Origin of the sequence: Undibacterium sp. YM2 (assembly GCF_009937975.1) — a bacterium.
Lineage (GTDB): Bacteria > Pseudomonadota > Gammaproteobacteria > Burkholderiales > Burkholderiaceae_D > Undibacterium.
Genome location: NZ_AP018441.1, coordinates 5,292,070 through 5,349,740 on the forward strand (window position 1 = coordinate 5,292,070; position 57,671 = coordinate 5,349,740).

Consider the following 57,671-nt stretch of genomic DNA (forward strand, 5'->3'; position numbering starts at 1 on the left):
AGTCTTTTTCGCTTCTTTCACCTGACTTGCCGTCACTTCACCGTTATTTCCATTCAACGCTGCCAGTGTTTGTCTGGCATTGATATCGGCGAAAATTTTGCTTTCTATCGTTTTAATCCAGTTTGGTGCTTCTTTATCTGTCAGTTTTGTAATTTGATTATTTTCAATTTTCAGGTAGGTGACTGGCATCGCGCCAGAATTGTCACGTATCAGGGTTTTGTCACAAATTGCGACGGCCCTGACGAGGTTTTCCTGGCTTTCTGTATATCGCCTGCGGATAACATCCTCATCAATATGATGCCCACCCTTTGCGACACGGTTGGCGACCCGCTCTACATTGACATCGGCACTGCTTAACCCAACGTAACGTAATTGCACCTGGAAGCCAGCAGCTTTGGCTTCTTCCATACGTCTTAGTATGCCATTGCCGGTGAGCGTGGTTTCCATCGTAAAAGACGTCTTTGCTGCCAGCGCTTGCTTGAACTGGTGTATTGCTTCACGGCCTGCAGCGACATCAACAGCACGCGGGTCTTGAGGGTTTATGACGCGGGCGATGGCGTCGGGGTCTATATGTTTGCTGATCTTGCTGCCTGAGTCGATTTCGCGCAAAGTGGATTTGCCCGAACCATTCGTGCCGCCATAAAACAGGGCGATGGGGCGCTCACTCATATTACGACTTTTCTACCGTTACATCATGCACACGCGTGATAACACCGTCAGGAGTACGCCTGACCAGATAACCTTGCTCATCGACATAACTGATGGTCTCAGTCTCGTTGAGTTTTTTGATATGCTCTGCAAACTTCTTGTCCAGTTCCAGCTCGTGCAGATCATCTTCGTTCAATTTGTTTTCCTGATTCGGCTGGCTCATTTTTATTCCCGATGACGGCAAAGAAAGTGGAAAATCTTTACTTCAAATTTTGATTCTAGTCGCTTGGTAGCGAAAGAATAAATGAAGTTGCAATATGTTACGCGCTGGCTTTCGCTGGATTTAAGGCATAGCGAGGATACAAATGCAAAAATACAAATGTAAAAAATTCCTTGCCAAAACCAAAATCCATCAACTACTATCAAGCCCTCACCTCAACCAACTATCTGAAAGGAGATCAACATGCGACTAATACAAAACCTCTCTCCTTCATTGGGTCTGGTTTTCTACTGCCTGCATTAACTCGTATTTTAGTGCGCGTATTTCATAGCGCGTATTTCATAGCGTGTATTTCATCGTTCTGTTAATACAGCGTACGCATCTGCAAGCATTTCATCTTAGTCTTCATCTTGTCAGCATCAGCTGGTGATTTGATACGTCTATACCAGCGCCCGATTCCTTAAAAATATTATTTGGAATTCCTACATGGGCAATTTTATTCAGCATTTGTCTGAGCGCGTATCCGTGATCGCCTCAGACCGCTTGTGGCTTGAAGACAGTGCAATACAGCAACTCAAGACCACAGCGCAATTAACACATATGGTAAGCGTCGTTGGCTTGCCTGATTTACACCCGGGACGTGGCTACCCTGTGGGCGCAGCATTTTTATCGCAAGACCATTTCTACCCTGCACTGGTTGGAAATGACATAGGTTGCGGCATGAGCCTGTACCAGACTGACCTGGCTATCAACAAGGTCAAGCTGGATAAACTCGACAAGCAGCTCGGCAATCTTGATGAGCCTGTCGATGAAGATGAGTGGCAGCAATTGCTCAGTCTTGATCCTGAACTGGCAGCAAAAAAACAGGCCGTCGCCGATGGTTTGCTGGCAGCAGGACTGGATTTACTGCAAATGCGTTCACTCGGCACCATAGGTGGTGGTAATCATTTTGCCGAACTGCAAATCACTGACAGGGTCGATGACGCAACCTGCTACGACGCAGCAAACTTGCATGCCAAACGCGTGCAATTGCTGGTGCACAGCGGCTCGCGTGGTCTGGGGCAATTCATTTTGCGTCAACATGTCGATGCACATAGTCACGCTGGTCTCGCAAGTGAGAGCGAAGCAGCGGCAGATTACTTGCGCAAGCACGATGCTGCACTGGCTTACGCTGCATTGAACCGCGCCATGATCGCAGCACGCATCTTGCGCCGCCTGCGTTGCAACGGGGAGCTGGTTCTCGACGTGCATCACAACCTGGTCAGACCTGTAAAAGCAGATGGCAAGAGTTTGTGGCTGCACCGCAAAGGAGCGAGTCCCAGTGATCAGGGGCTGGTAATGTTGCCAGGTTCACGTGGTGATTACAGTTATCTACTGCAACCAAAAGCTGAAAACGGCACTGCAAGTTTGTATTCGCTGGCGCATGGTGCGGGCCGTAAATGGCAGCGCACAGATTGCAAGGACAGGCTGTTCAAACTGGCGACACCAGATCAACTGAGCCGCACTGAATTTGGCAGCCGCGTGATTTGTGCAGACCGCGCCCTGATCTATGAAGAGGCACCGCAAGCCTATAAAAACCTCGATAGTGTGCTCGACTGCTTGCTGGGTGCAGACCTGGTCACTGTCATCGCCCGCAGCAAACCTCTGCTGACCTACAAAACACGCGGGAGTGCTGCTGATGCTGTATCTACAAATCACCGCAAATACCGGCCCGGCAGAGTGTTGCCTGGCTGTTGCCAAGGCCTTGCAGTTATTTAACAAGGAAGCGGCAAAAGCGGGCGTCACGGCCCGCATCATTGAGCAAGTCGATGGCCCATATGCAGGCAGCCTGCGCTCTGCCTTGTTGGAATTAACGACCGATAAAAATGAAGATGCCGTGCAAAAGCTGGCGCAGGCATGGGAAGGCAGCCTGCTATGGATATGCAATAGTCCTTACCGGCTGGGCCATAAACGCAAGAACTGGTTTTTGGGTTGCAAGGTATTCCAAGCTGGCAGCACCATGCCGGAGAGTGAAATACGTTATGAAGCCACACGTGCATCCGGCCCCGGCGGCCAGCATGTCAACAAGACTGACAGTGCCATCCGCGCCACCCATATTGCGACCGGCATTTCAGTCAAGGTACAGACTGAGCGCAGCCAGCATGCCAACAAGCGTCTGGCCGCGCAACTGCTGAGCAGCAAACTGGCGGATTTGCATGCCGCCAAAGAACGCGACAGCAAGGCAGAAAGACGCATGCAACATCACGATACAGAAAGGGGAAATGCCAAACGTGTGTTTGTAGGCATGGATTTCAAGGAACAAAAAGCTTAAAGCCTTTTTGTGACAGGTTTCTTGAAAGCCTTTTTTGCGATTGCCGCACCGGCACCGCTGCCACTATCGGTAGCGGTGCTTTGTGTGGTGGTGACTGGTAATTCAGGTTCGCAAGTCAGCAAGGCAAAGGTCGCCTGCAGTTCTTTTTTAAGGGTTTTCAACTGACGCATGTGCGCGTCTATCTGTGCCATCTTGTTCATTAATTGCTGCTCTATATCGGCGCGGCCAAACTTGCCCTCTGCCAGGCGCGGCAGGATGGCCTGTATTTCTGCCAGAGAAAATCCCAGCGCCTGCGCACCTCGCACGAAACGCAGGGTTTGTACATCGGCATCACCATACTTGCGATAACCATTACCCTGACGTGGCGCGGGCTTGATGATGCCTTGCTTCTCGTAATAGCGCACGGTGTCGGTTGATACTTCACAGACAGCCGCAAACTGGCTAATGTTCATGGACTACTCCAGACTGAAAACTTTCTTGACTATGGAGTGTAGTCCAGGCTTTAGGCTGGATACAAGATTAAATAATTTCATCGTGCAGCAAAAACCCTTGTGCAGTGATTATTGCTTGACTGCGCTAGCTGCTTGCGAAATGATGAGAGCCTTGCTTAAAAAGGCAGACAAATACAACAATGGGCGGGCCAGAGCCTGACCCAGATGGAGACAAGATGAGTAAAATGTTGAAGCGCACGGCCATAGGCCTGGCGATCGTACTGGCCCTGGGCGCAACGGCCGGGTATCTGAAGCTACGCAGTTCCGGCCATCCGCAAATCGATGGCGAAATGCAGTTGGCCGGCTTGACTGCCCCCGTCAAAGTCTTGCGCGATGAGCTGGGCATACCCTATATTTTCGCCAGCAATACACCTGACCTGTTACGCGCTCAGGGTTTTGTGACTGCGCAAAACCGTCTCATGCAAATGGAATTATTCCGCGCCACCTGGCGCGGTGAATTGTCGGCCATTCTGGGGGCTGAGACCGTGCCCAGCGACATACGCATGCGCGTGCTGGGCATACGCCGCAATGGCGAGCGTCATGCAGAAAAACTCAGCCCTGAATCACGGGCTTTCTTCCAGCATTATGTCGATGGCATCAATGCCTATATCAAGTCTTATCCCGGTGAACATCCCATAGAGCTCAAGGCCGTAGGCCTGGTGCCGCAAGCATGGACGGTGGCTGATCTGGTGGCGCTGGTGCATTACATTCATTACACCCACTCTACCAACTTCAAGGCAGAAGTCATCGCGCAAAAATTGATTGATCATCTGGGTAAGGAAAAAGCACGTGAGATTTTCCCATTGACGATCAATCCTGAATGGAAGAATGCGCCTACGGCCCAGACCAGACAAAGTCAATCCACGCAATTGAACCTGGCCTGGAGTGATCTCAATATCGCACCAGAAACTTTGAATCATCAGGGCCTGGGTTCAAACAACTGGGCGGTTGGCCCATCGCGTTCGCAATCTGGCAAAGCCATCGTCGCCAACGACCCGCATCTGGATAACCGTATCTTGCCGGGCACCTGGCACCCGGTAGGTTTGTTCACGCCCGAGATACAGGCGGTAGGTGCGGCCATACCCGGTATGCCAGGCATTATGGTGGGACGTAACAAGCATGTGGCTTTTGGTGTCACGAATGCCTATGGCGATGTGCAGGATTTGTATGTGGAAAGCCTGGACCCGGCCAATAAGGATCATTACATGGATGGTGGCCGCAGCGTGCCATTCACGGTCATCACTGAAAGCATACGTATCAAGGACAAGAGTGCCGCAAATGGCTATAGAGAACAAGCACTGGTCATACGCTATACCAAACGCGGGCCAGTGATTACCGATCATCCCGGCCTTGGCCCAAAGGGCGACAAAGTACTGGTCTTGCGTTCTACCGATGCAGAAGTGCTGACACCGCAAATAGGTATAGAAGGCATGCTGACCGCCGCCAATGCCGCAGACTTTGACAAGCAGGTACAAAAGATAGATTTGATGATGTTCAATTTTGTCTTTGGTGATGACCAGGGAACTATCGCTCACCGTGCTACTGGTGCGGTGCCTATACGCTCAGGCGCTGATGGCGGCTTCCCGCGCCTGCCACCGTCAGATGGTAGTGATGACTGGACTGGTTTTATTCCCAAGGACAAGATGCCCGGCATGACTAATCCGGCACGTGCCTGGGTAGGCACCGCCAATCATGATACCCGGCCTGAAGATTTCCCCTGGTATTACACCAATTATGTCTCACCAAATTATCGCTATACCCGCATAGGACAGGTACTTGGTACGGCACAAAAGATGACTGTAGAAGATCACTGGAAACTCATGCACGACAGCCGCAACCTGCAGTCAGATGCCCTGCGCCCTGCCCTTATTGCCACCCTGGAAAATGATACTGCAAACAAAGACCTGGCTGCCATACTCAAGGCCTGGGATGGCAGGGACGATGCTGCCCTTGCTGCACCGCTGGTCTATCAGGCACTGTACAGGGAAGTCGTGATAGGTACTTTCAGCGATGAACTGGGTGACGATGTCGCCAAAGACATGCTATCGACCTGGTATTTCTGGCAGCAGCGTTTTGATACCCTGCTGGCCAAGCCGGGCTCCATCTGGTTTGACGACGTACGCACCAAGGACAAACGCGAAACCCTGGCCGACGTGATACGCGCGGCAGCACCACGCGCCCGTGCAGAAATCGAAGCCCTGCAAGGTAAAGATACATCGCAGTGGCGCTGGGGCAAATCACATACCGTGCGCTTTGTCAGCCCCTTGCGCCGCAATGGTGCAGGACAGGAATTGCTGGGTGGCTTTACTGTTGAACGCTCGGGCAGTGGCGAAACTGTCAGCCGTGGTGTCTATGATTTCCAGAAACCCTACGAATCCAACTTCTTCGCCTCTATGCAAGTCATCATGGATTTTGGCGACAATGAAAAGATAGAAGCGGCCATGGCCGGTGGTGTCAGTGAAAGGCATTTCCAGGAGCATCAGAATGACATGGCCAAACTGTGGGCAAAAGATGAACGCCGCCCGTGGTGGTTTGCGCCCGCAAAGGTAGAAGCCAATGCCAGACACAGGCAAACCCTGAAGCCTTAAAGCAAAAATGGCAGCCTCGTCGCTGCCATTTTTTTATCCCTTAGTCTTTTAAATCAAAACTGACCTGTCGCTCACGCAAGGCTTTGGCATGGCGGTGACGTGCCCGCAAGCGGGGGTTGGTAACCACACTCCCTACTGTCTCACCGACCACCATGGCGATGCCCAGTATAGGCAATACCAGCATCAGGCCGGCGATTCCGGCCAGCTCACCACCGACGAAAATCATCAACACTGAAATAAGGGGATGCATGTGCAAGCTACGGCCCAGAGTCATGGGCATGAAGATGAAATCATCAAGCAGGCGCACCGTAATGAAGACGGCAATCGCGCCATAGGCCAGCAAGGGAGTGTCAGGCGCATCAGTAGCAGCCACCAGCACTACCATGATGCAACCCAGTACAGAACCAACAAAAGGCACCCAGGCCAGGATGGCTGATATCAGCGCCAGTGTGAATGGCGCTGATATGCCTATCGCCCACAAACCCAGGGCCAGGATAAGTGTGTCTATCAGCGTCAGCTTCAGCAAGCCCTGGAAATAGCGGCGGGCAGTCTGGCCAACCTCGTGCATGAGGAACAGGGTTTCTTCAAAAAATGCATTTGGTACTGCACGCGCCAGAAATTGCTTGAACTTGCGGCCATCCCGCAAGAAAAAGAAAGTCAGGAAAGGTGTCAAAAATACCGCAGGCAATACCCCCGCCATGGAAACCAGGATGTTGGCGACATATTGCTGGGCAAAATTATCGGTATTACTCGCCATCCATGCATTCACGGATTCACTTGCATGCGCCTTGCGGAGTATGGAAAAATTCTCTTCCATGCTCTGCATGGAATTATGCACAAAACGTATGCCACCATCGACATAATGCGTAAACATCTCTTGCAATGAGCCTGCACGCAAGGTGAATTTATTGATGATGTAGGCCAGTGCCAGGGCCAGTGCAATAAAAAAAATACCACCTACCAGTGTAGCAGCCAATTCACGCGGCAAACCCAGCAAACTCAGGCGTGCCACTGCAGGTACCAGGATGTAATACAGTATCATCGCGAACATGAACGGTATCAGCAGCCACAAGACCTTGGGCAACAAAAACAGCAGCGCGCAAGTCGAGGCCAGTACACACAGCCAGACAATGGGGCCAGATTGACGCTGGTTCACAAGACCTCACTACGCAAATGGTCATCCAGGGAATCACGCAGGCGGCGGCTGTTCAGGCGCGCCAGTTCCAGGGAAATTTTATAGCCAATGACGGCATTGGTTTCCAGTAAAGAGCTGAAGTCAGCACGGAAAAATACCGCGACCTCACAATTCTCTGCCGCCTTGGCCTGGGCGCTACGTGGAGAATTATCCAGCAAGGCTACGTCACCGAAAAAATTGCCCTCGGTCAGATTGGCAATAAACTCATCACCATGCTCGCGCCTGCGGTTAATGCTCACGACACCAGACAGGATGATGTACAGGGCCTGCCCTTCCTCACCCTCATCGAAGATGATTTCGTTGGCAAGATACTGCCTGTCGTGCAACATGCCATCAATGATTTTCAGCTCACGCGGACTCAGGGTGGCGAACAATGACATACCTGACAAGCGTTGCAGGCGATAAGAGGCAGGAGGTTGCCTTATCCAGGTGAGTGTCATGTGCGTCCTTTATTATTGATAGCAGAGCAATCCACAATTATGCTGTACCCAGCGGCCCTTGCCCATGAAAATCTCATGCGCGGTACCCAGGAGTTACACTAAAAACGTAGATATTAGCACCACAAATAGTGCAAAGACACTCTCACATTTGTTTTCCGTGCACTGTCCGCACATTTGCAGTCTGTCTCAGAATAGCAGGACGTCAATTACACATACAGGCCGGGTTCAGGATGCATGTGTGTATGAACAAGCAACAACCGGGCGATTAAAGTACGGTTTTCATCAGCATATCTGGATTCTCAATGAATCAGCATTGGTGCAGATCATCTGTCCACCATGGCCATTCTCTCGTTGCTATAACGTTCGCCCGCTACAGTTTGCATTGCCAGGCCCAAGGCTTGCATATCCGCATTGTCCAGTATGACATCGCTGGCATGCAGATTTTCTTCCAGATACTTTACGCGTTTGGTGCCTGGAATGGCGACGATATCCTGTCCCTGGTGCATGACCCAGGCCAGGGCCAATTGAGCTGGACTGATATTTTTAGCTCTGGCAATTGCTATTACCTGATCGGCTGCCTGCATATTGCGATCAAAATTCTCACCCTGCAAACGCGGATCAAGATGGCGAAAATCCGTCGCTGGATAAGCTTCAGCGCGTAGCGCGCTACCGCTGAGAAATCCACGTCCCAGCGGGCTGAACGGCACCAGGCCTATACCCAGTTCACGCAAGAGTGGCAAAATCTGATCTTCCAGATTGCGCTCCCATAAGGAATATTCACTCTGCAATGCACTGATGGGGTGAACCGCATGCGCGCGGCGTATGTTGTTTACTCCGGCTTCTGACAGCCCCAGGAAGCGCACTTTGCCTTGCTGTACCAAATCAGCCATGCAGCCTATGACTTCTTCTATCGGGATGTTTGGATCAACTCTGTGCTGATACAAAAGATCAATGTAATCCGTACCCAGTCTTTGTAAAGAACCTTCTACTGCCTGACGTATATGTGTGGGGTGGCTGTTCAGGCCGGTTATTTGATTGTCTTCTATCTTGAAGCCAAACTTCGTGGCGATTACGACTTCACTTCGCCTGCCCTGCAAGGCTTTGCCCAGCAAAGCTTCGTTGGCATAAGGGCCGTATTGTTCTGCCGTATCAAAAAAATTCAAACCCAGTTCCAGCGCCCTGTGGATGGTGGCTATGCTTTCCTTTTCATCGGCAGCACCATAGGCTGTGCTCATGCCCATGCATCCCAGCCCCAGCTCAGAGACGAGCAAACCCTGTTGCCCCAGTTTACGAATTTTCATCATTTGATTCCATTTTTAAAATTCAAGGTACGCATCAACACAACCAGACTCCACTCGCGCTGATTTGCCAGCACGGCGATCAATATCATCGCCATGCCCAGCAATTGCAGTGCACTCAAGACCGTAGAAAAAAACCACACATCGACCAGCAAAGCCACCAGCGGATAAATAAAGGACAAGCTAGCAATACTCGTGGCCGGCAATTTTTGAAAAGCATAGTACATGAGTTTATACATCAGCCCGGTATGGACAAAGCCCAGCAACAATAAACTGCCCCAGCTTTGCCAGTGCCAGCTCCAGTTGGATAAATCTGCCATCGGTGCCAATACCAGGGCACCCGTCAGCAATTGCAAACCAGCGATCTGCGCCGGGGCTATGCCTTGCAACTTACGCGTCGCCAGGGTAGCGAAGGCATACAGCAATGCTGCCAGCAAGGCCAGCCCGGCACCTGCCAATGCACGACTAAAATGTCCATCAGCACTGCGCAGCAAATCATGCCGGATATCCAGACCCGAGCTAAATACCACTCCAGCAAAAGCCAGTAGTAAAAAAGGCAGCTTGCGCCTGATTTGCCCATCTTTTTGCGTCATGGCCAGCAAGATCAGCAAGAAGAAGGGTTGCACATGGTAGACCACCGTGGCTATCGAAATGCTGCTGAGCCTGTAGGCAGAAAACAGGCACAGCCAGTTGATAATGAGCGCTGCGGCTCCCAGCAATAACCACTTCACTTGGCTGGCATTCAAATTCTGCCAGTCACCTTGCCAGTACAGCAAGGCCAGCAGGCTAAGGCCGCCGATCAGGCAGCGTAATAAAACCACCGTCATCGCTGGCTGGCCGCTGGCCAGCACGAACAGGCCTATGGTGCCGGACAATGTCATTGCCACTAGCATTTGCCATTTTCCAGAATTCCCGGAATTACCAGAGTTGCTATTCATCGTATCCGCCTGCTTCTGATTTAAGTTGCCTCCATTATCGACAAGCTGACACTCTTCAACAATACGCATAAAATACAAATGATTATTGCCTTGATGGCAAAAATAAAAGGATATACATAATGGAAATGCTCAATGAAATGGCGATTTTTGCCCAGGTCGTGGAAAGCGGCAGTTTTTCGGCTGCGGCCCGGCAACTGGGTGTGAATACCTCGGCCATAAGCCGACATGTCGCCAGGCTGGAAGCGCATATGGGTGGCAGATTAATGCAAAGAACCACGCGTTCTTTTGCCCTGACCGAGCTGGGGCATGAGGTGCTGACAGGCAGCATGCGTATCTTGCAGGCAGCACGTGAAACCCATGCGCTAGCAGGCACTTACAGCCAGCATCCCAGCGGCGTGATACGTGTGACTGCTCCCGTCGTATTTGGCGAAGTCTGGCTGGCCCCCTTGCTGCCGGGCTTTCTGGATGCCTATCCCGATGTGTCTGTACGCCTCACGCTGATAGACAATACCCTGGACCTTATCGATGAGGGCGTGGATCTGGCGATACGCATTTCTCGCGAACTATCACCTGGTCTGGCAGCGCGGCCTCTAGGAAAAATGCGCTATGTACTGGTGGCTACCCCAGATTATCTGCAACAGTCTGGCTATCCCGCTGAGCCTGATGAGTTGACTGCACATCGCTGTATTTATCTGGGTTATGGCAGCTTTGGTGATCACTGGGTCATGCAAAAGGGCAAGCAACAATGCAATGTGCAAATCCCGGCACGACTGACGATCAACAATAGTTCAGCCATACTCGCTGCCACTCTGGCTGGTGGTGGCATAGGCCTGGTCCCGGACTTTACGGCACATGCTGCCATTGCCGCAAAACAGGTAGAAGTAGTTTTACCTGATTGGGAATTTTGCGCGCCTTATACGGGCAATATTTATGCGGTATATACGCCAGGTAAACATCTGGCCTTGAAGATCAGGGTCTTCATCGATTATCTGCTACAGGCACAAAATTCAAAGGCATCATAAGCAAAGTCATCATGCACATTTCAACTATCCAAGCTTGGTTTTTTTCATAGGCCAATAACACATAAGGTAAGCTGGATTTGTTCGTGTACGCGCATAAGGAGCAATGTAATACTGATTTTTCAGATCATTTAGAAATATCAGGTTGAACATCATGCCCTTTGCTCTGCACAGCCGCGCACTACCTACCGCTACCTCAGACCAGCAAGAAGACGCTCTGGCTATCGCCACTGCTTTGGCTGATCAACTGGCCAGCACCGCTGTTGAACGTGACCGCGCAGGCGGGCATGCGCAGCAAGAGCGTGAATGGATACGTGCCTCTGGCTTGCTGACACTTTCCATCCCGGTAGAATTTGGTGGTCAGGGTGCAGACTGGTCACTGGTGTTTCAGGTGATACGGCTGCTGGCCAAGGCCGACAGCGCACTGGCCCATGTCTTCGCTTTCCATCATTTGCAACTCGCTGGCATACAGCTGTATGGCAATGCACAGCAACAGCGCCGCTTGCTGGCAGCGACAGTAGAACAAAGATTTTTCTGGGGTAATGCTCTCAATCCACTGGACAAGCGCACTACAGCGACAAGGACAGATGGTGGCTATATCCTGCATGGCATCAAGAGTTTTTCATCTGGCTCTGTGGGAGCGGAATGGCTGACGATCTCGGCCTGGGATGAGCAGACTCAAAGCGCCCTGATCGCCGCAGTACCAACAACACAAAAAGGTATCTCGGTGCAAGCCGACTGGGATGCCTTTGGCCAAAAGCAGACGGATAGTGGCAATGTGCATTTTGAAAATGTCTTCCTGCCTGCTGATCTGGTATTGCAAGCACCAGCAACACTGCCCACTGCGCAGGCAACACTGCGCTCGCAAGTTGCCCAGCTCATCATGACGAATCTGTATCTGGGCATAGGCCTGGGTGCCTTTGATGCGGCCCGCCAATACACGCAAGAACAGGCCAGGGCATGGTTTGCTGCGGGCGTGGATAAAGCCACGGATGACCCTTTCATACAACATCGCTATGGCGAACTGTGGCTGCTATTACGCCCGGCAGTTGCCCTGGCAGACCAGGCGGCAGCGAGTCTGGAAAAGGCTTTTCGTCAGGGGCCGCTGGTCACGGCAGAAACACGCGGTGAACTCGCAATTGCCGTGGCAGAAGCAAAATGCCTCGCGCATCGCGCTGGCATAGAAGTCAGCTCGCAAATGTTTGAACTGACTGGTGCCCGCTCCACCTCGGCACGCTATGGCTATGACAGGTTCTGGCGCAATGTCAGGGTACATACCCTGCATGACCCCATCGATTACAAATTGCGCGACCTGGGCCGCTATGTCTTGAATGGCAGCCTCCCTGAACCTACTGCATATTCTTGATCGGCAATAAACGTGAGCACACCTCTTATACAAATACAGTCTGTCAGCAAGGCTTTTGCTCTGCCGGATGGCAAGACTTTTCATGCAGTCAAATCTGTCAGTCTCGATATTGAACAGGGCGATATCTTTGGCCTGATAGGCAAAAGTGGCGCTGGTAAATCAACCTTGCTGCGACTGATCAATTTGCTTGAACGTCCGGATAGCGGTGCAGTCATAGTCGCTGGGCAGGAACTGACCAGACTGGGCAAGAAAGAATTGCGCGTCGCCAGACAAAACATAGGCATGATTTTCCAGCAATTCAATCTCTTGCAAAACGCCAGTGTGTTTGAAAACGTGGCCTTCCCATTGAGAATACACACAAAGCAAAACAGGCATGAAATCGCCGCGCGTGTTGCTGAATGTTTGGATATCGTTGGCCTCGCCAACAAATCAGATAGCTATCCGGCTCAATTATCCGGTGGACAAAAACAGCGCGTGGCAATTGCCCGTGCGCTGGCCAGCAAGCCCAATGTGGTCTTGTGCGACGAACCCACCTCGGCACTGGATGCAGAAACCACACGAGAAGTGCTCGATACCCTGCGCGATATCAACCAGCGCCTCGGCGTCACTATCGTCATTGTCAGCCATGAGTTATCGGTGCTCAGCACCATATGCAACAAGGTGGCAGTCATAGAAGATGGTGAAATTGCCGAGAGTTTTTCATTAGCTGATACGGGAATATTAAGAAAAACTGCACTGGGCCGTGAGCTGGCTTTTCATGGTCAGGAGAATGGCAGCAATGCACAGTGGAAGGAATTAAGCCATGTTTGAAAACCTGATTTCATTATTGCCTGAGCTGGGTACAGCAGCGCTACAGACTTTCACCATGCTGGCCATAGGCCTGAGTGCAGCAGTGTTGATAGGTGGCCCGCTGGGTGTTCTGCTTTTCCTCGTCGGTGATGGCCAGTCGCTGCAAAACCGCCCGCTGGCGGTTTTCCTGGGCTGGCTGGTGAATACCATACGCTCATTCCCTTTCATTATTTTGCTGGTGGCGCTGGTGCCGTTCACACGTTTCATAGTCGGCACCTCAATAGGCCCGCTGGCAGCAGCCGTGCCTTTGTCGATTGCGGCCATCCCCTATTTCGCGCGACTGGTAGAACAAAGTTTTCGCGAAGTGCCACGCGGCGTGATTGAAGCTGCGCATGCGATGGGCGCATCTGAACTACAAATCATCATCCGCGTCTTGCTGGTGGAAGCACGCAGTGGCCTGGTGCTGGCACTGACTGTATTGGCGATCAGCTTTCTGTCTTACTCTGCTGTAGCAGGCGTGGTCGGCGGCGGTGGCATAGGTGACCTGGCGATACGCTATGGCTATTACCGCTTCCAGACCGATGTCATGTTCATCACGGTTGCCCTGCTGATAGCACTGGTGCAGATCATACAGTTCACTGGCAACCGCATTGCCCGTCATATCGATAAACGCTAATTCTTTATTTTTCAAAAGGACACTCTCATGTATCGTCGCCCATTCCTGCTAGCTACACTCGCTCTTGCACTCGCCACTACGTTGACTGGCTCAGCCTTCGCCAAAGACCCGAAAGAACTGGTAATAGGCACCAGTGCCGGCCCTTATGCTGACCAGGTCAAACTGGGTATCAAACCCATACTGGAAAAACAGGGTTATAAGGTCAAGGTCGTTGAATTCAATGACTACATACAACCCAACTTTGCACTGGCAGAAGGTTCACTGGATGCGAATGCCTTTCAGCACATCATCTATCTGAAGAAATTCTCGACAGACAATAAACTCGCCTTGTCCGAACTGATCAAGGTACCGACTGCGCCGATTGCCATCTACAGCAAAAAGCATAAATCCCTGAGCGAAGTCAAAGAGGGAACGACAGTTGCCTTGCCGAATGACCCGACCAACCAGGCGCGGGCGCTGGTCTTGCTGGATCAACTGGGCTGGATCAAGTTGAAGGCAAATATCGACCCTATCCGTGCATCTGAAAAAGATGTCGCCGACAATATCAAGAAAATCAAGCTGATACCGCTGGAAGCAGCACAACTGCCGCGCTCTCTCGAAGATACTGATTTCTCTTTCGTGAATGGCAATTTCGCTCTGGCGTCTGGTCTCAAACTCAATGATGCACTGGCGCGTGAAAAAATTTCGACTAATTATCAAAACCTGGTTGCCATCCGCACGGATGACAAAAGCAAGCCCTGGGTAAAAGACCTGGAAGCTGCTTATCGTTCCAAAGAATTTCTGGAAGTGACGAATAAGCATTTTGCTGGTTTCTCCAAGCCTGATTATCAACAGGCACTTGAAGTCGCAGCCAAATAGATATTTGTATGAGCAAAAAACTTATCCGCTTCAATGCATTCCAGATGAACACTGTTGGTCATCAATCACCCGGCATGTGGCGTCACCCCAGGGATAATAGTCATCGCTACATCAGCGCAGATCACTGGACAGAGCTGGCCCGCCTGCTGGAAAAAGGTTTGTTTGATGCCATCTTCCTGGCAGATGTGCTGGGTGTATATGACGTGTACGCCGGTGACACCGATGCAGCATTGCGCCATGCGATACAAGTGCCGCTGAATGATCCATTGGCGCTGGTGCCACTGATGGCCAGCGTCACCAAACATCTGGGCTTTGGCGTGACTTGCGCACTGACTTATGAACACCCTTATACCTTTGCACGCCGTATCTCTACGCTGGATCATTTGACGCAGGGGCGCATAGGCTGGAATATCGTGACGGGCTATCTGGATAGTGCAGCCCGTAACCTGGGCCTGCAAAAACAACTGAGCCATGATGAACGCTATGACCTGGCGGATGAGTACATGGAGGTGGTTTATAAGTTATGGGAAAAAAGCTGGGATGACCATGCTGTCGTGCGCGATAAGGAACGTGGTATTTATACCGACCCCGCGCATGTGCATGCCATCCATCACCATGGAAAATACTAAAGCGTGCCCGGCATACATTTGTCCGAGCCTTCACCGCAGAGAACGCCGCTGTTATTCCAGGCAGGTAATTCCACGCGTGGCACTGCCTTTGCAGCGCAGCATGCAGAATGCACTTTCGTCAGCGGCCCCAGCAAGCAGGTGGTTAAACGCTATGTTGATGATACTCGTGCAGCATTGAAAACTGCCGGGCGTGAGGCTGGCGATGTGTATATCTATGCACAGGCATTGATCATTACGGCAGAAAGCAGCGACGCCGCAAAAGCAAAATATCAGGAATATCGCCAGTACATCGATATCGATGCTTCACTGGCTTTATTGTCTGGCTGGACAGGTGTGGATTTTTCGAAGTTACCACTGGATGCGACTATCGATTACATAGAATCTGAAGGGGGCCGCTCTGCACTGGCCTCATTCAGTTCTGCTGACCCAGGCAAGAAATGGACAGTGCGCGAAGCCGCAGAATTTATCGCCCTCGGTGGCCGTGGGCCAGTGCTTGTTGGCAATGCAAGGGAAGTGGCTGATCAGCTCGAAGCATGGCTGGATGAAACCGGTATTGATGGCTTCAACCTGAGCTTCGCTCTCGCGCATGAAACTATCAAGGATGTAGTGAAGTTCATCGTACCGGAATTGCAGGCGCGGGGCCGTTACAAGACCAGCTATAGCGATGGCACTTTGCGCCAGCAGTTATTCCAGCGAGGTTCACGCCTGCCAGAAAATCACATAGGCAGAAATACACATATCAACAAACCGCTGGCTGATGCCGCTTAAAAAGGAATACCATGAAACGCCGCCATTTTCTACAACTGTCTACTGTTGCTGCAACTACTGGCATTGCAAGCTTGCCATCGCTCGTCCATGCCGCATCTGCACTCAAGGAGTTGCGTCTCGACTATGCTTATTACTCGCCAACCAGCCTGGTGTTGCGCCGCTTTGGCTGGCTGGAAGAAGAGTTTAAGGCTGATGGCACGAATATCAAATGGGTACTCAGTGCAGGCAGTAACCGCGCCCTGGAATACCTGAATGCGAATAGCCTGGATATAGGTTCTACTGCGGGACTGGCCGCCTTGCTGGCCAAGGCCAATGGCAACCCTATCAAGACACCGTATATTTTTTCACGCCCTGAATGGACAGCGCTGGTAGTGCGCAAGGATTCTGCGATAAACACTTTGGCGGATCTGAAAGGCAAAAAGGTCGCAGCGACCAAGGGCACTGATCCTTATCTGTTTTTACTGCGCGCCTTGAAAACCGCAGGTCTCAAACGTTCAGACATTGAACATGTGGGCTTGCAACATGCTGATGGCCGCGCCGCACTTGAACAAGGCAAGGTAGATGTGTGGGCCGGGCTTGACCCGCATATGGCAGCCAGTGAACTGGAGGCCAATTCACGCCTGATTTATCGTAACGTCGCTTTCAATACTTATGGCTTTTTGAATGTACGTGAAGAATTTCTGAATAACCACGGCGCGGAAGTAAGTCGCGTATTGCGGGCTTATGAAAAAGCCAGGGCATGGATACGTACCAACCCAGCTGAGGCGGCAAAAATTTTGTCCGAAGAAGCCAAGGTCAGTTTGCCGGTTGCCTTGTTGCAAATCAAATTGCGCAGTGACTTTAGCAATGCACTTCCATCGAATGAACATATACAGGCCTTGCAGGTCGCTGCACCTATACTGCAGGATGAAGGTCTGGTAAAACCTGGCGTTGATCTGAGCCGTACCATACGCGATCTTGTTGATACCCGCTTTGCCCAGAAGCTGGTCACGGTGTAACCCAGACTAGCGAACCAGTATCATGCCATCGACCAGCGCCACCATTATTGCGGATACGCCTGCCAAGACTGTCACTGTCAGCAGGCAGCGCCCTGTCATGCCGCGCTTTTTATTGGGCTTGATACTGCCTTTTGCCTTGATCGCGCTGGCAGAAATCAGTGTCAGCCGTGGCTGGATCGCGGCCAATCACTTGCCTGCTCCCAGCGAGATTTTCAATACCATTGCTCACCTGGCGCAGCAAGGCTTGCCAGCGCACATAGGCATCAGCAGCGCCAGGGTGGCGGCTGGTTTTATTTCAGGGGCCAGCCTGGCTATTGTGACCGGTTCACTGGTGGGTCTGAGTAATCGCCTGGAGGCGATACTGGACCCCAGCTTTCAGGCTTTGCGTGCGATACCTTCGCTGGCCTGGGTGCCTTTGCTGTTACTGTGGCTGGGCATAGATGAAGCACCGAAGCTGGTGCTGATTGCCATTGGTGCTTTCTTCCCTGTATATATGGGTGTGGTATCTGGCATACGCGGGGTGGACCGGCGACTCATCGAAGTGGGCAAGCTGTATCACTTGTCCACCACCGCCATGATCAGGCGCATACTCTTGCCTGCTGCTTTGCCGGCCATTATCACTGGCTTGCGCAATGGCCTCAGCCTGGCCTGGATGTTCATGGTAGCGGCAGAACTGATTGCTGCCAGCCAGGGCCTGGGTTATCTGCTGACGGATGGTCGCGAAACCAGCCGTGCCGATATCGTACTGGCGGCGATAGCCATACTCGCGGTCTTGGGCAAGAGCAGCGACTGGCTCATGCAAAAACTGGAAACGCATTTGCTGGTCTGGCGTGATACTTACCAGCATGGCAGTGGTGCGTAAGATGAGCACATTTTCATCACCGTTTTTACAAATCGAAGTCGCCAGAAAATCCTATGGCACACGTCAGATACTCAAAAACCTGCAACTCAGCGTGCAACAAGGAGAAGTTCTCAGCCTGATCGGCGCAAGTGGCTGTGGCAAGAGTACCCTGCTATCCATCATTGCCGGACTGGATGGCAATTTTGAAGGGCAAATCAGCCTGGATGGCCGCAAGCTTCAGGGTGTCAGCCGCGACATCGGTTTTATCTTCCAGGAGCCACGCTTGTTCCCCTGGCTGACGGTGGCGCAAAATATTGCTTTCGATAGTGATGACGCCAGCCGCGACCAGCCTAAAGTTGCCAGGCTATTGGCGGAAGTCGGTATGCACGGTTATGAGCATGCCCTGCCCAAGCAATTATCCGGCGGCCAGGCACAGCGCGTGGCAATTGCCCGTGGCTTATTCTCCAGCCCCAAAATCCTGTTGCTGGATGAACCATTTTCTGCTGTGGATGCCTTCACCCGTATGAAGTTGCAGGATTTGCTGATCAATATCACCTGCGAGCATGGGTTGACCATCATTCTGGTCAGCCATGATATTGATGAAGCCCTGTACCTGAGTGACCGCGTCGTACTAATGGAACATAAGGTTCAACAGACAGCGAGCATACGACAAGAATTTGCCGTATTGCAGGAAAGACCACGCAAGCGGGCGTTGCCAGCTTTATCAGCAATGAAGCTCGACATTCTGGAAAGCTTGCACGAAGCACATGCCTTTTAAGCGGATTTAAGTGCAGCAGTCCTTCATTTTTGTCATGCCGTTTTGTGGCTTTGTAAAATAAAAAGTGCATAATTTTGCAATCCAGCCCGCCTATTGGTAGGATTAGTCCTTTTCATGCCTGCTATTAATGGCGCATGGATATGATACTGGCAAGGGAGGCTGCAATTATTTCTCTCGTGCAAGTATTTGGGCAATAAGCAAATTTACCACTATTTTTTGGATGCCATGCAAAACAGCCTGACGCGCAAGCCTATCGAAATCAAGATTTCTACTGTTGTTGCTGTTGCAATTTTGCTGCATGACTCCGCTTTCCCTGTGCTCGAAGCAGCGTTGAAGGAAATGACTGCGGGTTCGCCTGACTTTTTTGATGATGAATTTGCCGTCATTGATGTCGAAGCGATTACTGAACAGACGCTGGACTGGAATGCACTGATCCCTCTGTTCAAGTCGCATGGACTGAACCCGGTTGCGGTGCGCCATGCGCGTGAAGAGGACCATGCCACCATACGCTCGCATGGCCTGAGTATAGATGTGGTCAGCAAACCCAGGACAGAGCCTGAACTTAAGCTTGAAGCCTCGCTTGAAACGCCAGTTGAACCGCAGCCGGCTCCAGCACCTGTAGAGGTAGCAGCAGTTCCGGCACCCGTTGCTGTTGAACCACAAGTCATTATCCGCAATATGCCTGCCATGGTCATCGATACGCCTGTGCGCGCTGGCCAGCGCATCTATGCACGCGGGGCTGACCTGATCATTACCGCCTCAGTCAATAACGGGGCTGAAGTGATTGCCGATGGCAGTATCCATATTTATGCACCTTTGCGTGGTCGTGCCCTGGCAGGTGCGACAGGCAATACCGAAGCCAGGATTTTTGCCCTGACCATGGAACCTGAACTGGTCTCCATCGCCGGGATTTACCGTACGTTTGAAAATGGCTTCCCGCCGTTACAGCCCCACCATCCGGTTCAAGTTAAACTGCATGGTGACAGTATTGAAGTATCATCAGTGAAATCAGCAGGCTGACGCCCCCAATTTTCAGTATCTTCGGATAGATAAAAGGAGTTATTTGTGGCAAGAATCATCGTTGTGACATCCGGTAAAGGCGGCGTAGGCAAGACTACTTCCAGTGCCAGTTTTTCTTCCGGCCTGGCCATGCGCGGGCATAAAACAGCCGTACTGGACTTTGACGTGGGTCTGCGTAATCTTGACCTCATCATGGGTTGTGAGCGCCGTGTCGTATATGACCTGGTGAATGTCATCAGCGGCGAAGCGACCCTGAACCAGGCCCTGATCAAGGATAAGCACTGCGATAATTTGTTTATTTTGCCCGCCTCACAAACCCGCGATAAAGATGCGCTGACCGAAGAAGGCGTTGAGCGGGTACTGAATGAGCTGATCAAGATGGATTTTGAATTTATTGTCTGCGATTCGCCTGCCGGTATCGAGCGCGGTGCCGTCATGGCATTGACCTTTGCCGATGAGGCTATCGTCGTCACCAATCCTGAAGTCTCTTCAGTACGCGATTCTGACCGCATCCTGGGCATCATCCAGGCCAAGTCCAAGCGTGCCCAGGCGGGTGGTGAACCGGTCAAAGAACATCTGCTGATCACCCGTTATTCACCAAAACGGGTGGAAGCTGGTGAAATGTTATCTTACACCGATGTACAGGAAATCTTGCGCATCCCGCTGATTGGTGTTATTCCTGAATCCGAAGCGGTGCTTCATGCGTCTAATCAAGGTAACCCTGCCATTCACATGAAGGGCAGTGATGTATCGGATGCCTATGAAGACGTGGTTTCCCGCTTTTTGGGGGCAGAAGTGCCCTTGCGTTTCATCAATTACGAAAAACCGGGGCTGCTGCAACGCATTTTCGGAGGCAAATAATATGGCTCTGCTTTCATTTTTATTTAATACCAAACCAAAAACCGCCAATGTGGCGAAGGAACGTCTGCAAATTATCATCGCCCGTGAGCGCACAGGCCGTGATGGCTATGATTTTTTGCCAGCATTGCGTGAAGAACTGATCGCCGTGATTTCAAAATACACCAAGGTCAATCCGGAAGATATCAAAGTGTCACTGGATAAACAGGGTAATCTGGAAGTGCTGGACGTGAATGTGGTTTTGCCGGAACTGGAATTACGGAGTTAAGTCATAAGAACACTGGCTGGTTTTACAAATACAGACAGTGCGGCGAGGAATTTACTAAAAAACAACAAAATCAGCAATTGACGCCTTCTATTAGCGGAAGTTTGTAACAAGAAGTAATTTGTGTTTTATTCACATTTTTTCACAATTACTTATTTTTTCACTTGCTTTCGATATAATGGAAGATATTCCACTTTATTTGCCGAACATCAACGGTAACATCCCATGAGAATCGCTGTACTTGACGACGACAATAACTTGCTCGAATTGGTCTGCACCATATTGAATGCAGCCGGTCATACGACTCACCCTTTCCTGAGCGGGAAAGAGATGCTGCATCAATTGCGCAGGGAGAGTTACGACATGCTGATACTGGACTGGCAAGTGCCAGACCTGAGCGGCACCGAGATTTTGCACTGGGTACGTGAAAAACTCTCTCCTACGCTGCCAGTCCTGTTCATGACCAGCCGTTCTGGTGAAGACGATATCGTCGCTGGCCTGGCAGCCGGTGCCGATGATTACATGATCAAACCGATACGCCGCAGTGAAATGGTGGCAAGGGTGCAGGCCTTGTTACGCCGCGCTTATCCAACACAGGCAGCGTCTGAACATTTACAGTTTGGCATCTATAAATTTGAGACCCGCGCTGGCCGCGTCAGTGTCAATGATGTGCCTGTAGAAATGACTCAAAAAGAATTCGACCTGGCCCTGCTGCTGTTCCGCAACCTTGGCCGTCCCCTGTCCCGCGCTTACATACTCGAAGCAGTATGGTCACGCGATGTAGATATTCCTTCGCGTACCATGGATACGCATATTTCCAGAGTGCGCAGCAAACTGGAATTGCGACCGGAAAATGGCTACCGCCTGGCGCCCGTCTACAGTTACGGCTACCGCCTCGAACAAATGACACCAGAATAAATACCTCCGGGGCAGCCAAGGCTGCCCCGGAAAGCTTTTCCCAACGAGGAGTCCCGCATGAGACTAAGCGCCCCCACACTCTTGCGACAAATACCATATTGCGTGTTATTGAGCCTGACACTGGCCACACCCATCAGTATTTTTGCCAGCCCTGTACCGGCCAGCAATGCCACAACCGGCACACCAGGCAGTTTCATCAATACCCCGCCAGACATGACTTATTTCGCCCTGCAGGGCGATACTTTGACATCGATTGCCAAACGCTACACCGACAAGACCACCAACTGGCCGATACTGGGCAAGCGTAACAAGATAGGTAATGACAGAACTATCCCCATAGGTACGGCGATACTGATACCGCTGGAACTGTTGCAAGAAGAACCCAGTGAAGCCAAGGTGATTGCCATGACTGGCAACCCGGTTTATAAAGCTGCGGATGGCACGGTTGGCACGCTGGCTCTGGGTAGCATATTGAAAGAAGGCGCGCAGATCAGCACCGACAAAAATGGTTTCCTGACCATGGCCTTGCCGGATGAATCGCGCATCTCCATCCCATCGAACAGCAATGTCAGCCTGTCAAAGTTGCGCAAGACCAAATATACGGCCAGCCCGCGCACTGAAGTTACTTTATTGCAGGGCAAGGTAGAGTCACGCGTTTCTTCGCTGGTCAGTAACAAGGGGCGTTTTGAAGTACGCACCAACCTTGCTGTGGCGGGTGTACGCGGCACCAATTTCCGCGTTGGTGTCAATGAAGACGGTATCGCCAATGAAGTGCTGGAAGGTGGCGTCGCCGTCAATAATACTACTGCCAAGAAGACGGATGAACTGGTACTGACTGCTGGCAAGGGTAATATCATTTCTGCTACGGGTGTCGGCAAGCCTGTAGATCTGCTGCCACCACCGAAGATGAATGACAGCTATCTGCTGCAAGAACGTCCTACCCTGCAATTCCAGGTTGAAGCCAGCCCTGATGCTGCGGGCTATCGTGTACAAATTGCCCAGGACAAGGACATCATCAATGTACTGGCAGAAAACCGCTACAAAGACAACCGCTTCAAGTTTGACGGCTTTGCTGATGGCAATTATTTTGTGCGCATTACCGCCATCGACAAACTGGGGCTGGAAGGCCTGCCACTGGTCAAAGCCGTGACCCTGAAAGCGCGCCCCGAACCACCTTTTACCGTACAGCCCAAAAACAAGACCAGGGCTGAACGTCTGGATTTTGCCTGGACAGAAGCCAGCAATGCCGTGGCTTATCACTTGCAGGTCGCCAAAGATGCAGAATTCAAAAACCTGCTTATCGATAAACCTGACCTGAAAGAAGTACAGTTCAGCGCCGACCGTCCTGCCGAAGCTGAGTATTTCTGGCATGTTGCCACGATAGTGCAAAAAGATGGCAAGCCAGATCATGGACCTTACAGCGATGCCCAGAAATTCCTGGTCTTGCCAGTCACCAGCCTCGCACCACCAGACGAAGGTAATGGCAATCAATTGTCATTTAGCTGGGCGTCTGAACCGGGACAGAAATTCCTGATACAGATAAGCACTGATGCTGATTTCAAGAAACTGTTCCTGAGCAAGGAGCTCGACAAGGCTGAGCTGAAGATCAACCGGCCAGATGCGGGCGTCTACTTCATCCGTGTGCGTTCTACCGACCCGGATGGTTATGTCAGCCCCTTCTCATCGACCCAAAAAATCACGCTGCAACAGCGCTGGACCAGTGGTGACGGTTCTGCAATACAGAGTGGTAACGGCCCTGTCGGTACCAATTATTGATACAATCACAGCATAAAAAGGCCAGGAAAAATTAGCAGCACCCTATGAAAAACAGCCACTTACAGGTAGAACGTATTGCATTACGCGAGTGGCTGGTTCTCAGTATCCTCATCCTCTGCGTCACTGCTGGCCTGCTCTACTACAAGACCCTGGAGCGAACTGACCTGGTCTTGTATGACAGGCTGATGCAACTCAATTCCCGCCCGGCGCGGGATGACATCATCATCGTTGGCATAGATAGTCACAGCCTGAGTGAACTTGGCAAATGGCCGTGGCCGCGCCTGCGTCATGCTGAACTCATCAAGCAAATCAGTGCAGCCCATCCTGTCGCCATCGGCATGGACTTTGTCTTTACTGAAGCAGAAGAACGTAGCGACCAGACACAAAATGGGGACCAGCAACTGGCCGAAGCGCTGGTACGCAGCAATAACGTGGTCTTGCCCCTAATCTCGGAAAATGCTGGCAAGGGCCTGGCCACGGTACGCCCTATCCCTGTGCTGGCGAGTGCAGCCCGTCAATTGGCGCATATCAATCTTGAAGTCGATAAGGATGGCGTAGTGCGTAGCGTTTTCCTGCGTGAAGGCATGAATGGTGAATGGTGGCCACATTTTGCGCTGGCGCTGGCCGACATTGGCAATCAGGTTGCCCCGGGCACCGAAACAAATCTGCCAGGTGAACGCCTGCCTGCAAGCTTGCGCAATGCAACGCCTGAGCCCGGTACCTGGCAGCGCGACTACCTGATGCACATCCCTTTTGCTGGCAGCGCCGGACATTTTCGCTCTGTGCCCTATGTCAGCGTCTTGCGTGGTGAAGTGCCTGCTGATTTTTTCAAGAACAAGTATGTGCTGGTCGGCCCCACGGCCAGTGCCATGGCTGACTCCTTCCCCACGCCGGTATCTGGTAACGAGGGCATGATTTCCGGTGTGGAGATCAATGCCAATATCCTCGCTGCGCTGCTGGACCAGCGCAGCATACATGCTGCCCCCAAGCTGTATTTGTACCTGCTGAATCTGCTGGCCGTGGCGCTGGCGCTGATGGCTTACCAGATGCTGTCACCACGCAAGGCCCTGATGGCGACTGCGGTAGTGGCGGTCATTACCATGTTCGGTAGCTGGGCCATGCTCAGGTATGCAGGGTATTGGGCGCCCCCTACCGCAGCACTGTTTGCACTGATCATCGCTTACCCCCTGTGGAGTTGGCGCAGGCTGGAAGCAGCGATACGCTTCCTGGCCGAAGAATTCAGGATACTCGATAAAGAGCCCCATCTCTTGCCTGAATTTATCGATGAAGATGACGAGCAACCTGTGCGCGCACTGACCGATACCCTCGAACAAAGCATCAATGCCATGCGTGAAGCAGTAGACCGGGTACGTGACCTGCGCCAGTTTGTCAGCGATAGCCTGGCCAGCCTGCCCGATGCGACCATGGTCACCACCACCGATGGCAATGTCTTGCTAACAAACCAGCCTGCGCTTGATTATTTTGCCGGCATAGGCATGCCCAAGGTCAATGATGCACTGGTACCCTATCTGTTTGCCAAGATGTCGCCGCCAAGCAATGCTGATACCGGCTCAGATGCCAGTTTTAGCTGGTGGGATTTGCTCGACATCAAACATACCAAGATCATGTCGCAAGGCATAGAAGTGCGCGACCCGCAGGGCAAGGATTTGCTGATCAAGAGCGCCCCGAGTTACAACGGTGAAAAACAGCTGGTGGGCTGGATAGTCAGCCTCATCGATATCACCAGTGTGCGCGCCGCAGAACGCAGCCGGGATGAAACCCTGCATTTCATTTCGCACGACATGCGTGCACCGCAGGCCTCGATATTGGCACTGCTGGAATTGCAAAAAGACAGCAGCACCGCCCTGCCAGCGGATGAATTCATGGCACGCATAGAAAGGGCATCGCGCTCCACTCTGGGTCTGGCTGATAATTTTGTACAACTGGCGCAGGCAGAGTCGCAGAATTATCGCTACGAAGAAGCCGACTTCCAGGACATCTTGCTGGTAGCGACAGAAGAAATGTGGTCACTGGCCCGCAGCAAGAATATCCGCATACAAACAAAAATCCAGGATGAAGAATTCCCTGTGCTGGTCGATAACTCGCTGATGACCAGGGTGCTGACAAATCTGCTGTCAAATGCCATCAAGTACAGTCCCAAGGACACTACCATCACCTGTTCGCTGGTGCGTGAACAGCGCCTGGCTGACTCTGTCATCGTCTGCTCTATCGCCGACCAGGGCTATGGCATTACCCATGCAGACCAGGCCAGGCTATTCCAGCGCTTCCAGCGCTTCAAGACCAGTGACCAGCCTAAAAATGACGGCATAGGCCTGGGTATGGTTTTCGTCAAAGCCGTGCTGGATAGGCATCAGGCGACCATAGACTTCAGCAGCGTACCGAATGAGGGAACGACCTTCAATGTGCGCATTCCAGCCGACCTGGAATAAATCCCAGCTTTAAGCATGACGACAAAGCAAATGTTGACGCATTGCATGTTGCAAAAAAGGCATAACTCCCTGCATATAAGGCTCACTTGATATGCATCAAATGCCCGCGTTCAGGAAAATGCTGATGCAAAGCGTTATAATGGAGCCTTACATCCCCCCCAGCTTAATTGAGCTTAATTGCAATGCAACTGTCTGCTGTTGGCCTCAACCACACGACCGCGCCGCTGTCCTTGCGCGAAAAGGTCGCCTTCTCGCCTGAGCAAATATCTCAGGCGGTGGTGGCTGCGCGTGCCTGGTTTGGTCGCGATGACAATGTGGCAAGGCATGGCAACGAAGCAGCAATCTTATCGACTTGCAACCGTACCGAACTCTATGCCGCCTGCAAGGGCGACAATGCAGTCGACGCTGCAGCTCACTTCCTGGCAGATTTCCACAAGCTGCCTTACACAGATTTACGGCCGCATCTATATACCCTGCCGCAAGATAATGCAGTAAGACATGCTTTTCGCGTGGCTTCTGGCCTGGATTCCATGGTCATAGGTGAGCCCCAGATCCTGGGTCAAATGAAAGATGCCGTGCGCCAGGCAGAAGCAGCCGGTGGCCTGGGTACTTATTTGCACCAGATGTTCCAGCGCAGCTTTGCTGTCGCCAAGGAAGTACGCACTACCACAGAGATAGGCGCGCACAGTGTCTCGATGGCGGCGGCTGCCGTCAGATTATCACAACGTATTTTTGACAAGATCGCTGACCAGCATGTCCTGTTCATCGGTGCGGGTGAAATGATAGAGCTCTGCGCCACCCATTTTGCTGCACAAAACCCCAAGTCGCTCACCATTGCCAACCGCACACTCGAACGTGGTGAGGCACTGGCCCACCGCTTCAGCGGCAAGGCCATACGCCTGGCCGACTTGCCGCTGCAACTGGCGCAATTCGATATCATCGTTTCATGCACGGCCTCCTCCCTGCCCATCATAGGCCTGGGTCTGATAGAACGTGTGGTCAAGGCGCGCAAGCACCGCCCCATTTTCATGGTTGATCTGGCGGTACCGCGCGACATAGAACCTGAAGTCGCCAAGCTCGACGACGTGTTTTTATACACTGTCGATGACCTCGGCACTGTCGTACAAACCGGCCTGGAAAGCCGCCAGGCTGCGGTGGCGCAGGCAGAAGCCATTATAGAAACCCGCGTGCAATCCTTCATGCACTGGGTTGATGGCCGCGCTGTTGTACCGGTGATACAGGACTTGCATGAAAGCAGCGAGCAACTGCGCCTGATGGAGCTCGAACGCGCGCGCAAGATGCTGGCACGCGGCGATGATATAGACGCCGTGCTCGAAGCCCTGTCCAAGGGTATCACTGCCAAGTTCCTGCATGGCCCGCAACAGGCGCTGCATCAAGCCAGCGGCGATGAACGCGCCCGCCTGGCAACACTGTTACCTCAATTATTCCGCACCAAGCGTTAGCGAACGCTACGCTACTGGCCTGTCCGTGTGAGCGGTAGAGGCCCTGTCTTATATGGGTCATTCTGACCCACCCCATCATTTGCTATATAGCCCAAGAGTACATCATGAAACCATCAATGCTAAGCAAGCTGGACCAGCTTGCCGAACGCCTGGACGAAGTCGGCCACCTGCTCATGCAGGAAGGTGCCACCAATGACATGGATGCCTACCGCAAATTGAACCGCGAGCACGCCGAACTCGAACCACTGGTCGCCCTTTACAACAACTACAAGCAAGCCCAGGCCGATATCGCCGAAGCCGAGCTCATGCTCAGCGACCCGGACATGAAAGCCTTTGCCCAGGACGAAATCGAAGCTGCCAAAAACACCATGCAGACGCTGGAAAGTGATTTGCAAAAAATGCTGCTGCCCAAAGACCCCAATGATGACCGCAACATCCTCATGGAGATACGTGCAGGTACTGGCGGTGATGAAGCCGCCCTGTTTGCCGGTGACTTGCTGCGCATGTATATGCGTTTTGCCGAACGTAATCGCTGGCAGACTGAGATCATGTCTGAATCGCCATCTGAATTGGGCGGTTATAAAGAGGTCATCGTCCGCCTGGCAGGCCAGGGGGTGTATTCCAAACTCAAATTTGAATCTGGCGGCCACCGCGTACAGCGCGTGCCTGCGACAGAAACCCAGGGCCGCATCCATACCTCGGCCTGCACAGTAGCTGTCATGCCTGAGGCCGATGAACTGGCCGACGTAGTCATCAACAATGCCGACCTGCGCATAGATACCTTCCGCGCCAGTGGTGCCGGTGGTCAGCACATCAACAAAACCGACTCCGCAGTGCGCCTGACGCATATCCCTACCGGTATTGTGGTGGAATGCCAGGATGGCCGCAGCCAGCACCAGAACAAGGCGCAAGCCATGCGCGTACTGGCTACCCGCATCATGGATGGCCAGTTGCGTGAGAAGCAGGCCAAGGAAGCCGCCACCCGCAAGAGCCTGATAGGCTCCGGCGACCGTAGCGAGCGCATACGCACCTACAATTATCCGCAAGGCCGCATGACCGATCACCGCATCAACCTGACCCTGTACAAACTCGATTTCATCATGGACGGCGAATTGAATGAACTGACGACCGCACTGGTGGCAGAGCATCAGGCCGAACTGCTGGCTGAACTGGGAGATGATTAAGGACTGATGATTAAGGACTTGCAAGCATATCCATAAGACAAAACCAGCTTTCGCGTAAAATCAACAGTATTTGATTGCGCAATTGCATCAAACTGTCGGATACTCGCTGCCACTGTCCTGTGATACAGAACTAAAACGCCAGGATCGCATCCAATAACAATTCTTTCACCGCGTTCACCATGAATCTGTCGAAAAAACTTTTGCTGTCGATTGCCCTTACCTGCATAGGCTTGCTGGCAGCTGCCATGTATTTGCAAATCGTGGAAAAAATGCTGCCTTGCCCGTATTGTGTATTCCAGCGCTACGCCTTTGCCCTGATCGCGGTTTTCTGCCTGATTGCGGCTGCCACCGATGGCATCATGCACCGTATCACCACCGGTCTGGCGCTGTTATCTGGCTTGATTGGCCTGGGTGCCGCTGGCAAGCATTTCTGGATACTTGAACACCCCGCCCTGTCCTGCGGCATCGACCCGCTGGAAACCGGCCTGAACAGTTTCTTCCTGGCGCAATGGTGGCCAGCCATGTTCAGGGCGGACGGCCTGTGCGAAACACCTTATCCACCGACCATGGGCTTGTCATTGCCAGCTTGGGCAGGAATATTTTTTATATTGTTCAGCCTGACGCTGCTGGTATTGCTGATACGCAATCAAAAAACCAAGCGCAGCATGTTTGGCTCTTCGCGCTGATGCTGGACTGGCTACAGCCTGGCATCACCCTGGCTGGCTGTGAAAACGCCAGCCCGCTGGACCGCATAGACACCCGCCTGCTACTCATGCATGGCCTGGGGCTGACGCGCATACAACTGATCACCCAGTCTGAACTGGTACTAAATGCAGAACAACTCGCCATCATGGATGGCTTGTTAAGCCGCCGCATCCAGGGTGAACCGATTGCCTACCTAGTGCAGGAACGGGAATTTTTTGGTTTGAACTTCCGTGTCACGCCCGATGTATTAATACCCCGCCCGGATACTGAATTACTGGTGGAGCTTGCGCTGCAATATACGCCAGCCAATTCCAGGCTGCTCGATATGGGCACAGGCTCCGGTGCAATTGCCGTGGCAATAGCCCACCAAAGACCAGACTTACATGTGAGCGCGCTGGATGTCAGCCCAGCAGCACTGGCAGTGGCGCAAGAAAATGCCAGCAGGCATCTGCCAGCAGCCAAGGTGAAATTCTATTGCAGCAACTGGTATACCGCTCTCTCTGAACAACAGTTCCAGACCATCGTCAGCAACCCGCCTTATATCGTAGCCAATGATGCGCATTTGCAACAAGGTGATTTACGCTTTGAGCCAGTTGACGCTCTGACTGACCATGCTGATGGCTTATCAGCCTATCGCCACATCATAGGCCAGGCATATTTGCACTTGCTGGCAGATGGCTGGATCTTGCTGGAACATGGTTACGATCAGGCAGAATCAGTGCGGGGCTTATTGATAAAAGCCCGATTTACCGATGTACAAAGCTGGCGGGACCTGGCGGGAATAGAGCGGGTATCAGGCGGAAAACTACTGGCACTGACATCACAACAGACATAAAAAATGGCGCATACTGCGCCATTTTTTATAGGACATGAAAAACTTAGTTCCTGGATGGGAAGATACCTTCCATCGCGATGATGTAGTTCAGACCCAGGTAAGGTTGCATATTGGAGATAGTAGCGCTCGATACGACAGGTACTGTCAATGGAGTGCCGCCGCCAGTATTTGAATTGTTGACGGTACCTGAGCCTGAAACAGATGTGGTAACGCCACCTAAAGCGACTGGACTAGTCGGAGCGGTTCCCGCCGGTAAATATATTGCTGCTGCTGAACCTGCACCGGATGCTGTACTAGTCAGCCCTCCATTATTGAGTACTGCTGCCACACCACCATTCGTCCCAGTACCAACGTTGATAGTTGTACTTGCGGTAATGCTATCCAAAGTAACAGTACCTGTATGGGTATGCGAGGGCATGTTTGCTGTTGTCAATGAGATCGTGGCAGTGCCATTAGAGATCACCGTCGCATTATTACTACCCGCTCTTTCACCCTGTACCACATTTTGCAGGCCGGGCCCTTGCGCTTGGGAACCAACAACAACACGTCCACGCAAATCAGGTATACCAAATGTATTTTGGCCATCGCCACCATACATGGTACCCAACAGGGCAAACATGGCAGAATTTTGACTGATAGGCACAGTTTGTCCATTGCAGAACAGCCAGCCACGAGGAGGATAGTTAAAGCCTACGGCCAATACGGTACCCATAAATGCATCCATTGCATACTCCAATTCAAGTTATCGTTTAAATAGGGATTGTGCTATCTAGTCTCTTCTGCATCCACCCCTTCACCAGGGAGTTGAATTCAGGGCTTTCATCAATGGCTTTAATATGCAAACAAACAAGCAATTTCAAAAAAAGCAAACCAATTCTACAACCCTTATGCAAAAAATACACTGCAAATTTTTCATCGCTGCATCAGTTAACAAATTTTAACTTTCGCACGCAATTGCTCTAGTTGACTATACTTTTGCTCGCAGAGGTCTGCATAATCTGAACCTGGCTTTGCTGGTACGAGACCGCTGGGTTGAGGATCGCCGGTAAAACTGATGTGCCGGTGTTTTGAATGCAAGCCTGATCGCTGTTTCAGTTTCTCCAATAATTGTTCATCGCAATCAAGTTGAAAAAGGCTCAGCAAATCTGACCAAACCACATCAGGCAATTGCTGATAATTCAACAGGAGCAAATCTTCAGCCTCGGCATGTTCCAGCCCTGCGCAATACATGCAGTGCAACATACTCGCAGCATAGGCATCAAAATCTGCAGCAGGAAAGCCAGATACATCGGGTTTAAGCCGTGACGTATCGAGCAAGCCAGGTATCATCTGCGGCCCACGTTGACGCTGGTGCGAAGCAAGCACAGCCTGCGGTTCGCGGTATAAAAAAATGATAGGGATGGCAGGATAGGCCTTGCGCACAAAGGGTAGCCAGGGCAAATGCCAGCTATCAAATTTGATAAAAAAATGAGTCTCTTCGTCACGCCGTCTTTGTCCCAGAGCGGCGATCAAGGCCTGAAAAACAGGTATCGCATTTTCTGCTTCAGCTTGGTCGTGGCAATAGCGAAAAAATGCATCAATGACAGGCGGTTCCGACATCACGATGCACGGTGGCAGCGACGCCAGCATCTGCGTCAGCAAGGTAGAACCGCAGCGTGACACGTGGAAAATAAAAGCCGTGGGTGCCACCTGCGGCATGCAAGCAAGTTGCTCAGGCAAGCTTTCTATTGGTGTGTGGCAAACTTGCCTTTGCTCGCGGCTTTGCTGGTTCAGTGTGTCGAGAAAAAACGACTCCAGAAACCGCGCTTCTCCCAAATAACGCCAGCATACATTTTCCGTAGCAGCATCAATTGCTACCGGGTACCAGCCCAGCATCGAAGGCAAATCACCTTCATTGATCTGCTGGCCGCGCAACAAAGCTCTTTCTTCGGCCACAAAACCGGCTTTATTACCTATGCGATTAATTTGCATATTCAACCCGCTGATGCCTGTCCGAGCCGGATTGCTTCAAGGCGGCTGGCAATTTGGAGGCCAGCACTTTGCCCCGTGGCACGCAGCATGGCGATCACTTCCTGTACATTGCCGTCATGAATGGCAGGATCATCATATTTTGGTTTTGGTCTGGCAATCCAGCCAGCCTCCAGAAACACTCGCTCCAGCCAGTCATTACTGACGCAATCTATCATCAAATGCACCCGTGCCTGGCTGCCCGGATTCACCACGCCATGCAGGCAAGCGGCATTCAGATACCAGGTATCACCAGCAGAAAAATGCACTTCTTCACCATCAATGGTGAACAGCACGCCGGGTGTCGTGGTGATGGGTACATGCAGACGGGTAATCCCATCCTCCAGCGAAGTACCATCGTCCCTGTGCTCTTTGATAATACCGCCAGCCTCCAGCGACATCAGGCGAACAGATGTTTTGTCACATTGAAACGTATCAACCACTTCCCGTAAATAAGGGCAACTTTGCATGAGTGCCGTATCCTGAAAATTGCCTTCATTCACAGGCATGATGTGATCAATACGGCCATCCACCGCGCGCAAGGGCAGGCAGGTCCAGTTGTTGATGTAGGCATTGGTATTGAAATGCCTGATCCATTCTGAGGCTTCGAGTTGCAGCAGTTCTGCATGCAAGCGGGCTAAATCAAAACTGAAGGGTAACTTCAGATAACGGCTAGGCTGTCGCATCAAACTGCCCTTGTTGTGTGATCTTGTTAGCGAGAGTGTTGGCGGGCAATACCTCGGTTAAAGTGTTTGTCCCGGCAAGCTCCTGAGCCTGCCAGTGCATTTGCTCAAACAGGGCATCAGCCCCGAGTGCCACAAAACCCAATTTCAAATACAAACCGCGCGCCGCGAAGTTAGTTTGTTCAACGGCGAGGCTGACTCCCTTTCCCTGGTCTTGTGCATCTGCCTGCAGAGCCAGCAAAATAGCCTTGGCGATACCTTGACGTTGCGCTGAAGGAATAATCGCAATATCGATCAGACGTAATTCATCGCTGCCAGTATGGATAATGACACGCCCGACAGGCTGACCAGCGTGCTCAACAATCACATGCCTGGCCTCAGGATAATTCAGCCTGACGCCCTCCATCTGTACATGCTGTTGCATTTTGATCATTTGCGCGATGAAGGCAGCATCCATGGGCATTTGTCGCAAGTCTTCACGGCGGCTGGCGTACAGTACATCCAGAAACGCCTGATCGTCTTCATGCACTTCACGCAATGCAAGCGCCGCAGGTAATTTATACACAAGCACTCCCAAGCTGGTTAAAATAACATGCATATTATCCTGCCTATGCTTGTGTTTTCTTGCAAGTGAAACTTTTCACAACATTGATCATGACCATCAGCCTAGAACAAGTACACCCCCTCATCGGCAACAAATTTCAACTCGAAACCTCGAATGGCGTCATGCATCTCGAACTGGTAGAAGCAGAAGAACGTCCACGCCGGGGCATACCAGAAAATTTCCGCACCCCTTTGCTATTGATTTTTGCAGGATCATCTAGGCAACCACTGGCACAAGATAATTATTTTGTTGAACACCCTGCCTTGGGCAGACACGTCTGGACTATCGCACCTACCCTGGCTGACCATGCCAAAGGGCAATATCAACGTCCGCATGAAGACGGTGGAACCTGTGTTTATTACCAGGTTTTCTTCAATTGATTTCACTGCGGCAAGACTTTTTAAGCTTATCTATGTGTCATTCAAATTTTTCATCTAATTTGCTTAATTAATTAGCAGATTTTTTGTTACATTTGCACGCAAAAAAAGTTTTCAATGTTAATATTGCAGTTAATTTTTTAACACTTAATCATTTATCTTCTTGATTTATCAAGATAAATTGCAAATCAGAAATATCGGCGATCCAACTGATTGACGGCGATAATGCAATGGCAGTGCCCTTTATTCAGTCCTGGATTTTTGATTTGTTACGTATCGGGTTTCTGCTTAGTCCCGATTTTTTTAGCTTATCGGTGGTGTGCGGATGCCTGGAAGTAATCAAACGGAAAGCAGTGCAGAACCTGCTGCAAACAAAGTCAAAACCTGGTGGCTAAGTGGCCTGCCCGGCGCGGGGAAAACAACACTTGCGCAAAGCCTTGCCAGGCATCTGCGAGAACTATCTATCCCCGTGTGCGTGCTGGATGGCGATGAAATAAGACAGGGCTTATCAAAGGACTTGGGCTTTAGCCTGGCTGACCGTGAAGAGCAAGGTCGCAGGACGGCAGAAGTCGCTCGCTTGCTCAATCTGAATGGAATATCTGCCATTGTCGCCCTGGTTTCACCCAGTATGCGTGGCAGAGCCTTGGCGCGGGGCATAATAGGTCATGACAAATTCATAGAAACCTATGTCTCCACCCCTTTGCATATTTGCCAGCAACGTGACCCCAAGGGCTGGTATGCGAGAGCAAAGCAAAATCCAGCATTGCAATTAACAGGCGTCTCAGCCCCTTACGAAGTACCCGCCACGGCCGAATGTGTCATAGATACCAGCCAGACGAGCTTGTCTGTCGCAATTCAACAACTGGTTTCATTTCTGAAAGTATCCGCGCAACATGGCTAAATACCATTTCATCTCTGGCCTGCCGCGTTCCGGTTCCACTCTGCTGGCTGCATTGCTACTGCAAAACCCGCGCTTTCATGCTGGCATGACCAGTCCTGTTGGCAGCCTGTTTCGCGGCATGCTCAATCAACTCGGTGCCGGAAGTGAATTTGGTACTGTGGTCAGCAAAGCACAAAGGCGCAGGCTTACCCGAGGCATCTTTGAATCCTATTATGCCGACGAGGCTGAGAAGGAAGTTATTTTTGACACCAACCGTATGTGGACTGCCCACATGCCTGTGTTGATGGACCAATTCCCCGACTCAAAAGTCATCGCCTGTGTGCGCAATGTTGCCTGGATCATGGATAGCCTGGAGCGTCGCTACCGCGCCAATCCTTATGAGATCACTCGTTTGTTCAACGACGATGCTGAACGTAATACGGTCTATAGCAGGGTTGAAACCCTGGCTCAGGCAAACCGGCTGGTAGGTTATCCGTGGACAGCGCTGAAAGAAGCCTTTTATGGCGAACATGCTTCTTCTCTATTAATCGTTGACTATGACTTGCTTGCTCAGGCACCTGAGAAAGTCATGCCTCTGGTTTATCAATTTATTGATGAACCTGTCTTCGAGCATGACTTCAACCAAGTCAGCTACGACGCCCCTGAATTTGATGCGCAACTGGGCTTGCATGGTATGCATAAGGTACGCAGCAGTGTCAGCCACGAAAAACGTACGAGTATCCTACCGCCAGACTTGTTCGATAAATTCACGACACTGTCATTCTGGAACAACACCAATCAAAGCAGTGCCAATGTCATTACAGTCAAGACACCTGTGGTAGATAAAGAGGCATCACATGAATAGCATACAAGTTTCCATAGGGCAAATTGCCTGGATGAATCAGAAGGCACATCAACAGCTGGCCCTGCGAAGAACTTGCACAAAAAATAAACTGATCTGATTCTTTCCATATCATCATAACGATTTTATTTATTGCTTTCCAATTTACATTCAGGCCTGCATATCATGAACACATATAACGTCAATCGTCCGCAAGATGCACAATCCGAACATGATCAGGCCCCTAATCAGGTCAGCGATAATTTAGCAGTCAAGCCGGTCATACCAGTACCTGTGGCTGCTGCCAGCGTACCGCAAGAAATTCTATTCATTGATAGCCGGGTCCCCGACCTCCAAAAATTTATTAATGCGGCAGCCCCCGGTGTGAAAGTAGTCGTACTCGACGCCAATCATGATGGTCTGGATCAAATGGTCAACGCCTTGCAGGGCATGCACAACCTGCAGTCGATCAGCGTTATTTCGCATGGTGATGAAGGTGTGGTCTTGTTGGGAAATGGTCCACTGTTTGCTGGCAATCTTGAACAAAATCAGGCCAAGTTGCAAACTATAGGTCAATCGCTGGCTAACGGTGGCGATTTCCTGCTGTATGGTTGTGACATAGGTCGTGGTGCGCAAGGCACAGCCTTTGTCAACAAACTCGCTCAAATCACCGGTGCAGACGTGGCGGCGTCATCCGACACCACCGGTAGTATCACTGGCAACTGGGATCTGGAAATCAAGACAGGCAATATCGAAGCGCCGTCGGCAATCACGACCGCAAACCTGTCTGACTACAATTACCTGCTTCATACTGCCAGTGTCAACACGGTAGCTCAATTAAAGGCGGCGATCCTCACCGCCAGCACAGATGGTCTCGCCGATACGATCACCCTGACAGGCAATATCACTTTTGCCAGCGCAGCAGATGCCATCAGCATCAATGTCACAGATGGCCAGACCTTGTCTATCGTAGGGGCGGGCTTTACTTTGAGTGGTGGTAATTTTGCCCGTGTACTCGACACTACAACCAGTGGAGCTGGCAGCACAGTTTCCATCGACAACCTGACTATCACCAACGGCAAGGTGTCTGGTACCGGGGGTGCTGCGGGAGCAGGTGGTGCCGCTGGGGCTGGTGGCGATGCCTTAGGGGCCGGTATTAAAAATGCAGGCACGCTGATCATCACCAATAGCACAATTACTGCGAACAAAGCCTCTGGTGGTGGTGGTGGCGGTGCTTCTTCTTCTGGAGGCAATTTCGCCGGTGGCGGTGGCGGTGGCGGTGGCTTTGGGGCTGGTAATGGTGCTGCCGGCGGCGATGGCACCCCTGGGGGAGCCTATGCGACAGCAAGTCCGGCATCGGGTATCACTGGAGGCAAGGGTGGTGGCGGTGCAGTCGGTTCTGCCGGTAGTGGCGGTAGTGCAACTGGTGGTGCTGGTTCAACTTATTTTGGCACCGGGTACACTCTTGGAGGAAATGGTGCAACAGCCAATAACGGCAGTATCAGTATTGGTGGCGGAGGTGGTGGCACGGGAGCCAAAGGTACAGGTGGAGCGGGCGGCAACGCCGCAGCTGGTATCTATAATGCCTCGACAGGCAACATTACCATTACGAATAGCAGCATCACCAATAATATTGCTGCGGGCGGCGGCGGTGGCGGTGGCGGTTCGACTTACTTCTCAAATACTGGTAATGGCGGCGCTGGCGGTGTTGGTATCGGTGGTATCTGGAACAAGGGTGGTGTCGTTCAACTGGATTCAACGACAAATACTACTCTGAGCACTGGCAATACAGGAGCCGGTGGTACAGGCGGCTCTGCATCTGGCGGCACAAATACAAGCGGTGGTAATGGGGCAGCGGTGTCAACACTGACAACGACCAATGGTGGGACACAGAATACAAACTTTACACCCACCGCTATTACCAGTGCAACTTATGACGCGAATACTGGAGTTCTGTCTGTTACCGGTACTGGCATGACCACAGGCGACACCATTGATGTATCCAAACTATCACTGACAGGACAGGGCGGGTCTTACACACTGACCACTGCGAACGTTACTGCCTCTAGCGCAACCACATTCACGGTGACACTCAGCGCAACCGACAAGATTGCTGTCAATGGCGTGCTCAACAATAACGGGACTACGTCTGCAACTGGTGCCATCACTTTCAACCTGGCAGCCGCAGCCAACTGGGATGTGACTGCCGCTGCATCTGCCGACTTGACTGGCAATGGAGTTACAGTCTCCAACGTCACAGCACCAACAATCACCTCTGCCGCCTATGACGCTGCAACAGGTATCCTGTCCGTCACAGGCACGGGCCTGGTAAGAACCATAGGCGCGACCAATGATATTACAGTCAATAAACTGCGCATCGTTGGCGAAGGCGGAACAGGGCGCACACTTGTCATTTCCAGCAATGTTGAGATGACAGATCCTACCGGCACCACTTTTTCTGTACAGTTAAGCGGCAATGACAGGATTATTGTTGATAGCCTGCTCAACAAAAACGGCACGACTTCGACCAGCGGCTCAACATACAATGTGGTCGCATTTGATGACTGGAACAGCAGCATTACGAACGGCGATATTTCCGACGCCACCAACGCGCTGACTGTATCGAATGTCCCTACACCCACCATTACTTCTGCCACCTACGATTCCTCTACCGGAACACTGGTTGTCACAGGCACTGGTTTCCTGCAACTGACTGGTTCAAACAACGATATCGTCGCGAATAAATTCACACTGACTGGTGAAGGTGGCAGCACTTATACGCTCACTGACACCAGCAATGTTGATATCGCTACCACCAGCAATACACAATTTACGCTGGTCCTGAGCGCAACTGACAAATCAGGCGTCAATCAGATCATCAACAAAGACGGTGCCAGCTCCACCGGTGGCACTACCTACAACCTGGCCGCAGCAGAAAACTGGACAGCCGGTGCTGATGCTGCGGTCGTCGATGCCGATCTGACAGGCAACGGTATCACCGCAACGGTTGCGGCACCCACTGTCACCTCGGCAACCTATGATGCCAGTACAGGCACGCTGGTGGTCACCGGTACCGGATTTACCCATCGTGCAGGTGCTACCAACGATATTATCGCCAATAAGTTCACGCTAACCGGACAAGGTGGTAGTACCTATGCACTGACGGATACTGCCAACGTCGAGATCACGTCTGATACCAGCTTTACTCTGGTGCTGTCAGCGACTGACAAACTGGGCCTGCGCACCCTGCTCAATAATAATGGCACGCAGTCAGCGGGTGGCACGACTTACAATCTGGCGGCGGCGGATGACTGGGCCAATGGCGCTGATGCTGCGCTCAATATCGCAGATCTGGCAGGCAATGGCATTACTGTATCGAATGTCGTCTCGCCAACAATCACCTCTGCAACCTATGATGCAAGCACAGGTATTTTGTCTGTCACCGGTACTAATCTGGCTAATGGCGACACCATTGATGTATCCAAACTTTCCATCACTGGTCAGGCTGGGTCATATACCCTGACGACAGCAAACGTCACTGCTACCAGTGCCACTGCATTCGCAGTAACCCTGAATGCTGCCGACAAACTGGCAGTGAATGGTGTACTGAACAATAATGGTACAACGGCTGTTGATACCACAACATTTAATCTTGCTGCCGCGGCTGGCTGGGATACCACAGTTAATACCACCGCGGACCTGACTGGCAATGGCGTGACTGTATCCAACGTCACATCCCCAACGATCACCTCAGCAACCTACGACGGTACAACACACGTCTTCACCATCACCGGCACCAACCTGGTCAAGACCATAGGTGCCACGAATGACGTCACGATTTCCAAACTGACCATCACCGGCGAAGGCGGTGCCACCCGCACCCTGTCCACGACCGGCAACGTCGAAGTCACCTCAGACACCAGCTTCACCTTTACTTTGGCCGGTGCGGATATTGCGGCCGTGGATAGCCTGCTCAATAAAAACGGCACCTCCTCCGCAAGCAGTTCCACAACTTATAACATCGCCGCAGCCGACGACTGGAACAGCGTCATCACCGGCGGCAACATCGCTGACCTGTCTGGCAATGGCATTACGGTATCGAATGCCGCACCAAGCATCTTAAGTTCTACCTACGATGCAGCAACTGGCGTTTTATCGGTCTCCGCCGTCAACATCGTCGGTGGCGACACCATTGATGTCTCTAAACTGTCCATCACAGGTCAAGGTGGTTCCTACACCCTGACCACTGCCAACGTCACCGCCAGCAGCAGTACAGCCTTTGCTGTAACTTTGAATGCTGCCGACAAACTGGCCATCAACGGCATCCTGAACAATAACGGCACGACAGCAGTTGATACTACCACCTTCAATCTCGCCGCTGCTGCTTCCTGGGACGCCACCACTACATCCAGTGCCGATCTGACCGGCAATGGAGTGACCGTCTCCAACGTCACAGCCCCAACGATTACCTCAGCGACTTATGACGGTACTACTCACGTATTTACTGTCACCGGCACCAACCTGGTCAAGACTATCGGTGCCACCAACGACGTCACGATTTCCAAACTGACCATTACTGGTGAAGGTGGCGCGACGCGTACTTTATCAACTACTGGCAACGTCGAAGTTACATCCGCCACCAGTTTCACCTTTACGCTCGCTGGTGCCGACATTGCCGCTGTTGATGCCCTGCTCAATAAAAATGGCACGTCTTCCGCCAGCAGCGCTACTACATACAACCTCGCCGCAGCCGATGACTGGGATAGCGTCATCACCGGCGGCAATATTGCTGATCTGACTGGCAACGGCATCACCGTCTCGAACGCCGCACCAAGTATTCTGAGTTCCACCTACGATGCAGCAACTGGCGTTTTATCGGTCTCCGCTGTCAACATCGTCGGTGGTGACACCATCGATGTGAGTAAGTTATCCATCACAGGCCAGGGCGGCTCTTACACATTAACCACTGCCAACGTCACCGCCAGCAGCAGTACCGCCTTCTCAGTCACATTGAACGCTGCCGACAAACTGGCCATCAACGGCATCCTGAACAATAACGGCACGACAGCAGTTGATACCACCACCTTCAATCTCGCCGCTGCTGCCTCCTGGGACGCCACCACCACCTCCAGTGCAGATTTGACCGGCAATGGCGTGACCGTTTCCAACGTCACAGCCCCAACGATCACATCCGCAACGTACGATGGTACCACCCACGTCTTTACTGTCACCGGCACCAACCTGGTTAAAACCATCGGTGCGACGAATGACGTGACGATCTCGACATTAACAATTACAGGCGAAGGCGGCGCAACCCGCACCCTGTCCACGACAGGCAACGTCGAAGTCACCAGTGCCACCAGCTTTACATTTACTTTGGCTGGTGCCGATATTGCTGCAGTGGATGCTCTGTTGAACAAAAACGGTACGTCCTCAGTCAGTAGCACCACCTACAACATCGCCGCTGCCGACGACTGGAACAGCGTTATCACTGGCGGCAATATCCAGGATCTGACCGCCAACGGCATCACTGTTTCCAATGCCGCACCTAGCATCATCAGCTCTACCTACGATGCAGCGACTGGCGTTTTATCAGTCTCCGCCGTCAATATCGTCGGTGGTGACACCATTGATGTGAGCAAGTTATCCATCACAGGCCAGGGCGGTTCCTACACCCTGACCACTGCCAACGTCACCGCCAGCAGTTCGACTGCTTTTGCAGTCACTCTGAATGCTGCCGACAAACTGGCCATCAACGGCATCCTGAACAACAACGGCACCACCGCCGTTGATACCACCACATTTAACCTGGCCGCTGCTGCCTCCTGGGACGCCACCACCGCATCCAGTGCAGATTTGACTGGCAATGCCGTGACAGTCTCGAACGTCACAGCGCCAACGATTACATCGGCAACTTACGACGGCACTACCCATGTCTTTACCGTCACCGGCACCAACCTGGTTAAAACCATTGGTGCGACCAATGACGTCACCATTTCCAAGCTCACCATTACTGGTGAAGGCGGTGCGACCTACGCCCTGTCCACCACCGGCAATGTTGAAATCACCTCCGCTACCAGCTTTACATTTACGCTGGCGGGTGCCGATATCGGTGGTGTTGATGCCCTGCTGAACAAAAACGGCACCTCGTCTGCCAGCAGTGCCACCACCTACAACCTGGCTGTTGCCGATGACTGGAACAGCGTTATCACTGGCGGCAATATTCAGGATTTAACTGGCAATGGCATCACCGTCTCGAACGCTGCACCGAGCATCATCAGCTCCACCTATGATGCCGCGACGGGCGTTTTAAGTGTCACTGCCGTCAACATCGTTGGTGGCGACACCATCGATGTATCGAAGTTATCCTTGGTCGGTCAGGGTGGTGGTTCTTATACCTTAACCAGCGCCAACGTCACCGCCAGCAGCAGTACCGCCTTTGCCGTGACCCTGAACGCTGCCGACAAACTCGCCGTCAATGGCCTGTTGAACAAGACCGGCACCACCGCCGTTGATGCCACCACCTTCAACCTGGCCGCTGCTGCTTCCTGGGACGCCACCACCACATCGAGCGCCGACCTGACCGGCAATGCCGTCACCGTCTCGAACGTGGCCGCCCCAACCATTACCTCAGCCACCTATGACGTCACCACCCACATCCTGACCGTCACCGGCACAGGCCTCGTCAGCACCCTCGGTGCCACCAATGACATCACCGTCTCTGCCCTGACCATCAAAGGCGAAGGCGCAGCCACCCGTACGCTGTCGACCACCGGAAATGTCGAAGTCACCTCCGCCACCAGCTTTGCCGTGACCCTCGCCGGTGCTGACCAGGCTGCTGTCGAAGCCCTGTTCAACAAGAACGGCACAACATCCACAGGTGGTACCACTTACAACCTGGCTGCCGCCGATGACTGGGACAGCGTCATTACCGGTGGCAATATTGCTGTCACCACTGCCCCGATTACCGTCTCCAATGTCGCCGTCCCGACCGTGACCTCGGCCACCTACAACGCCAACACCGGTGTACTGACCGTCACCGGCACTGGCCTCACCGGTCTGACAGGCGCAAACAACGACATCGTCGCCAATAAATTCAGCCTGCAAGGCGAAGGCGGTGCCAGCTATACCCTCACCACCACCAGCAATGTCGAGATCACCTCTGCGACCTCGTTCACCCTGACCCTCAGTGCCGCAGACCGCCTGGGTGCCAACCTCATCATGAACAAGAATGGCACCAGCTCCACCAGTGTCAATACCTATAACCTGATTGCCGCAGAAGACTGGAATGCCGGTGCCGATGCCGCCGTTGTGATTGCTGACCTGACCGGCAATGGGATTACTGTTACCAATGTGGTGGCACCAACGGTCACCTCAGCGACCTACAACGTCGCCACCGGTGTACTGGTGGTTACGGGCAACAACTTCCTGTCCTTGACAGGAGCCAATAACGATATTACCGCCAACCGTATCCGTTTCCTCGGTCAGGGTGCCTTCAACTACACCCTGACCGATACCGCCAACGTCGACATCACCTCCAACACCAGCTTCACCATGACCATGAGTGCCAACGACAAGGCGGCCCTGGCATTGCGCTTGAACAAGGATGGCAACTCGTCCACCGACAGCACCACCTACAACATTGGCATGCTGGAAGACTGGAATACTGGTGCCGCTACGGCTGTCGTCATCGCTGACCTGTTTGGCAATTTCATTACCGTCACCGGCAATAACGTTGCTCCCGTCATCGGTGGTGTGGTCGCAGGCCAGACCGTGACTGAAACCACCACGGTTTCTCCGTTCACCGGTGTCACCATCACTGACCCTGACGTGGGTGCATCTGAAACCATCATCATCAGCCTGGATGTTGCCGCCAAAGGTGCCTTCACCGCCGCTTCACTGGCAGCGACTGGCTTCTCGACTGCCGATGGCGGCCTGACCTATACCCATGCAGCCGGTACCCCGGCAGCCGTGCAGGCGGCCATCCGTGGCCTGGTGTTCCAGCCGGCTGCTGGCCGTGTCCCTGTGGGCAGCACAGAAACCACGACCTTTACCATCAGTGCCAATGACGGTATTGCTTCTGCGGTATTGAATAACACGACGACAGTGATTGCGACCGGCATCAATGCGGCACCGACCAATATCACCTTGTCGAATGCGGCACTCCAGCAGGGTTCTGCTGACAATACCAGTGTGGGTACTTTGACAGCGATTGACCCGAATCCGGGTGATACCGCCAGTTTTACCCTGGTAACTGGTAATGGGACGAATGACAAGGACAACAGTAAATTCACCATCTCGGGTAATACCCTGGTGGCGAAGAACCCTGTGGGCATGACACCGGGCAATTACAGTATCTTTGTGAGAGCCACGGATGCCATGGGTTCTGCCTATGAAAAGAACTTCATCATCGCCGTTGGTGACAATGTCGCTCCAACCGCGACCGGTATTACCCGCATCCAATCTGAGAACACCAGCCTGGGCACGATAGACTACAAGGTCACGTTCAGTGAAGCGGTGACGGGCGTGAATGCGGCAGCCTTTGCACTGGCGACGACGGGGACAGTGGCAGGAACCATCAGCAGTGTCACGCAGCTTGATCCTTCTACCTACAGCGTCAGGATCACGGGATTGACCGGTGATGGGACACTGGGCCTGAATCTGAAGAATGCCGGTACTGGCATTGTGGATACGTCCAGCCTGGCCCTGAATGGCGGCTTTACCGGGCAGTTGTATCAGGTCGATCATACGGCGCCGACGACGGGTATAGGGTCAGTGCGTCTCTCGAATGATGATGGTGTCAGTGGTACTGACTTCATCACCACCATCAGCGACCAAACCATCTCGGGCAGCCTCACTGCAGGCCTGGCAGTCGGCGAAACCGTGCAAATCTCGCTCGACAATGGTGCCAACTGGATCAATGCGCTGGCGACCGTGGGTGGTACTGGCTGGAGTTTGCCAAACCAACTGTTGTCTGGCAATAACACTCTCAAAGTCAGGGTGGTTGATCTGGCGGGTAATAGCGGGCCGACCTTCTCGCAGGCCTTCAGTATCAACCCTAACAATGACAACCCTGGCGCAGGCGGCTCGGATGCGGATGGCGATGGCATCCTGCAGCGGGTAGAGGGAGAAGTACCGAATCTGCTGGGATCCGGCAATGGTGACGGGAATGGTGACGGCATACCGGATCAGTCGCAAAAGAATGTCAGTTCGCTGCTCTGGCATAACAATACGGCAGCAAATAACCATTATGTGACGCTGGCGAATAATAACTTCCTGTCACAAACCAATGTCAACACCACGGTAGCGCCAGCAACGCTGCCTGCAGAACTGAGCATGCAGTATGGCATGATCACTACGCAGTTGACTGGCCTGGCAGCAGGGCAGGAAACCGCGATGTCGCTGTACACCGATGCGATGGGCCCGGTGAATGGCTACTGGGTACAGGACAAGGCGGGCACCTGGACGAATATCGCCACGAATATTGCGACGGTAAACGGCAAGCTGAAAGTCGATTTCAAGATCACCGATGGCGGACTCTTTGATGCTGATGGCAAGGTCGATGGCAAAATCAGCCTCACTGGTGGCCTGGGCTTTAAAACCACGGTGCCAACCAATCCAAGCACCTCTTTGCCCGGCGACAAGGATGGCGATGGTATCCCGGATGCGATAGAAGCGAAGGTCGGTACCAAGCTTGATGTCAAGGACAATGATGTCTTGCACCGCTCTGACCTGTTTGCCATGCAGCTGTACCGTGACGTGCTGTTCCGTGAAGCGGATACCGCAGGTGTGCAGTACTGGCAGGGTCAGATCGACAGTGGCAAGATGAGCCGGGCGCAGGTGGCGGCGTCGTTCATGGAGTCAGCTGAATTCCAGAGTGGCATAGGCGGGATCACGCGTCTGTACTTTGGGGCCTTTGACCGTTTGCCTGACCGTGAAGGCCTGGCTTACTGGATGCAGGCGCAAAAGGATGGCATGAATCTGAGTAAAATCAGTGCTTCGTTTGTGTCGAGTGCAGAGTTCCAGAAGACTTACGGGGCGCTGGACAATACGGCCTTTGTGGACCGGGTCTATCAGAATGTGCTGCACCGCAGTTCAGATGCAGCAGGCAAGGCTTACTGGCTGGGGCAACTGGGCAATGGCCTCTCCAGGGGCGATATGCTGGCGGGCTTTACGGAATCGACGGAGTTCAAGGCGAATTCGCAATCCAAAGTGTCTTTGACGCTGGATTACATTGGTTTGCTGGGGCATGCACCGGATCAGGCGACGTTTGATGCATTGCTGGCGCAGTCAGGGACGGATGTGGTCACGCTGATCGGGCAGTTTATTAATTCGCCTGAGTATCTGGCAAGGTTTATGCCGGTTTGAGTTGTTGAGGTGCGGAGTTGATGTGCGGAGTTTCTCTCAAAAGGAACTCCGCACATAGTCTGTCTTTACTACATCCATACTCACCAGGCTGAAATATCCAGCCTGGTGCAGATCAAAACTATGCGCCTGTGCGCTGTGTCCATGGAATTGCCGTTCCAGCTTCCTTCTTGGCTTGCTTGGCGGCTTTCTTTTCTTTAGGCGTACTTGCTGCCTGTTTCTTGCTTTCTTTATTGCTTTGCTGAACTTTACTCATGATTTACTCCTGGGAACACCAAGGCCTTGGTGACAAGTCAGTATAGGCTTGTATGGTGCCATTAACCGTTTTCCTGAAAATATAGTCCACATGGCTTAAATGTCATGTAAAAGCCATTTCATACCGCGATTTACGCAATCTGTCTCAATGCCAGGGCAAAGCAAACAGCTTTTCTTTACAGTCACCCTACTCAAACAAAATGATCATGCGGGGGACAAGATGCTGGAAATCAGGAATGTCACAAAAACCTTTGGTAAAAAACTGACTGCAGTCCGTGACTTGTCGCTCAATCTTGGTCACGGTGTGATCGGCCTGATAGGGCACAATGGCGCGGGCAAGACTACGCTCATGCAAATGATCGCAACCCTGACACGCCCCAGCAGCGGCAGCATACTTTTCCAGGGTCAGGACATCGTCAAGAAACCGCAGGCCATACGCCAGCGCCTGGGATTCCTGCCGCAGGATTTTGGCATTTACCCTAACCTGACAGCGCTGGAATTCATGCAATATTTTGCTGCTCTCAAGGGTGTGCGCGATCCAGCCAGGATCAGGCATTTGCTGGAAGTGGTGAATTTGCATGAACAGGCCAAACGTCAGGCATCAAGTTTCTCTGGCGGCATGCGACGGCGCCTGGGCATTGCCCAGGCCTTGCTGAATGATCCAGACATCCTCATCGTTGATGAACCAACCGCCGGGCTGGACCCGGAAGAACGCCTGCGCTTCCGCCATTTATTGAGTGAGCTGGGTTTCAAGAAGCTGGTGATCATGTCCACCCATATCGTCTCTGATGTAGAAAGCATCGCCAGTCAATTGGCCATCATGCGGCAGGGAAAACTGATCGCCCATGCAACGCCAGATGACATCCTGGCGCAGGCCCATGGACAAATCTGGACTGCCGACATTGCCAGCCATGAATATGAGACCTTGCGCAATAAAGTGCATGTATTGCAAAGCCAAAAACAGGGGAATCAAGTGAGCTTGCGTATTGCCCATCCACACCAGCCGTGTGCAGGTGCGCGCCATGCTACACCCAGCCTGGAAGAAGCCTTGATGGCACAACGCTATGCGGTACAGGAGCTGGCAGCATGAGCCCTTCCCTGCCAAATACACTGAACACACTGACCATTCTGCTTCTGAGTGAAGCTCGTCTGCGCCTACGCCGTCTGGGCAGCGTGGTCGCGATACTGGCAGTCATCGCTCTGGCCTGGGTCATGATCCCTGATCCGCAATCGGGTACGTCCCTGATGGTGATAAAAAGTACCCGTGTACTCTATACCAGCTCCACGCTGGCTTATGGCAGTGCGACACTGGCCAGCCTGTTATTTGGCCTGGCCGGTTTTTATCTGGTACGAGGCCGTATTGCAGAAGACATGCGCAGCAGCTGTGGTGCCGTCATTGCCGCTACTGCTGTCAGCAATGGCATTTTTTTGCTAGGGCGCTGGCTGGGCGGTGTGGCTTACCTGCTGGTGCTAAGCACTGCCTTTATGGGTGCCATGCTGGTCTGTCATCTGGTACGGGGTGAAGGCCCGGTAGAACTGCTCATCTATCTGCAAACCTATCTGGCCCTGCTCTTGCCGATGATATTTTTTGTTTGCAGTTGCGCCATCCTGTTTGACAGTTTTTCACCCTTGATGGGCAAGCTCGGCGATGTGATTTTCTTTTTTGTCTGGGTCGCACAAATCGCCCTGCTGGATAAAGCAGATAGCGGTATTGCCGGTGAAATCAATCCTTATATGTATATCGATTTCATAGGTGCAGCCACATCGATGGCACATCTGAAGTTATATGTCAGTACCAGACATATCTCTTTGGGCACTGCCAGTTTTGATGCAAAACTCATCCCCATACTGTTACCCGCCTTCATGTGGTCCGGAAAACTAATGGCCCTGCGTTGCGCCACAGCGATGTTGGCCTTGCTGCCACTACTACCAGCGATCGTCTTGTTCCACAGGTTTTCACCAGACCGGGTAAAAGTCAGCCAGGCCCGCAAGCGTCGCTCACCCCTTAATTATTTAAATCAAATACTGCGCCCTTTCGCTGGCTTGTGCCAACCGCTATTTCGCCTCGCGCGAGCCTTGCCAGGTCTGGCCGGGCAAATATGTGCGGACCTTGCCCTGACAGTGGCGACTACGCCTGTCGCTGGCCTGGCCTTATTGATCATCCCCTTGTTATCCATGTTCTTGCCAAGCGCAGTTTTGCCGGGTTTATTGACGATCACCGTCGCCATCTGGGGCATACTCATCAGTGACCTGAGCAGCCGTGATCACCAAACTGTTACCGGTGAAATGACAGGCGCCGTATCAGGCGGTATTGCCCAGCGTTATTTGCGGCAGTTTGCAGCTAGTGCACTGCTGGGCTTGATGTTGATGGGTGTCATCGCTTTGCGTTGGGCCATATACGAGCCAATACGGACGCTGGCCTTAGTGAGCGGCATTTTCAGCATGAGCGCGGTGGCCTGTTTGCTGGGACGCTTATCTAAAACGCCACGTACTTTTTTGTCCTTGTTTCTGTTTGGCATCTATGTTGCGGTGAATGCAAATAAAGCCCCGGTGATGGATGTATTCGGTTTCAATGGCGTGGCGAACAATTTGTCTATCACCTGGCAACTGATGCTGGGCGCAATCGCACTGAGCAGCGGCTATCTATATAACCGCCGCGCAGCAGCATAAATCTTGCCTGTGCATAAACCAGTGCATAAGTTGTAGATAAGCCCGGTCTTGCTTGTGGAGAAACTGTAGATAAGTTGTGGACAAGCCCGGGATGTTTTATTTCTTTTCAGCAAAGCACAAATTGTATTAATTGTAAGCAGACTTTAGTTTCATTGTTTTAGCAAATTGATGTCTCTATACTTTTTATACTTTTGTTGACCTGCCGATGTTGTTTTCAGGTCTGCCGGAATCCTGTCTGCTGAGCTTTTTTTGCCGGGTTAATATGTGGCCTGTTCATCAGCATCGTTCCCTCCGCATGTTCATGAACAGGATAAATTACGCCTATGTCTAACGGATTGTCCCTCAAAAAAGATTTGGCAAAAATACTGCTGTATTCGCTGTTATCTCTATTCCTGATACCAGCATTTACTTACTGGTTTTCTCAACATGTGGAAAACAAACAGGATGAAAAATTTCTCAGTTTTGTATCACAGCAAATTGATACAGACAGCAAGCTGAGCGCTGAAGAGAAATTCCAGCAGCAAGAATTTTTCCGTCTGTACCCACCGTCTAAAATCTGTGACAGCAATATAGCCGAAGCCGCCAGTTACAGAGAACGTGTATGCGCACGCTATTCAGATAATTGGCAATTCATTATGGCCAAAAAAGTCTCGGCCTGGACCATTGTTGGTGGAGTGGTCTTGCTGATCAGTGTGCTCTTGCTCGGTGCTTTCGCCTTCCTCAATGAAAAAGCCCAGTACCTGAGTTTTGTCACAGGCTGGCGTGTGCTGACCTTGAGTTGCACTGCCGGGACAATCGCCCAGGGCGCGATGCTGATGTGGCTGTCGTTCTGGGTCACGGCGTATTTCATGAACCGCTATTCCATCAAGCTGATAGGCGTGGCCGTCATCTTTGTCGCAATTGCGGTGTTCTATGTCATCGTCAGCATCTTTAAACGTGTTAATAACAATCACCAGATCCAGGGTGAACTGATTTCTGAACAGGCAGCGCCGGGTTTGTGGCAACGCATACGTGACCTGGCGGCACGTTTGAAGACAGCAGCGCCAGATAATATCGTCGCAGGTATCGATGCCAATTTCTTTGTCACTGAATCCCCCTTGAATGTCAGCGGCAGGAGCTTGCGTGGACGCAGCCTGTTCATCAGCATCCCGCTGCTACGCCTGCTGAGTCAGTCAGAAGCGGATGCCGTGCTGGCACATGAGCTGGCACACTTCCGTGGTGGCGATACGGCAAACAGCGCTGCGCTGGGCCCCAAGCTGGCGCAATATGATCAATACTGTTTTGAGATGCGTAGCGCCCATGTGCCTACTGTGTTTTATCTGATGTGCCTGTATCGCATGATTTTTGAAATTGCCTCTGCGCGCAATAGCCGTGACCGTGAATTTCTGGCTGACCGCATCGCCGCCAAAGTGATTGCACCTGCAGCAGTCACTTATTCACTAATCAAGATTGCGGCTTATGCCAACTACAGGAACGAAATCGAAAACCAGCTGTTTTCACGTAATGAAAGACATGGTGCCAGTGTAGGGATAGCACAATTTGTGGCGTCAGGCCTACATCCATATGCGCGCTCGTCCGCTTTCATCGACACCATGAAACATGCGAGCGTGCCGCACCCCTACGACAGCCATCCCAAGATGACTGAGCGCATGAAGAACGTTGGCCATGTGATAGCCGAAGCTGATTACGGTGCCATCGTCACCAGCGTACCTGCACAAACCTGGGCAGCCGATATACAGATTGCCGACGAGATTGAAGCGCGTTTGTGGACCAGTTATGAAGAAGATTTTTCACAGGCACATGAACATAGCCTGGCCTATCGCTATGAGCCAGCCAATGAAGAAGAACAGGCACTGGTGTTGCGCTACTTCCCACCGGTGGAATTTTCCCTGAGCGAGGGCAAAGCCATACAAGTGACCTATGCGGGCTGGATCTTGCCCGATGAAACCGAGCCGCTGGCCTGGGACAGGGTAGATACCTATGAATATGAAGATGGCATGCTGTCGGACACACTGACCATCAAGCACCCGGAAAAAGGCATGCTGGGTGCCAAATCGACCAAGGTAAAGCTCGCCGGTATCAAGAAAGTGCGGGAAGAGTTCAAGAATGTCTCTGGCCATTACTGGCACAGGCATCAGGTCATGCGGCATCAACAGGCCTTGCAATAAATCTGTTCTGCTACTCCAGCAAAAATCCCGTCCAGGCAGGCGGGATTTTTTTATTGTGTACGCTGAGCTGTACGGACAAGGCTGCGGACAGTGTGGACAATCAGAAATAAATAAAATACCCATATAAATCAATGACTTAAAACTGGCACACTTTCTGCTAAACAGTATGCAAACTGTTTAATGGAAACATCATGATAAGAGACACTTCAGGCCAGGATACTGTGTTGGCCGTCAATCAAGGACAAAAACGCAAGCGCGTCATCATTGCTGGCATCGCCACGCTGGTGGGCGTTACTGGCCTGGTATTACTGATGTCAGCCTGGCGTAGCAGCAGTCAGTCTGTCAGTGCATCACGCTTGCGCATCGCCACCGTCAGCCATGGCACCCTGGTTCGGGATGCCTCGGTGAATGGCCGTATCGTCGCTGCCATCAGCCCGACCTTGTATTCCAGCGCCGGTGGTACCGTGACCTTGAAAGCCAATGCGGGCGACACCGTCAAGAAAGGCGATATCGTCGCCGAGATAGAGTCCCCTGACCTCAACGACCAGCTCAAACGCGAACAATCAAATACCGAGCAACTGGAAGCAGAAGTCGCCCGCCAGCAAATCCTCGCCAAGAAACAAAAACTGATCGCCAGACGTGATGCCGACCAGGCCGAGATAGACCGCGTAGCAGCCCAGCGCGCCTTCCAGCGCATAGAAGCAGCGGGCGTTGTTGGCGTGGTAGCCAAGAATGATTTCCTGAAAGCCCAGGATGCCATGCGATCTACCGAAATACGCTCCAAGCATGCAGCACAGGCAGCAGACCTGGAAAACGAAGATGTGACGCTGGAATTAAAAACCAAGATGAGCCAGTTGCAACGCCAGCGCCTCGCCCTGGACTTTGCCAAACGCCGTGTCGATGAATTGAAGTTGCGTGCACCTGTCGATGGCATCATCGGCAGCCTGGCGATTTCCAACCGCAGTGTTGTGGCCGCCAATACAGCCTTGATGACACTGGTTGATCTGTCGCAACTTGAAGTCGAAGTCGAAATCCCTGAGTCATATATGACCGACCTGGGCTTGGGCATGAAGGCAGAAATCATGATCAACAATAACAAGGTCATGGGCACCCTGACCGCCATCTCGCCAGAAGTGGTAAAGAACCAGATACTTGCCAGAGTGCGTTTCAGCGGCAAACAGCCTGAAGGCTTGCGTCAGAGCCAGCGCGTCTCAGCCCGTTTGCTGATGGAAGAAAAAGCTAACGTCATGATCCTGCCACGCGGCCCCTTTGTCGAAGCAGACGGTGGACGCTTTGCCTATGTCGTCGAAAACGGTGTTGCCCAGCGCCGCCCCATCAAAATGGGTGCAACCAGTATCTCTGCAGTAGAAATTCTCAGTGGCTTGAAAGACGGCGACAAAGTCGTGATATCGGGTACCGATACATTTGAAAGCGCGAACAGCGTTTCGATTAATAACTGATCAATAACTAATTAATTTAAGAAGGAATATCCCATGTTACGCATGAAAAACCTCAGCAAAGTTTACCGTACGCATCTGATCGAAACCCATGCCCTGCGCGGCTTTGACATCCATGTCAAGGAAGGTGAATTCGTCACCGTGACCGGACCATCCGGTTCTGGCAAAACCACCTTCCTGAACATTGCCGGTTTGCTGGAAGAATTCAATGATGGTGATTATCTGCTCGATGGCATCAATGTCAAAGGCATGAACGACAATGCCCGCACCCGTTTGCGAAATGAAAAATTGGGGTTCATTTTCCAGGGTTTCAACCTCATCCCTGACCTGAACCTGTTCGACAATGTCGATGTACCTTTGCGCTATCGCGGCTTCAATACGGCTGAACGCAAGGAACGCATAGAAGATGCACTGGCACAGGTTGGCCTGGCTTCACGCATGAAACATTATCCGGCTGAATTGTCTGGTGGTCAGCAACAACGCGTGGCGATTGCCCGCGCGCTGGCAGGCTCACCAAAATTGCTGCTGGCCGATGAACCTACCGGTAACCTCGATACCCAGATGGCACGTAGCGTCATGGAATTACTGGAAGAAATCAATGCCAAGGGCACAACCATCCTGATGGTAACGCATGACCCTGAACTGGCAGTACGGGCCCAGCGCAATGTGCATATCATTGACGGACAGGTCAGTGATCTGGTGCGCAAGGTGCCCTCACTTTACGATGCCAAGGCCGATATTGCATCTGCCAATGAAGTTGACAGTTCGGCAGTCGCCTGAGGAGTCGCATAATGTTTCGTTATTATTTTTTACTCGGCATCCGTAGCCTGCGCCGCAACCCTGCCCTGACTGCCCTGATGGTACTGACCCTGGCAGTTGGCGTTGCTGCCAGTATCTCTACCCTGACGATCCTGCATGTGATGTCGGGTGACCCGATACCACACAAAAGCAATCGCCTGTTCACTCCTGTGATGGATAACGGTCCGTTGAAAGGATACACGCCTGACGACAAGCCAAATGACACCCAGATGAGTTACCGGGATGTCATGAATCATTTGCCAGCCAAGATAGGCGAGAGGCGTGCAGCGATGTACGGCATATTGATGGCCATAGAACCGGCACGCAAAGACTTGCCTGCGATAGAACCGGAAGGTGCGGCAGTCACCAAGGATTTCTTTGCCATGTTTGATACGCCGTTTTTATATGGACAGGGATGGACTGAAAACGATGATGCAAAAGCCGCGGACGTAGTCGTACTTGGGAAAAAAATGGCCGACAAGCTATACGGCAATACCAATCCTGTTGGTCAGTACCTGACCATGATAGGTCACCAGTTCAAGATAGTCGGCGTACTTGATACCTGGGAACCAAGTCCGCGCTTTTACCGCAATGCCACCTTTGGCGTGCAGGAAGATTTCTTCATTCCTCTGGCCAGCGCCATCCGGCATGAAATTACCCATGCAGGCGGCATGGGCTGCACTGGCGACACCGCTCCTGGCTGGCAAGGGCGACTGGATTCTGAATGTACATGGCTGAGCTTCTGGTTTGAATTGAAATCAGAAAGCCAACGCCCTGAACTGCAAAGCTACCTCGACAATTATGCATCCGAGCAGCGCAAGCTTGGGCGTTACATGCGCCAGGCAAAAAACAAACTGTTTAATGTCATGGAATGGCTGGAAGAATCCAAGGTAGTGGGCAACGATAACAAACTGTCTGCCTGGCTGGCATTTGGCTTCCTGTTGCTGTGTCTGGTAAATACCGTGGGTCTGTTACTGGCGAAATTTTCTGTGCGGGCATCGGAAGTCGGCGTACGGCGTGCACTGGGCGCATCCCGTAAAGAGATCTTCAATCAATTTCTCATCGAAAGCAGTGTCATCGGCCTGGCTGGTGGTGTTGCGGGACTGTTGCTGGCATTTGGTGCACTTGCCCTGATCGCCAACCAATCCAAACAACTGACTGTCGTGGCACATATGGACTGGCAAATGCTGAGCATTACCTTTGTGATGTCAGTCACCGCTGCCATATTGGCGGGCTTGTTCCCGACCTGGCGTGCATGCCAGGTGACGCCTGCCATACAACTCAAATCACAATGAGGCTATCATGAAACTCAATCTCGAAATTCGCCCCATTTTATCTGCGCTGCTGCGCAGCAAGACCGGTGCCATCCTGGTGGCCCTCCAGGTTGCCATCAGCCTGGCAATTTTAACCAACGCTGTCTATATTGTTCAATTGCGCATGGAAGTGGTAGCACGACCGAGCGGTGTCGCAGAAGAAAACGACCTGTTTTCCATCAATATCAGCAACCGCAAAGTCGCCGATCATGCCGAGCAGATCGCCACGCAAAAACAAGAAGAAGCAACCATACGCGGGGTCTCTGGCGTGCAGGGCGTGACAAGAGTCAGCCAGACACCATTATCCTGGTCCGGCAGTACCACTGGTGTTTCGCTGGACAGGAAGCAGGCTGCCACCAGTGCCAACGTATCGATGTATATCGCATCGGAATCCGTGATGAAACTCTGGGGTCTGAAGCTGGCCGATGGGCGTGACTTCAATCAGGGTGAATTCCGTGAAATTGACACCAGCACCAGCAAGGAATTTCCCAATGTCGTCATCATTACCAAGGCACTCGCAGAAAAACTTTTCCCAGGTCAGGCCAGTGTCGTTGGCAAAACCATTTATTTTGGTACAGGTGACGATGCGTATGAGAGCAGGGTCATCGGTGTGCTTGAACGTTTGCAAACCCATGCTGCCCAGATTGGTGCAAAAGGTGAAATCTCGGTTGTCTTGCCCATACGCATGTCAAATGACCCCTACTCCAAGTATTCGGTACGCGCCGAACCTGGCCAGCGTGAACGGGTAATGAAGGATGTTGAGATGGCACTGAGAAAAGCATCTGCTACACCTATCATCGTCAATTTGCGCAGCTTTCAGGAGGACAGATCCAGACGCTACCGCGCTGACAATGGCCTGGCCTGGATGCTGATCGCAGTCTGCGTGCTGCTCTTGCTGGTCACTGCCAGTGGTATCGTCGGTATTTCCAGCCTGTGGGTCACGCAACGGCGCAAGCATATCGGTGTGCGCCGCGCACTGGGTGCGCGCAAGATAGACGTGTTGCGTTACTTCGTCACAGAAAACTTCATGATCACCACTTTTGGTATCGCCTGTGGCCTTGCCCTCGCCATAGGGTTGAACCAGTTATTGGTCAGCAAGCTGGAACTGACCAAATTGCCTGCAGCTTATTTGCTCGGAGGCAGTGTAATTTTCTGGATACTTGGTATCATCGCGGTGGTGGGACCGGCGGCACGTGCTGCGTCGATTTCACCAGCCACTGCTACCCGCAGTACCTGAAGTACTACAACCCCTGAGTTTTGAAAACGCAAACACTGACAATGCCTACCGTATTAATTATTGATGACAATGCCACCGTCGCGGTGGCACTGGAAGTGCTGTTTTCCCTGCATGATATTGATGCGGTCTGCGCCACATCGCCAGAACAGGGCCTGGCGATGCTGGAGCATCAGGCTGTCGATCTGGTGATACAGGACATGAACTTCACCGCCGATACCACCTCTGGTGATGAAGGCCGTGCCCTGTTCACTGAAATTCGCAAACGCTACCCTGACCTGCCTGTGATCCTGCTGACAGCCTGGACACATCTGGATGCGGCCGTTGAACTGATCAGGTCAGGCGCTGCCGATTATCTCGGTAAACCCTGGAATGACCAGAAACTGCTGACCACCGTCAGGAACCTGATCGAACTCGGGCAAAGCAACCGCGCCCTGCAACAAAGGCTGCAACGCGAACGCAAGCAAAAACGCGAGCTGGAGCAAAAATTCAATCTCTGCAACCTGGTCTGGAATGATGCTGCGACCGAGCGCGTGCTGGGCATGGCTTGCCAGGTCGCCCGTGCCGATGTGCCGGTACTGATCACCGGACCAAATGGTGCAGGCAAGGAAAGAATCGCTGAAATCATACAAGCCAATTCCAGCGTCAAGGATGGCCCTTTTGTCGTGCTCAATTGTGGTGCCCTGCCAGCGGAACTGATAGAAGCAGAACTGTTTGGTGCCGAAGCGGGTGCTTATACCGGGGCCAGCAAGGCGCGCGAAGGCAAGTTTGAAGCAGCCGATGGCGGCACCCTGTTCCTTGATGAAATCGGTAACCTGCCGCTGGCCGGGCAAATGAAATTATTGCGGGTGCTGGAAACCGGGCGCTTTGAAAGACTGGGCTCGAACAAGGAAAGACAGGTCAAGGTACGCGTCTTGAGCGCCACCAATGCTGATTTGCCAGCCATGATCAAGGCAGGCAGCTTCCGCCAGGATTTGCTGTATCGCCTCAACGTCATAGAATTGCATTTGCCCACGCTGGCAGAGCGCACTGGCGACATCTTGCCGCTGGCAGAATACTTCCTCAACAATGGCAAGACCCTGCATCCCAGCACGGCATCGGCACTGGTGCAATATGCATGGCCGGGCAATGTCAGGGAACTCAAAAATGTCATGCAGCGCGCCTGCCTGCTGGCCGCCAAAACTGAAATCATGCCAGCCGACCTTGGCCTGCCATTGTCGAATAGCTGGGTCAATGAGCAAGAGCCCGACAAAGAGGCGATAGAACGCGCCCTGCAAAAATCGCATGGCGTGGTGGCCCAGGCTGCCGCCGAACTGGGCCTGAGCCGCCAGGCCTTGTACCGGCGTATGGACAGGCTGGGCATCAGCCGTAGCGCATGACAGACCACAAAGCTCCATCAGCAAGCGCTAGCGTTCCCGGCAAGCGTCCGCTGTTTTCCATGCTCACGCGACTGAGCCTGTTGATGATCGCGATTTTATTGCTGGCAGTTGCAGTCAGCATGCTCATGCTGCATTTACTGCCAGACCAGGTCTGGCTGGCTGCCGGACTCAGTTTGCTGATTATCTTGCCCTTGGGTGTGGGCATCTTGCGCAGCCAGTTGCAAGCCATGATACGTTTATTCCACACCCTGGCTGGCACAGTCATCAGTTATCAGGACAATGATTTTTCCATCGGTGTGCACTGGCCCTTGCAAG

General features: G+C 52.3%; 46 protein-coding genes and 1 pseudogene (2 of these 47 only partly in view). 35 read left to right on the forward strand and 12 right to left on the reverse strand.

Annotated features, from left to right (window positions below; translation table 11 throughout):
• Positions 1–669 carry the 5' portion of a zeta toxin family protein gene (locus tag UNDYM_RS24240; protein ID WP_162043408.1) on the reverse strand. Its footprint begins 108 nt before the window's first position, so the window shows 669 of its 777 coding nt (coding positions 1–669); it begins with the start codon at positions 667–669; the stop codon falls past the left edge of the window.
• A 1-nt stretch (position 670) separates the two neighbouring features.
• Complete coding sequence (locus tag UNDYM_RS24245) at positions 671–871, reverse strand: hypothetical protein (RefSeq protein WP_162043409.1); 201 nt, start codon at positions 869–871, stop codon at positions 671–673.
• Positions 872–1,354: 483 nt separating this feature from the next.
• Between UNDYM_RS24245 and UNDYM_RS24250 the strand changes: the two genes are divergently transcribed.
• Together UNDYM_RS24250 and prfH are read left to right on the forward strand one after the other, a co-directional pair.
• Positions 1,355–2,626 carry an RNA ligase RtcB family protein gene (locus UNDYM_RS24250; RefSeq protein ID WP_162043410.1) on the forward strand — a complete coding sequence of 424 codons (1,272 nt, stop codon included), beginning with the start codon at positions 1,355–1,357 and terminating at the stop codon, positions 2,624–2,626.
• Positions 2,547–3,179, forward strand: coding sequence for a peptide chain release factor H (gene prfH / locus UNDYM_RS24255; protein ID WP_162043411.1), 633 nt, complete (start codon positions 2,547–2,549; stop codon positions 3,177–3,179). Before UNDYM_RS24250 ends, prfH begins: the two co-directional genes overlap by 80 nt.
• Here prfH and UNDYM_RS24260 read toward each other — a convergent pair.
• Positions 3,176–3,631 carry a MerR family transcriptional regulator gene (locus tag UNDYM_RS24260; protein ID WP_162043412.1) on the reverse strand — a complete coding sequence of 152 codons (456 nt, stop codon included), beginning with the start codon at positions 3,629–3,631 and terminating at the stop codon, positions 3,176–3,178. The genes prfH and UNDYM_RS24260 overlap by 4 nt on opposite strands.
• Positions 3,632–3,846: 215 nt before the next feature.
• On the opposite strand from UNDYM_RS24260, the gene UNDYM_RS24265 reads away from it, so the two are divergent.
• On the forward strand, positions 3,847–6,258 hold the full coding sequence (locus UNDYM_RS24265) for a penicillin acylase family protein (protein ID WP_162043413.1): 2,412 nt from the start codon (positions 3,847–3,849) through the stop codon (positions 6,256–6,258).
• Positions 6,259–6,298: 40 nt separating this feature from the next.
• On the opposite strand, the gene UNDYM_RS24270 is transcribed toward UNDYM_RS24265, so the two are convergent.
• The 4 genes from UNDYM_RS24270 to UNDYM_RS24285 form a co-directional block, all read right to left on the reverse strand.
• Positions 6,299–7,414 carry an AI-2E family transporter gene (locus UNDYM_RS24270; RefSeq protein WP_162043414.1) on the reverse strand — a complete coding sequence of 372 codons (1,116 nt, stop codon included), beginning with the start codon at positions 7,412–7,414 and terminating at the stop codon, positions 6,299–6,301.
• On the reverse strand, positions 7,411–7,893 hold the full coding sequence (locus UNDYM_RS24275; protein ID WP_162043415.1) for a cyclic nucleotide-binding domain-containing protein: 483 nt from the start codon (positions 7,891–7,893) through the stop codon (positions 7,411–7,413). Before UNDYM_RS24275 ends, UNDYM_RS24270 begins: the two co-directional genes overlap by 4 nt.
• A 323-nt stretch (positions 7,894–8,216) precedes the next feature.
• Positions 8,217–9,197 carry an aldo/keto reductase gene (locus UNDYM_RS24280; RefSeq protein ID WP_162043416.1) on the reverse strand — a complete coding sequence of 327 codons (981 nt, stop codon included), beginning with the start codon at positions 9,195–9,197 and terminating at the stop codon, positions 8,217–8,219.
• Positions 9,194–10,129 carry a DMT family transporter gene (locus UNDYM_RS24285; protein WP_232063584.1) on the reverse strand — a complete coding sequence of 312 codons (936 nt, stop codon included), beginning with the start codon at positions 10,127–10,129 and terminating at the stop codon, positions 9,194–9,196. Before UNDYM_RS24285 ends, UNDYM_RS24280 begins: the two co-directional genes overlap by 4 nt.
• Positions 10,130–10,248: 119 nt before the next feature.
• Between UNDYM_RS24285 and UNDYM_RS24290 the strand changes: the two genes are divergently transcribed.
• The 19 genes and pseudogenes from UNDYM_RS24290 to prmC all read left to right on the forward strand — a co-directional run bounded on the left by UNDYM_RS24290 (position 10,249) and on the right by prmC (position 30,325).
• A complete protein-coding gene (locus tag UNDYM_RS24290) occupies positions 10,249–11,151 on the forward strand; it encodes a LysR family transcriptional regulator (RefSeq protein ID WP_162043417.1) in 903 nt (300 codons plus the stop codon).
• A gap of 151 nt (positions 11,152–11,302) precedes the next feature.
• Positions 11,303–12,514, forward strand: a complete 1,212-nt coding sequence (locus UNDYM_RS24295; RefSeq protein WP_162043418.1) for an acyl-CoA dehydrogenase family protein — start codon at positions 11,303–11,305, stop codon at positions 12,512–12,514.
• 12 nt (positions 12,515–12,526) lie between these two features.
• Positions 12,527–13,324, forward strand: a complete 798-nt coding sequence (locus UNDYM_RS24300) for a methionine ABC transporter ATP-binding protein (protein WP_162043419.1) — start codon at positions 12,527–12,529, stop codon at positions 13,322–13,324.
• Positions 13,317–13,979 carry a methionine ABC transporter permease gene (locus tag UNDYM_RS24305; protein ID WP_162043420.1) on the forward strand — a complete coding sequence of 221 codons (663 nt, stop codon included), beginning with the start codon at positions 13,317–13,319 and terminating at the stop codon, positions 13,977–13,979. Before UNDYM_RS24300 ends, UNDYM_RS24305 begins: the two co-directional genes overlap by 8 nt.
• Positions 13,980–14,006: 27 nt before the next feature.
• Entirely contained in the window at positions 14,007–14,837 is an 831-nt protein-coding gene (locus UNDYM_RS24310; RefSeq protein ID WP_162043421.1) for a MetQ/NlpA family ABC transporter substrate-binding protein, read from the forward strand.
• 8 nt (positions 14,838–14,845) lie between these two features.
• Positions 14,846–16,234, forward strand: a pseudogene (locus UNDYM_RS24315) (LLM class flavin-dependent oxidoreductase).
• A gap of 11 nt (positions 16,235–16,245) precedes the next feature.
• Positions 16,246–17,232: an aliphatic sulfonate ABC transporter substrate-binding protein gene (locus UNDYM_RS24320; RefSeq protein WP_162043422.1), complete on the forward strand. Its 987-nt coding sequence runs from the start codon at positions 16,246–16,248 to the stop codon at positions 17,230–17,232.
• A 22-nt stretch (positions 17,233–17,254) separates the two neighbouring features.
• Positions 17,255–18,094, forward strand: a complete 840-nt coding sequence (locus tag UNDYM_RS24325; RefSeq protein WP_162043423.1) for an ABC transporter permease — start codon at positions 17,255–17,257, stop codon at positions 18,092–18,094.
• A 1-nt stretch (position 18,095) separates the two neighbouring features.
• A complete protein-coding gene (locus tag UNDYM_RS24330; protein WP_162043424.1) occupies positions 18,096–18,851 on the forward strand; it encodes an ABC transporter ATP-binding protein in 756 nt (251 codons plus the stop codon).
• Positions 18,852–19,076: 225 nt separating this feature from the next.
• Positions 19,077–19,871 carry a septum site-determining protein MinC gene (gene minC, locus UNDYM_RS24335; RefSeq protein WP_162043425.1) on the forward strand — a complete coding sequence of 265 codons (795 nt, stop codon included), beginning with the start codon at positions 19,077–19,079 and terminating at the stop codon, positions 19,869–19,871.
• A 45-nt stretch (positions 19,872–19,916) separates the two neighbouring features.
• A complete protein-coding gene (minD, locus tag UNDYM_RS24340) occupies positions 19,917–20,732 on the forward strand; it encodes a septum site-determining protein MinD (RefSeq protein ID WP_162043426.1) in 816 nt (271 codons plus the stop codon).
• Between the two features lies 1 nt (position 20,733).
• Positions 20,734–20,997 (forward strand): cell division topological specificity factor MinE, encoded by a 264-nt coding sequence (minE, locus tag UNDYM_RS24345; RefSeq protein WP_162043427.1) that lies wholly within the window; start codon positions 20,734–20,736, stop codon positions 20,995–20,997.
• A 222-nt stretch (positions 20,998–21,219) separates the two neighbouring features.
• Complete coding sequence (locus UNDYM_RS24350) at positions 21,220–21,912, forward strand: response regulator transcription factor (RefSeq protein WP_162043428.1); 693 nt, start codon at positions 21,220–21,222, stop codon at positions 21,910–21,912.
• 57 nt (positions 21,913–21,969) lie between these two features.
• Complete coding sequence (locus tag UNDYM_RS24355) at positions 21,970–23,688, forward strand: FecR domain-containing protein (RefSeq protein ID WP_162043429.1); 1,719 nt, start codon at positions 21,970–21,972, stop codon at positions 23,686–23,688.
• 44 nt (positions 23,689–23,732) lie between these two features.
• A complete protein-coding gene (locus UNDYM_RS24360; protein WP_162043430.1) occupies positions 23,733–26,138 on the forward strand; it encodes a CHASE2 domain-containing protein in 2,406 nt (801 codons plus the stop codon).
• Between the two features lie 182 nt (positions 26,139–26,320).
• On the forward strand, positions 26,321–27,601 hold the full coding sequence (gene hemA, locus UNDYM_RS24365) for a glutamyl-tRNA reductase (protein WP_162043431.1): 1,281 nt from the start codon (positions 26,321–26,323) through the stop codon (positions 27,599–27,601).
• 104 nt (positions 27,602–27,705) lie between these two features.
• A complete protein-coding gene (gene prfA, locus UNDYM_RS24370; RefSeq protein WP_162043432.1) occupies positions 27,706–28,785 on the forward strand; it encodes a peptide chain release factor 1 in 1,080 nt (359 codons plus the stop codon).
• 179 nt (positions 28,786–28,964) lie between these two features.
• Positions 28,965–29,471: a disulfide bond formation protein B gene (locus tag UNDYM_RS24375; protein WP_162043433.1), complete on the forward strand. Its 507-nt coding sequence runs from the start codon at positions 28,965–28,967 to the stop codon at positions 29,469–29,471.
• Positions 29,471–30,325, forward strand: a complete 855-nt coding sequence (gene prmC / locus UNDYM_RS24380) for a peptide chain release factor N(5)-glutamine methyltransferase (RefSeq protein WP_162043434.1) — start codon at positions 29,471–29,473, stop codon at positions 30,323–30,325. Before UNDYM_RS24375 ends, prmC begins: the two co-directional genes overlap by 1 nt.
• A 43-nt stretch (positions 30,326–30,368) precedes the next feature.
• Here prmC and UNDYM_RS24385 read toward each other — a convergent pair whose 3' ends face one another.
• From UNDYM_RS24385 to UNDYM_RS24400, 4 genes are all read right to left on the reverse strand, one after another.
• Positions 30,369–31,049, reverse strand: a complete 681-nt coding sequence (locus tag UNDYM_RS24385) for a phage tail protein (protein ID WP_162043435.1) — start codon at positions 31,047–31,049, stop codon at positions 30,369–30,371.
• 203 nt (positions 31,050–31,252) lie between these two features.
• Positions 31,253–32,296, reverse strand: coding sequence for a sulfotransferase (locus UNDYM_RS24390; RefSeq protein ID WP_162043436.1), 1,044 nt, complete (start codon positions 32,294–32,296; stop codon positions 31,253–31,255).
• 2 nt (positions 32,297–32,298) lie between these two features.
• Positions 32,299–33,018 (reverse strand): aspartyl/asparaginyl beta-hydroxylase domain-containing protein, encoded by a 720-nt coding sequence (locus tag UNDYM_RS24395; RefSeq protein ID WP_162043437.1) that lies wholly within the window; start codon positions 33,016–33,018, stop codon positions 32,299–32,301.
• Positions 33,005–33,580, reverse strand: coding sequence for a GNAT family N-acetyltransferase (locus tag UNDYM_RS24400; RefSeq protein ID WP_162043438.1), 576 nt, complete (start codon positions 33,578–33,580; stop codon positions 33,005–33,007). Before UNDYM_RS24400 ends, UNDYM_RS24395 begins: the two co-directional genes overlap by 14 nt.
• Positions 33,581–33,669: 89 nt before the next feature.
• Here UNDYM_RS24400 and UNDYM_RS24405 point away from each other — a divergent pair, with 89 nt between their 5' ends.
• The 4 genes from UNDYM_RS24405 (at position 33,670) to UNDYM_RS24420 (ending at position 46,085) form a co-directional block, all read left to right on the forward strand.
• A complete protein-coding gene (locus UNDYM_RS24405) occupies positions 33,670–33,999 on the forward strand; it encodes a hypothetical protein (protein ID WP_162043439.1) in 330 nt (109 codons plus the stop codon).
• 322 nt (positions 34,000–34,321) lie between these two features.
• A complete protein-coding gene (gene cysC, locus UNDYM_RS24410; RefSeq protein ID WP_162043440.1) occupies positions 34,322–34,897 on the forward strand; it encodes an adenylyl-sulfate kinase in 576 nt (191 codons plus the stop codon).
• Positions 34,890–35,741 carry a sulfotransferase gene (locus tag UNDYM_RS24415; RefSeq protein WP_162043441.1) on the forward strand — a complete coding sequence of 284 codons (852 nt, stop codon included), beginning with the start codon at positions 34,890–34,892 and terminating at the stop codon, positions 35,739–35,741. The genes cysC and UNDYM_RS24415 overlap by 8 nt, the downstream gene beginning before the upstream one ends.
• A gap of 162 nt (positions 35,742–35,903) precedes the next feature.
• Complete coding sequence (locus UNDYM_RS24420; RefSeq protein WP_162043442.1) at positions 35,904–46,085, forward strand: DUF4347 domain-containing protein; 10,182 nt, start codon at positions 35,904–35,906, stop codon at positions 46,083–46,085.
• Between the two features lie 118 nt (positions 46,086–46,203).
• Here the strand turns inward: UNDYM_RS24420 and UNDYM_RS31175 are convergent, their stop codons facing one another.
• On the reverse strand, positions 46,204–46,338 hold the full coding sequence (locus UNDYM_RS31175; protein WP_255456504.1) for a hypothetical protein: 135 nt from the start codon (positions 46,336–46,338) through the stop codon (positions 46,204–46,206).
• 219 nt (positions 46,339–46,557) lie between these two features.
• Between UNDYM_RS31175 and UNDYM_RS24425 the strand changes: the two genes are divergently transcribed.
• The 9 genes from UNDYM_RS24425 to UNDYM_RS24465 all read left to right on the forward strand — a co-directional run.
• Entirely contained in the window at positions 46,558–47,427 is an 870-nt protein-coding gene (locus UNDYM_RS24425) for an ABC transporter ATP-binding protein (protein ID WP_162043443.1), read from the forward strand.
• Positions 47,424–49,007 (forward strand): hypothetical protein, encoded by a 1,584-nt coding sequence (locus UNDYM_RS24430; protein ID WP_162043444.1) that lies wholly within the window; start codon positions 47,424–47,426, stop codon positions 49,005–49,007. The genes UNDYM_RS24425 and UNDYM_RS24430 overlap by 4 nt, the downstream gene beginning before the upstream one ends.
• A 323-nt stretch (positions 49,008–49,330) precedes the next feature.
• Positions 49,331–51,175, forward strand: a complete 1,845-nt coding sequence (locus UNDYM_RS24435) for a M48 family metallopeptidase (RefSeq protein WP_162043445.1) — start codon at positions 49,331–49,333, stop codon at positions 51,173–51,175.
• Positions 51,176–51,366: 191 nt separating this feature from the next.
• Positions 51,367–52,635, forward strand: a complete 1,269-nt coding sequence (locus UNDYM_RS24440; RefSeq protein WP_162043446.1) for an efflux RND transporter periplasmic adaptor subunit — start codon at positions 51,367–51,369, stop codon at positions 52,633–52,635.
• A gap of 33 nt (positions 52,636–52,668) precedes the next feature.
• Positions 52,669–53,412 (forward strand): ABC transporter ATP-binding protein, encoded by a 744-nt coding sequence (locus UNDYM_RS24445; protein WP_162043447.1) that lies wholly within the window; start codon positions 52,669–52,671, stop codon positions 53,410–53,412.
• An 11-nt stretch (positions 53,413–53,423) separates the two neighbouring features.
• Complete coding sequence (locus UNDYM_RS24450; protein ID WP_162043448.1) at positions 53,424–54,725, forward strand: ABC transporter permease; 1,302 nt, start codon at positions 53,424–53,426, stop codon at positions 54,723–54,725.
• A 7-nt stretch (positions 54,726–54,732) separates the two neighbouring features.
• Positions 54,733–55,980, forward strand: a complete 1,248-nt coding sequence (locus UNDYM_RS24455) for an ABC transporter permease (protein ID WP_162043449.1) — start codon at positions 54,733–54,735, stop codon at positions 55,978–55,980.
• 41 nt (positions 55,981–56,021) lie between these two features.
• A complete protein-coding gene (locus UNDYM_RS24460) occupies positions 56,022–57,356 on the forward strand; it encodes a sigma-54 dependent transcriptional regulator (protein ID WP_162043450.1) in 1,335 nt (444 codons plus the stop codon).
• Positions 57,353–57,671, forward strand: partial view of a PAS domain-containing sensor histidine kinase gene (locus UNDYM_RS24465; RefSeq protein WP_162043451.1) — the start only. The gene runs 1,052 nt beyond the window's last position; the window shows 319 of its 1,371 coding nt (coding positions 1–319); the start codon lies at positions 57,353–57,355; its stop codon lies beyond the right edge, outside the window. The genes UNDYM_RS24460 and UNDYM_RS24465 overlap by 4 nt, the downstream gene beginning before the upstream one ends.

Excerpts from the sequence above, each read along its gene's own strand:
- UNDYM_RS24395 (WP_162043437.1), bottom strand. The coding sequence starts at position 33,018 with ATGCGACAGCCTAGCCGTTATCTGAAGTTACCCTTCAGTTTTGATTTA.
- UNDYM_RS24460 (WP_162043450.1), top strand. The coding sequence starts at position 56,022 with ATGCCTACCGTATTAATTATTGATGACAATGCCACCGTCGCGGTGGCA.
- UNDYM_RS24320 (WP_162043422.1), top strand. The coding sequence starts at position 16,246 with ATGAAACGCCGCCATTTTCTACAACTGTCTACTGTTGCTGCAACTACT.
- UNDYM_RS24375 (WP_162043433.1), top strand. The coding sequence starts at position 28,965 with ATGAATCTGTCGAAAAAACTTTTGCTGTCGATTGCCCTTACCTGCATA.
- UNDYM_RS24325 (WP_162043423.1), top strand. The coding sequence starts at position 17,255 with ATGCCATCGACCAGCGCCACCATTATTGCGGATACGCCTGCCAAGACT.
- UNDYM_RS24265 (WP_162043413.1), top strand. The coding sequence starts at position 3,847 with ATGAGTAAAATGTTGAAGCGCACGGCCATAGGCCTGGCGATCGTACTG.
- UNDYM_RS24285 (WP_232063584.1), bottom strand. The coding sequence starts at position 10,129 with ATGAATAGCAACTCTGGTAATTCCGGGAATTCTGGAAAATGGCAAATG.
- UNDYM_RS31175 (WP_255456504.1), bottom strand. The coding sequence starts at position 46,338 with ATGAGTAAAGTTCAGCAAAGCAATAAAGAAAGCAAGAAACAGGCAGCA.
- UNDYM_RS24445 (WP_162043447.1), top strand. The coding sequence starts at position 52,669 with ATGTTACGCATGAAAAACCTCAGCAAAGTTTACCGTACGCATCTGATC.
- UNDYM_RS24260 (WP_162043412.1), bottom strand. The coding sequence starts at position 3,631 with ATGAACATTAGCCAGTTTGCGGCTGTCTGTGAAGTATCAACCGACACC.
- UNDYM_RS24435 (WP_162043445.1), top strand. The coding sequence starts at position 49,331 with ATGTCTAACGGATTGTCCCTCAAAAAAGATTTGGCAAAAATACTGCTG.
- UNDYM_RS24295 (WP_162043418.1), top strand. The coding sequence starts at position 11,303 with ATGCCCTTTGCTCTGCACAGCCGCGCACTACCTACCGCTACCTCAGAC.
- UNDYM_RS24305 (WP_162043420.1), top strand. The coding sequence starts at position 13,317 with ATGTTTGAAAACCTGATTTCATTATTGCCTGAGCTGGGTACAGCAGCG.
- prmC (WP_162043434.1), top strand. The coding sequence starts at position 29,471 with ATGCTGGACTGGCTACAGCCTGGCATCACCCTGGCTGGCTGTGAAAAC.
- prfH (WP_162043411.1), top strand. The coding sequence starts at position 2,547 with ATGCTGTATCTACAAATCACCGCAAATACCGGCCCGGCAGAGTGTTGC.
- hemA (WP_162043431.1), top strand. The coding sequence starts at position 26,321 with ATGCAACTGTCTGCTGTTGGCCTCAACCACACGACCGCGCCGCTGTCC.
- UNDYM_RS24430 (WP_162043444.1), top strand. The coding sequence starts at position 47,424 with ATGAGCCCTTCCCTGCCAAATACACTGAACACACTGACCATTCTGCTT.
- UNDYM_RS24415 (WP_162043441.1), top strand. The coding sequence starts at position 34,890 with ATGGCTAAATACCATTTCATCTCTGGCCTGCCGCGTTCCGGTTCCACT.
- UNDYM_RS24385 (WP_162043435.1), bottom strand. The coding sequence starts at position 31,049 with ATGGATGCATTTATGGGTACCGTATTGGCCGTAGGCTTTAACTATCCT.
- UNDYM_RS24310 (WP_162043421.1), top strand. The coding sequence starts at position 14,007 with ATGTATCGTCGCCCATTCCTGCTAGCTACACTCGCTCTTGCACTCGCC.
- cysC (WP_162043440.1), top strand. The coding sequence starts at position 34,322 with ATGCCTGGAAGTAATCAAACGGAAAGCAGTGCAGAACCTGCTGCAAAC.
- UNDYM_RS24455 (WP_162043449.1), top strand. The coding sequence starts at position 54,733 with ATGAAACTCAATCTCGAAATTCGCCCCATTTTATCTGCGCTGCTGCGC.
- UNDYM_RS24245 (WP_162043409.1), bottom strand. The coding sequence starts at position 871 with ATGAGCCAGCCGAATCAGGAAAACAAATTGAACGAAGATGATCTGCAC.
- UNDYM_RS24425 (WP_162043443.1), top strand. The coding sequence starts at position 46,558 with ATGCTGGAAATCAGGAATGTCACAAAAACCTTTGGTAAAAAACTGACT.
- UNDYM_RS24250 (WP_162043410.1), top strand. The coding sequence starts at position 1,355 with ATGGGCAATTTTATTCAGCATTTGTCTGAGCGCGTATCCGTGATCGCC.
- UNDYM_RS24450 (WP_162043448.1), top strand. The coding sequence starts at position 53,424 with ATGTTTCGTTATTATTTTTTACTCGGCATCCGTAGCCTGCGCCGCAAC.
- UNDYM_RS24390 (WP_162043436.1), bottom strand. The coding sequence starts at position 32,296 with ATGCAAATTAATCGCATAGGTAATAAAGCCGGTTTTGTGGCCGAAGAA.
- UNDYM_RS24405 (WP_162043439.1), top strand. The coding sequence starts at position 33,670 with ATGACCATCAGCCTAGAACAAGTACACCCCCTCATCGGCAACAAATTT.
- UNDYM_RS24440 (WP_162043446.1), top strand. The coding sequence starts at position 51,367 with ATGATAAGAGACACTTCAGGCCAGGATACTGTGTTGGCCGTCAATCAA.
- UNDYM_RS24355 (WP_162043429.1), top strand. The coding sequence starts at position 21,970 with ATGAGACTAAGCGCCCCCACACTCTTGCGACAAATACCATATTGCGTG.
- minE (WP_162043427.1), top strand. The coding sequence starts at position 20,734 with ATGGCTCTGCTTTCATTTTTATTTAATACCAAACCAAAAACCGCCAAT.
- UNDYM_RS24360 (WP_162043430.1), top strand. The coding sequence starts at position 23,733 with ATGAAAAACAGCCACTTACAGGTAGAACGTATTGCATTACGCGAGTGG.
- prfA (WP_162043432.1), top strand. The coding sequence starts at position 27,706 with ATGAAACCATCAATGCTAAGCAAGCTGGACCAGCTTGCCGAACGCCTG.
- minC (WP_162043425.1), top strand. The coding sequence starts at position 19,077 with ATGCAAAACAGCCTGACGCGCAAGCCTATCGAAATCAAGATTTCTACT.
- UNDYM_RS24290 (WP_162043417.1), top strand. The coding sequence starts at position 10,249 with ATGGAAATGCTCAATGAAATGGCGATTTTTGCCCAGGTCGTGGAAAGC.
- UNDYM_RS24330 (WP_162043424.1), top strand. The coding sequence starts at position 18,096 with ATGAGCACATTTTCATCACCGTTTTTACAAATCGAAGTCGCCAGAAAA.
- UNDYM_RS24350 (WP_162043428.1), top strand. The coding sequence starts at position 21,220 with ATGAGAATCGCTGTACTTGACGACGACAATAACTTGCTCGAATTGGTC.
- UNDYM_RS24280 (WP_162043416.1), bottom strand. The coding sequence starts at position 9,197 with ATGATGAAAATTCGTAAACTGGGGCAACAGGGTTTGCTCGTCTCTGAG.
- UNDYM_RS24420 (WP_162043442.1), top strand. The coding sequence starts at position 35,904 with ATGAACACATATAACGTCAATCGTCCGCAAGATGCACAATCCGAACAT.
- UNDYM_RS24275 (WP_162043415.1), bottom strand. The coding sequence starts at position 7,893 with ATGACACTCACCTGGATAAGGCAACCTCCTGCCTCTTATCGCCTGCAA.